General features: G+C 42.0%; 54 protein-coding genes, 5 tRNA genes, 2 pseudogenes and 1 riboswitch (1 of these 62 cut by a window edge). Of the genes and pseudogenes, 45 read left to right on the forward strand and 16 right to left on the reverse strand.

Features of this window, described 5'->3' with window-relative positions; all coding sequences use genetic code 11:
- Positions 1-238: 238 nt before the first annotated feature.
- Together MHI08_RS00990 and MHI08_RS00995 are read left to right on the forward strand one after the other, a co-directional pair.
- Entirely contained in the window at positions 239-1,678 is a 1,440-nt protein-coding gene (locus tag MHI08_RS00990; protein WP_087976339.1) for a SulP family inorganic anion transporter, read from the forward strand.
- A 62-nt stretch (positions 1,679-1,740) separates the two neighbouring features.
- Positions 1,741-2,706 (forward strand): bile acid:sodium symporter family protein, encoded by a 966-nt coding sequence (locus MHI08_RS00995; RefSeq protein WP_024424456.1) that lies wholly within the window; start codon positions 1,741-1,743, stop codon positions 2,704-2,706.
- 43 nt (positions 2,707-2,749) lie between these two features.
- On the opposite strand, the gene MHI08_RS01000 is transcribed toward MHI08_RS00995, so the two are convergent.
- From MHI08_RS01000 to murQ, 6 genes are read right to left on the reverse strand one after another with little or no spacing between them, the layout of a single operon-like run.
- Entirely contained in the window at positions 2,750-3,994 is a 1,245-nt protein-coding gene (locus tag MHI08_RS01000) for a DUF1343 domain-containing protein (RefSeq protein ID WP_342499895.1), read from the reverse strand.
- 11 nt (positions 3,995-4,005) lie between these two features.
- Positions 4,006-5,925, reverse strand: a complete 1,920-nt coding sequence (locus tag MHI08_RS01005) for a glycoside hydrolase family 3 protein (RefSeq protein WP_342499896.1) — start codon at positions 5,923-5,925, stop codon at positions 4,006-4,008.
- A gap of 13 nt (positions 5,926-5,938) precedes the next feature.
- Complete coding sequence (gene pbp4b / locus MHI08_RS01010; protein ID WP_342499897.1) at positions 5,939-7,294, reverse strand: penicillin binding protein PBP4B; 1,356 nt, start codon at positions 7,292-7,294, stop codon at positions 5,939-5,941.
- A gap of 13 nt (positions 7,295-7,307) precedes the next feature.
- Positions 7,308-8,687 (reverse strand): PTS transporter subunit EIIC, encoded by a 1,380-nt coding sequence (locus tag MHI08_RS01015; RefSeq protein ID WP_267588161.1) that lies wholly within the window; start codon positions 8,685-8,687, stop codon positions 7,308-7,310.
- Entirely contained in the window at positions 8,684-9,553 is an 870-nt protein-coding gene (locus MHI08_RS01020; RefSeq protein ID WP_024427487.1) for a MurR/RpiR family transcriptional regulator, read from the reverse strand. The genes MHI08_RS01015 and MHI08_RS01020 overlap by 4 nt, the downstream gene beginning before the upstream one ends.
- 14 nt (positions 9,554-9,567) lie before the next feature.
- The gene (gene murQ / locus MHI08_RS01025; RefSeq protein WP_024424451.1) at positions 9,568-10,479 is read right to left on the reverse strand and encodes an N-acetylmuramic acid 6-phosphate etherase; all 912 of its coding nucleotides are present in this window, start codon (positions 10,477-10,479) and stop codon (positions 9,568-9,570) included.
- A 220-nt stretch (positions 10,480-10,699) separates the two neighbouring features.
- Between murQ and MHI08_RS01030 the strand changes: the two genes are divergently transcribed.
- The 22 genes and pseudogenes from MHI08_RS01030 (at position 10,700) to MHI08_RS01135 (ending at position 27,064) form a co-directional block, all read left to right on the forward strand.
- Positions 10,700-10,774, forward strand: a tRNA-Glu gene (locus MHI08_RS01030).
- Between the two features lie 6 nt (positions 10,775-10,780).
- Positions 10,781-10,856: transfer RNA gene (locus MHI08_RS01035), tRNA-Val, on the forward strand.
- Between the two features lie 3 nt (positions 10,857-10,859).
- Positions 10,860-10,932 (forward strand) — tRNA-Thr (locus MHI08_RS01040).
- 28 nt (positions 10,933-10,960) lie between these two features.
- Positions 10,961-11,045: transfer RNA gene (locus MHI08_RS01045), tRNA-Tyr, on the forward strand.
- 4 nt (positions 11,046-11,049) lie between these two features.
- A tRNA-Gln gene (locus MHI08_RS01050) sits at positions 11,050-11,121 on the forward strand.
- 136 nt (positions 11,122-11,257) lie between these two features.
- Entirely contained in the window at positions 11,258-12,169 is a 912-nt protein-coding gene (gene rocF, locus MHI08_RS01055; protein WP_024424450.1) for an arginase, read from the forward strand.
- A gap of 184 nt (positions 12,170-12,353) precedes the next feature.
- Positions 12,354-12,917 carry an RNA polymerase sigma factor SigW gene (sigW, locus tag MHI08_RS01060; protein WP_024424449.1) on the forward strand — a complete coding sequence of 188 codons (564 nt, stop codon included), beginning with the start codon at positions 12,354-12,356 and terminating at the stop codon, positions 12,915-12,917.
- 14 nt (positions 12,918-12,931) lie between these two features.
- A complete protein-coding gene (rsiW, locus tag MHI08_RS01065; RefSeq protein WP_024424448.1) occupies positions 12,932-13,558 on the forward strand; it encodes an anti-sigma-W factor RsiW in 627 nt (208 codons plus the stop codon).
- A 217-nt stretch (positions 13,559-13,775) separates the two neighbouring features.
- A complete protein-coding gene (gene cdaA, locus MHI08_RS01070) occupies positions 13,776-14,597 on the forward strand; it encodes a diadenylate cyclase CdaA (protein ID WP_008344027.1) in 822 nt (273 codons plus the stop codon).
- Positions 14,590-16,017, forward strand: a complete 1,428-nt coding sequence (locus MHI08_RS01075) for a YbbR-like domain-containing protein (protein WP_342499898.1) — start codon at positions 14,590-14,592, stop codon at positions 16,015-16,017. Before cdaA ends, MHI08_RS01075 begins: the two co-directional genes overlap by 8 nt.
- A 25-nt stretch (positions 16,018-16,042) precedes the next feature.
- Positions 16,043-17,389, forward strand: coding sequence for a phosphoglucosamine mutase (glmM, locus tag MHI08_RS01080; protein WP_041106095.1), 1,347 nt, complete (start codon positions 16,043-16,045; stop codon positions 17,387-17,389).
- 574 nt (positions 17,390-17,963) lie between these two features.
- Positions 17,964-19,766, forward strand: coding sequence for a glutamine--fructose-6-phosphate transaminase (isomerizing) (gene glmS / locus MHI08_RS01085; RefSeq protein WP_008360582.1), 1,803 nt, complete (start codon positions 17,964-17,966; stop codon positions 19,764-19,766).
- Between the two features lie 316 nt (positions 19,767-20,082).
- Positions 20,083-21,000, forward strand: coding sequence for a DUF2726 domain-containing protein (locus MHI08_RS01090; RefSeq protein ID WP_211043967.1), 918 nt, complete (start codon positions 20,083-20,085; stop codon positions 20,998-21,000).
- Positions 21,001-21,201: 201 nt separating this feature from the next.
- Positions 21,202-21,393: a PLD nuclease N-terminal domain-containing protein gene (locus MHI08_RS01095; RefSeq protein WP_056768504.1), complete on the forward strand. Its 192-nt coding sequence runs from the start codon at positions 21,202-21,204 to the stop codon at positions 21,391-21,393.
- A gap of 15 nt (positions 21,394-21,408) precedes the next feature.
- Positions 21,409-22,326, forward strand: coding sequence for an ABC transporter ATP-binding protein (locus tag MHI08_RS01100; protein ID WP_342499899.1), 918 nt, complete (start codon positions 21,409-21,411; stop codon positions 22,324-22,326).
- Positions 22,323-23,087: an ABC transporter permease subunit gene (locus tag MHI08_RS01105; protein ID WP_342499900.1), complete on the forward strand. Its 765-nt coding sequence runs from the start codon at positions 22,323-22,325 to the stop codon at positions 23,085-23,087. The genes MHI08_RS01100 and MHI08_RS01105 overlap by 4 nt, the downstream gene beginning before the upstream one ends.
- Positions 23,088-23,202: 115 nt before the next feature.
- Positions 23,203-23,595 carry a RidA family protein gene (locus tag MHI08_RS01110; RefSeq protein WP_024424440.1) on the forward strand — a complete coding sequence of 131 codons (393 nt, stop codon included), beginning with the start codon at positions 23,203-23,205 and terminating at the stop codon, positions 23,593-23,595.
- Positions 23,596-23,823: 228 nt separating this feature from the next.
- On the forward strand, positions 23,824-24,546 hold the full coding sequence (locus tag MHI08_RS01115) for an ABC transporter ATP-binding protein (protein ID WP_133744681.1): 723 nt from the start codon (positions 23,824-23,826) through the stop codon (positions 24,544-24,546).
- Positions 24,539-25,960, forward strand: coding sequence for a sporulation killing factor system integral membrane protein (skfF, locus tag MHI08_RS01120; protein ID WP_342499901.1), 1,422 nt, complete (start codon positions 24,539-24,541; stop codon positions 25,958-25,960). The genes MHI08_RS01115 and skfF overlap by 8 nt, the downstream gene beginning before the upstream one ends.
- A 19-nt stretch (positions 25,961-25,979) precedes the next feature.
- Positions 25,980-26,500 (forward strand): annotated as a pseudogene (locus tag MHI08_RS01125) (HEAT repeat domain-containing protein).
- Complete coding sequence (locus MHI08_RS01130; RefSeq protein WP_342499902.1) at positions 26,500-26,925, forward strand: TlpA disulfide reductase family protein; 426 nt, start codon at positions 26,500-26,502, stop codon at positions 26,923-26,925. The pseudogene MHI08_RS01125 and the gene MHI08_RS01130 overlap by 1 nt, the downstream one beginning before the upstream one ends.
- A 16-nt stretch (positions 26,926-26,941) precedes the next feature.
- Positions 26,942-27,064: a hypothetical protein gene (locus MHI08_RS01135; RefSeq protein WP_342499903.1), complete on the forward strand. Its 123-nt coding sequence runs from the start codon at positions 26,942-26,944 to the stop codon at positions 27,062-27,064.
- Between the two features lie 133 nt (positions 27,065-27,197).
- Here the strand turns inward: MHI08_RS01135 and MHI08_RS01140 are convergent, their stop codons facing one another.
- The gene (locus MHI08_RS01140) at positions 27,198-30,206 is read right to left on the reverse strand and encodes an amino acid adenylation domain-containing protein (RefSeq protein WP_342499904.1); all 3,009 of its coding nucleotides are present in this window, start codon (positions 30,204-30,206) and stop codon (positions 27,198-27,200) included.
- A 318-nt stretch (positions 30,207-30,524) separates the two neighbouring features.
- Here MHI08_RS01140 and MHI08_RS01145 point away from each other — a divergent pair, with 318 nt between their 5' ends.
- From MHI08_RS01145 to MHI08_RS01165, 5 genes are all read left to right on the forward strand, one after another.
- A complete protein-coding gene (locus MHI08_RS01145; protein WP_342499905.1) occupies positions 30,525-31,652 on the forward strand; it encodes a DUF418 domain-containing protein in 1,128 nt (375 codons plus the stop codon).
- Between the two features lie 168 nt (positions 31,653-31,820).
- Positions 31,821-32,192: a GntR family transcriptional regulator gene (locus tag MHI08_RS01150; RefSeq protein ID WP_056768488.1), complete on the forward strand. Its 372-nt coding sequence runs from the start codon at positions 31,821-31,823 to the stop codon at positions 32,190-32,192.
- A gap of 5 nt (positions 32,193-32,197) precedes the next feature.
- On the forward strand, positions 32,198-33,073 hold the full coding sequence (locus MHI08_RS01155; protein ID WP_098677710.1) for an ABC transporter ATP-binding protein: 876 nt from the start codon (positions 32,198-32,200) through the stop codon (positions 33,071-33,073).
- Complete coding sequence (locus MHI08_RS01160) at positions 33,057-33,662, forward strand: ABC-2 transporter permease (RefSeq protein WP_098677709.1); 606 nt, start codon at positions 33,057-33,059, stop codon at positions 33,660-33,662. The genes MHI08_RS01155 and MHI08_RS01160 overlap by 17 nt, the downstream gene beginning before the upstream one ends.
- Before the next feature lie 286 nt (positions 33,663-33,948).
- A complete protein-coding gene (locus MHI08_RS01165; protein WP_025092487.1) occupies positions 33,949-35,337 on the forward strand; it encodes an amino acid permease in 1,389 nt (462 codons plus the stop codon).
- Between the two features lie 39 nt (positions 35,338-35,376).
- On the opposite strand, the gene MHI08_RS01170 is transcribed toward MHI08_RS01165, so the two are convergent.
- The 4 genes from MHI08_RS01170 to MHI08_RS01185 form a co-directional block, all read right to left on the reverse strand.
- Complete coding sequence (locus tag MHI08_RS01170) at positions 35,377-36,258, reverse strand: glycerophosphodiester phosphodiesterase (RefSeq protein WP_342499906.1); 882 nt, start codon at positions 36,256-36,258, stop codon at positions 35,377-35,379.
- Between the two features lie 92 nt (positions 36,259-36,350).
- Positions 36,351-37,685, reverse strand: a complete 1,335-nt coding sequence (gene glpT, locus MHI08_RS01175) for a glycerol-3-phosphate transporter (RefSeq protein ID WP_061110460.1) — start codon at positions 37,683-37,685, stop codon at positions 36,351-36,353.
- Positions 37,686-37,909: 224 nt separating this feature from the next.
- Positions 37,910-38,680: a SurA N-terminal domain-containing protein gene (locus MHI08_RS01180; RefSeq protein WP_024424429.1), complete on the reverse strand. Its 771-nt coding sequence runs from the start codon at positions 38,678-38,680 to the stop codon at positions 37,910-37,912.
- Between the two features lie 152 nt (positions 38,681-38,832).
- A complete protein-coding gene (locus MHI08_RS01185) occupies positions 38,833-40,896 on the reverse strand; it encodes a thioredoxin domain-containing protein (RefSeq protein ID WP_342499907.1) in 2,064 nt (687 codons plus the stop codon).
- 299 nt (positions 40,897-41,195) lie between these two features.
- On the opposite strand from MHI08_RS01185, the gene MHI08_RS01190 reads away from it, so the two are divergent.
- Positions 41,196-41,405: a hypothetical protein gene (locus MHI08_RS01190; RefSeq protein WP_041106129.1), complete on the forward strand. Its 210-nt coding sequence runs from the start codon at positions 41,196-41,198 to the stop codon at positions 41,403-41,405.
- 145 nt (positions 41,406-41,550) lie between these two features.
- Here the strand turns inward: MHI08_RS01190 and MHI08_RS01195 are convergent, their stop codons facing one another.
- A complete protein-coding gene (locus tag MHI08_RS01195) occupies positions 41,551-42,057 on the reverse strand; it encodes a hypothetical protein (RefSeq protein WP_041106131.1) in 507 nt (168 codons plus the stop codon).
- Between the two features lie 183 nt (positions 42,058-42,240).
- Between MHI08_RS01195 and MHI08_RS01200 the strand changes: the two genes are divergently transcribed.
- The 7 genes from MHI08_RS01200 (at position 42,241) to MHI08_RS01230 (ending at position 46,318) form a co-directional block, all read left to right on the forward strand.
- Positions 42,241-42,501 (forward strand): metal-sensitive transcriptional regulator, encoded by a 261-nt coding sequence (locus MHI08_RS01200; protein ID WP_003217059.1) that lies wholly within the window; start codon positions 42,241-42,243, stop codon positions 42,499-42,501.
- A 123-nt stretch (positions 42,502-42,624) separates the two neighbouring features.
- Entirely contained in the window at positions 42,625-43,107 is a 483-nt protein-coding gene (locus tag MHI08_RS01205) for a DsrE/DsrF/DrsH-like family protein (RefSeq protein ID WP_342499908.1), read from the forward strand.
- Positions 43,108-43,121: 14 nt separating this feature from the next.
- Positions 43,122-43,475 (forward strand): rhodanese-like domain-containing protein, encoded by a 354-nt coding sequence (locus MHI08_RS01210; RefSeq protein WP_163114454.1) that lies wholly within the window; start codon positions 43,122-43,124, stop codon positions 43,473-43,475.
- Between the two features lie 47 nt (positions 43,476-43,522).
- A complete protein-coding gene (locus MHI08_RS01215; RefSeq protein ID WP_087976309.1) occupies positions 43,523-44,077 on the forward strand; it encodes a sulfurtransferase TusA family protein in 555 nt (184 codons plus the stop codon).
- Positions 44,078-44,091: 14 nt separating this feature from the next.
- A complete protein-coding gene (locus tag MHI08_RS01220; RefSeq protein ID WP_087976308.1) occupies positions 44,092-45,219 on the forward strand; it encodes an MBL fold metallo-hydrolase in 1,128 nt (375 codons plus the stop codon).
- Between the two features lie 33 nt (positions 45,220-45,252).
- Positions 45,253-45,483 carry a sulfurtransferase TusA family protein gene (locus tag MHI08_RS01225; protein ID WP_075622234.1) on the forward strand — a complete coding sequence of 77 codons (231 nt, stop codon included), beginning with the start codon at positions 45,253-45,255 and terminating at the stop codon, positions 45,481-45,483.
- A 58-nt stretch (positions 45,484-45,541) separates the two neighbouring features.
- The gene (locus MHI08_RS01230) at positions 45,542-46,318 is read left to right on the forward strand and encodes a sulfite exporter TauE/SafE family protein (protein ID WP_087976307.1); all 777 of its coding nucleotides are present in this window, start codon (positions 45,542-45,544) and stop codon (positions 46,316-46,318) included.
- A 35-nt stretch (positions 46,319-46,353) separates the two neighbouring features.
- On the opposite strand, the gene MHI08_RS01235 is transcribed toward MHI08_RS01230, so the two are convergent.
- A complete protein-coding gene (locus MHI08_RS01235) occupies positions 46,354-46,530 on the reverse strand; it encodes a hypothetical protein (RefSeq protein ID WP_165585036.1) in 177 nt (58 codons plus the stop codon).
- Positions 46,531-46,673: 143 nt separating this feature from the next.
- Positions 46,674-48,107 carry a proline--tRNA ligase gene (gene proS, locus MHI08_RS01240; protein ID WP_056768467.1) on the reverse strand — a complete coding sequence of 478 codons (1,434 nt, stop codon included), beginning with the start codon at positions 48,105-48,107 and terminating at the stop codon, positions 46,674-46,676.
- Positions 48,108-48,494: 387 nt separating this feature from the next.
- Positions 48,495-48,594: riboswitch (purine riboswitch) on the forward strand.
- A 77-nt stretch (positions 48,595-48,671) separates the two neighbouring features.
- Here proS and MHI08_RS01245 point away from each other — a divergent pair.
- Positions 48,672-49,844, forward strand: a complete 1,173-nt coding sequence (locus tag MHI08_RS01245) for an MFS transporter (RefSeq protein ID WP_025092506.1) — start codon at positions 48,672-48,674, stop codon at positions 49,842-49,844.
- Between the two features lie 53 nt (positions 49,845-49,897).
- On the opposite strand, the gene MHI08_RS01250 is transcribed toward MHI08_RS01245, so the two are convergent.
- On the reverse strand, positions 49,898-50,665 hold the full coding sequence (locus MHI08_RS01250) for a GNAT family N-acetyltransferase (RefSeq protein WP_056768464.1): 768 nt from the start codon (positions 50,663-50,665) through the stop codon (positions 49,898-49,900).
- Between the two features lie 201 nt (positions 50,666-50,866).
- On the opposite strand from MHI08_RS01250, the gene MHI08_RS01255 reads away from it, so the two are divergent.
- The 5 genes from MHI08_RS01255 (at position 50,867) to MHI08_RS01275 (ending at position 53,474) form a co-directional block, all read left to right on the forward strand.
- On the forward strand, positions 50,867-51,325 hold the full coding sequence (locus MHI08_RS01255) for a MarR family transcriptional regulator (RefSeq protein ID WP_041106150.1): 459 nt from the start codon (positions 50,867-50,869) through the stop codon (positions 51,323-51,325).
- Positions 51,326-51,430: 105 nt separating this feature from the next.
- Positions 51,431-51,661, forward strand: a complete 231-nt coding sequence (locus MHI08_RS01260; RefSeq protein WP_342499909.1) for a hypothetical protein — start codon at positions 51,431-51,433, stop codon at positions 51,659-51,661.
- On the forward strand, positions 51,658-52,119 hold the full coding sequence (locus tag MHI08_RS01265; RefSeq protein ID WP_280149042.1) for a DUF523 domain-containing protein: 462 nt from the start codon (positions 51,658-51,660) through the stop codon (positions 52,117-52,119). Before MHI08_RS01260 ends, MHI08_RS01265 begins: the two co-directional genes overlap by 4 nt.
- A gap of 29 nt (positions 52,120-52,148) precedes the next feature.
- Positions 52,149-52,565: a hypothetical protein gene (locus MHI08_RS01270; protein WP_342499910.1), complete on the forward strand. Its 417-nt coding sequence runs from the start codon at positions 52,149-52,151 to the stop codon at positions 52,563-52,565.
- 81 nt (positions 52,566-52,646) lie between these two features.
- Positions 52,647-53,474 (forward strand): aldo/keto reductase, encoded by an 828-nt coding sequence (locus MHI08_RS01275; protein ID WP_280149041.1) that lies wholly within the window; start codon positions 52,647-52,649, stop codon positions 53,472-53,474.
- Positions 53,475-53,509: 35 nt separating this feature from the next.
- On the opposite strand, the gene MHI08_RS01280 is transcribed toward MHI08_RS01275, so the two are convergent.
- Complete coding sequence (locus MHI08_RS01280; RefSeq protein WP_080708034.1) at positions 53,510-54,607, reverse strand: iron-containing alcohol dehydrogenase family protein; 1,098 nt, start codon at positions 54,605-54,607, stop codon at positions 53,510-53,512.
- Positions 54,608-54,798: 191 nt separating this feature from the next.
- Here MHI08_RS01280 and MHI08_RS01285 point away from each other — a divergent pair, with 191 nt between their 5' ends.
- Together MHI08_RS01285 and MHI08_RS01290 are read left to right on the forward strand one after the other, a co-directional pair.
- Complete coding sequence (locus MHI08_RS01285) at positions 54,799-55,767, forward strand: rhodanese-related sulfurtransferase (protein WP_024424412.1); 969 nt, start codon at positions 54,799-54,801, stop codon at positions 55,765-55,767.
- A gap of 342 nt (positions 55,768-56,109) precedes the next feature.
- A pseudogene (locus tag MHI08_RS01290) lies at positions 56,110-57,671 on the forward strand (APC family permease) (it continues 57 nt past the right edge of the window).

Consider the following 57,671-nt stretch of genomic DNA (forward strand, 5'->3'; position numbering starts at 1 on the left):
AAACGGCTTGCACAGAAGTGTTGCATCGATTTTTTACTTATCTCCTTCTTTTTGTTCTTGATTCTTCATTCTCTTTCTTTTATTCTTACTAAAGTGATATCCTCTATATCAAAAGACTCTGTACGTTCCTCTTTTCCCCCGAAAGTGAAGTGTCGTTTGTTTTCCCTTTCTTTATCTCCAGGTATAGTTGCTCTTCTTTTTTCCATGTACGGTATGTATATAAAAAGGAGTAGATGATTTGAAAGATTTGTTTGTAAAGCAAGAATGGTTTGGACATGTACGTCAGGACGTGCTTGCGGGTATATTAGTCGCGCTGGCTTTAATTCCTGAGGCCATTGCGTTTTCGATTATTGCGGGCGTTGATCCGAAGGTCGGCTTGTATGCATCATTTTGTATCGCGATTGTGATTTCGTTTGTTGGTGGACGCCCAGGCATGATTTCGGCTGCAACAGGGGCTATGGCTCTCGTCATGGTTAACTTGGTCGCTGATCATGGGTTGCAATATTTGTTTGCAGCTACGATTTTGACGGGTTTGATTCAAATTGTGTTTGGATTGTGTCGAGTGTCTCGTTTGATGAAATTTATTCCGAGGTCCGTCATGGTTGGCTTTGTTAATGCGTTGGCTATTATGATCTTCATGGCTCAGCTTCCACATTTCGTTGGGGAATCAATGGCTATGTATATGATGACAGGGGGTGCCTTGCTGATCATTTATTTATTGCCTATGGTGATAAAGGTGATACCTTCCCCACTCATCGCCATTATTGTAATGACGATATTGGCTGTATTTGGACATATTGATGTTAGAACAGTTGGAGATATGGGAGAGCTTCCTAGTTCTTTGCCTGTCTTTCTAATTCCTCAAGTTCCGTTTAGCTGGGAAACATTTGCTATTATTTTTCCTTATTCTTTAGCACTTGCGATGGTTGGTTTACTTGAGTCTCTTTTAACCGCACAGATTGTCGATGATATGACAGAGACGTCTAGTAATAAGAACAAGGAAGCGAGAGGTCAAGGGATTGCCAATGTGGTTGCTGGATTCTTTGGTGGTATGGCTGGCTGTGCGATGATTGGCCAATCTGTGATTAATACGAAGGCAGGAGGACGAGGCCGGCTTTCTACCTTTGTAGCGGGTGCTTTTTTAATGGTGCTGATTTTTGTACTAGGTGATGTCGTGGTTCAAATTCCGATGGCTGCTCTAGTGGCTGTGATGTTCATGGTTTCCATTGGCACATTTGATTGGAGTTCCTTTCAGCAGCTAAAAAAGAATCCGAAAACAGATTCTATTGTGATGGTTGTCACGGTCGTGACGGTGGTGTTGACTCATGATTTATCAAAAGGCGTTTTTGCAGGTGTACTGCTTAGTGCGGTATTCTTTGTCGCAAAGATATCGAAGCTTCATATTACATCTAAAGAAAGCCAGGCAGGTACTTGGGAATATCGAGTTAAAGGACAAATTTTCTTTGCTTCTGTCACTGACTTGATCCAAGCTTTCCATCAGGGGAAAGAACTCCAATCTGTTGTGATTGATTTGTCTGAAGCACGTATATGGGATGAATCAGGTGTATCAGCGATAGAACGTATAAAGGAAAGGTATCAAGCAAATGGCGTCCAGGTGGACGTAGTTGGAATGGATACATCAAGTCAAAAGCTTATGAAACAGGTGAATGGTTCTTAAAAAGGGCTTTCTGTCTGTTACAATAGAAAAGGTAAGAAAGTGAAGGGATGGAGGTGGCCGGCATGCTTGTGCGTTTAAATCAAGTGCTCGGCCGGATGATGCCGCTCATTACACCTTTTAGTGTGTTACTCGGTGTTTTATTGGCGGCCTATTTAAAGGATTTTACGTTTTTGGTGCCATGGGTATTTGCTGTGATGACCTTTGCAGGGAGTTTGTCTTCTACTTTTTCGGCTTTAAAGCATACGGTGATGCACCCATTACCTTTGATTTTATCGTTTATGATTTTGCACGTGTTGATGCCTCTTTATGCTTGGTCAGCGGGACATCTCATATTTGCGGGTGATGCCATGACGATCACCGGTTTGACACTGGCAATGGTGATTCCCACAGGAGTTTCTAGTTTAATATGGGCGGCAATGTATAAGGGGAATGTTGGGTTAACGTTATCGATTATTTTAATTGATACATTGCTTTCGCCATTGATTGTGCCAGCCAGTTTGTCACTTTTAGCCGGTACACAGGTTCATATGGACATGGTCGCGATCATGAAAGGGCTGTTTGGGATGGTGGTGCTTCCATCTATTTTAGGGATGCTCGTTCGTCACTATGCAAAGCCTGCTGTGACGAAAATGATCAGTCAGACACTGTCACCTTTTTCAAAAATAGGCTTGTTTGTAGTGGTGTCGATTAACAGTTCTGTTGTTGCGCCATACTTGCGTGAACTGGATGCCGCATTTTTTAGCAAGGCAGCGACTGTGTTTCTCATTGCGATGAGCGGATATGCGTTTGCATGGTTGATTGGAAAGACGATGAAATGTACTCAAGGAGAGATTGTGGCCATCGTGTATACGGGCGGTATGAGAAACATTAGTGCGGGGGCTGTGCTTGCCATTAGCTTTTTCCCGCCTGCTGTCGCTGTTCCTGTGGTGATTGGCATGCTGTTTCAGCAAGTGCTTGCTGCCTTGTTTGGTTTCTTACTCAATCGTTTTGAGCTGAAAGCACCTGCTGTGACCAAATCTTTCTCATGAACAAAACCTCCATCCTTTGATAGATGGAGGTTTTTTCTGTGATTTAATAGATGAGATATTTTTTTCGCTTCTTTTCGAATGTTTTAAGGTCGTGATGATAGCGTTTCATCATGTGTTTGACGGAAGTCCCTTTATTGATTTCTTCTTTCATCCAGCCATTCCCGATGAGTTTGTCAAAGCTGCCTGTTTGAAGGAACTGAAAGTCATTAGGGTATAAATCATGTATTGCTTTGATAATGGATAACCCCGTTTTCACTGCTTCGAAGGATGAGCGGTCTGTGACGTATAACTGCACACCATGAGATAGTGTACCGGCATGTTTAGAAAATGTGGGGGTGAATGACACAGGTCTAAATTGAACGCCTTTTAGTTTTAGCTGATTTAAGTGATCTGCCAGCTCGCTGCTATTGATATATGGTGCACCAATGAGCTCGAATGGTTTTGTCGTTCCTCTGCCTTCAGAGACATTTGTGCCTTCAATTAATCCTGTGGCAGGATATACAAAGGTACTATCCACTGTTGGCATGTTAGGAGAAGGAAGGACGAACGGCAGCTTTGTATCATCGAATGTCATGAACCGCTTCCAATTTTTCATTTTGATGACTGTTACATCAGCATTGATATGAAACTCTTTGTTAAACAGTTTTGCAAGCTCACCAGTGGTCATTCCATGTCTTAATGGGATTGGATAGAGCCCTACAAATGAGGCGTGTTCAGGCTCTAAAACAGGTCCTTCTACTTTTAGTCCGCCAATGGGATTTGGGCGGTCTAGGACAACAAAGGGAATGTTGTTTTCTTTAGCGGCTTCCATCGCATAGGCCATTGTGTAAATATAGGTGTAATAACGAGCACCAACGTCTTGAATATCAAACAGCAGGACATCTACATTTTTCAGCATTTCAGGAGTTGGTTTTCTTGTTTTTCCATAAAGAGAGTAAACAGGAAGACCTGTTTTTTCATCGGTATAGGATTCGACGCCTTCTCCTGCTTGTGCATCGCCGCGCACACCGTGTTCAGGTCCATATAAAGCAGTGAGCTTGATATTTGGATGTTCAAATAGGAGATCGACACTGCTTTTCATATTTGCATCAATGCCAGTCGGGTTGGTAATGAGACCAACTCTTTTCCCTTTTAGCCATGAAAGGTTGCTTGAGAGAAGTGTTTCAATCCCTGTTTTGACTACTGCTTTTTTTCCTTTTGTATCTGTTCGTTCTTCTGCGGGAGAGGCGGCGGTCAATGTGCTCATCATGAGAAAGCTTGCGAGTATGAAACTGACTGTTTTCTTCAAGAGAATCCCTCCTATTTGATCTGTTTCCCTTTCAAGTTGAGGCCATAGCCGAATGGGTAAAGGGTTTGATTTGGATGAGTGACAGATGGGATATCAACTGGCAGTTTCCCTTTAGGTGATGCAGCTCCAAATATCACTTCTAGTCCAGCAGGAATATTTGGCTGATTGAATTGTCCGTTTGAGTAGCCTTTAAAACCGTACACAGCTAGTAAGGCATCGGCTTCTTCAAAATTTGCCGCATCATAAGGATTTCTAAGGCTCATGATGACCATTTTTTTGTTTTGTGCTGCTGCTTCTTTCATGACAGCACGAGGGAAGGCAGTAGCCCATTTTTTCGGATCCTGGACATTGTCATCAATTACGCCATCATTCACAGCTGGATCATTTTGGACAACGTAAGAGCCAGTGATGACATAGTCAGCTTCTTGAATCAGTTTGGCTGTATCTTTGGTGAACGTTTTATCCGCAAAAGCATATGACTGGATGCGTATAGGCTTGATCTTTTTTTGTTTCACGAGAGATTCGACTGTGACAGACATTGCTTTTGTCTGATCTTCGTAAGGTGCCATGACCACGATTTTGTCATTCTTTTTAGGCTTGAAAGGTAAGGTCTTTTTGTTGTTTTTAAGCAGGGTGATTCCTTCACGTGCCATTTTTTGTTCTGCTTTAAGGTGCGACTTTTTCCCGACGACTTGAGTGGCTTTTTTGATTTTTTTCTCAAGACTGATTGGTTTTTTGGAGGAAATAATGCCGCGTTTGATTTTCAATTGAAGAATTTTTTCGACAGATTCGTTAATCTGAGATATCGGAATCTCTTTCTTTAAAATCGCTTGTTTGACAGCATTGAATACATTCTCTAGGTTTTTCTCTGTTTTTAATGAGGTGACTGGTGCTGGCATGAGAGCGATGTCGACACCTGCTTTAATGGCCATCACTACGGCTTCTTCCTGTCCGAAATTATCTGCAATCGCTTTCATATTTAGAGCGTCTGTCACAACAACACCGTGAAAGCCCATCTCTTCTTTTAATAAGTTTGTGATGACTTTTTTTGATAAGGTTGCTGGAACCATGATGTCCTCGCCATCTTTTTTGCTTCGATACGTTGTGTCATCAATGGCAGGAAATTGCACATGAGCGGTCATGACCATATCTGCACCAGCATTGATTGCTTGTTGGAACGGATACAGCTCAACCCTTTTTAAACGATCTAGGTCATGCTCTACGAGCGGCAAGCCGTAGTGACTATCGACGGCTGTATCACCATGTCCCGGGAAATGTTTTAGTGTGGAAATGGTCTTTTCCTTTTGAAGTCCTTTCATGGTTTGAAGGCCAAGTCTAGAGACAAGAGCAGGATCAGAGCTAAAGGAACGGACACCAATGACGGGGTTGTTTGGGTTATTATTCACATCAAGCACAGGAGAGAAGTTTGTATTGATGCCTAAGGCGTTTAATTCTTTTCCGATGATTTTTCCTGTGTCATATGCATTTTTTTTGCTTCTAGAGGCACCAATCGACATATTTCCTGGGAAATGTGTTCCCTTTTGTAACCTTGTGACGATTCCGCCTTCTTGATCAATGGAAATGAGTAAAGGAATGTTTGGTGATGCTTTTTGAAATTCATGGGTGAGTTTCACGGTTTGTTCCGTATCAACGACATTTTCGGCAAATAAGATGACACCGCCTAGATGATATTTTTCTACAAGATGAGATACTTCGTTATTCATCTTTGTGAAGCCTGTAGGTGTGGATTCATCTTTTGTTTGCCAATTGCGAAAGTCCGGCATGAGCATTTGACCTATCTTTTCATCCAGTGACATGTCTTGAACCATTTGTTTAGCGGTTGGCAGAGAGGCAGAGCTAACCTTTTCCGTTGGAATGGAAGAGGTTAGCAGAGCTAAAACCAGTGCAGCGGGGAAGAGAGCTTTCAACATCGAATTCCTCCTTTTACTGAAAAGATTCGTAGATTGCGGTCATGATGCTTCCATAAGTACCAGTTGGGAACAGGTCGCCTTCAAATTGATTAGGATTTGTTTCTGGTGAAACAACGGGTGAATGTTTCTTATTCGTCAGCAACACGACACCTAAATTGTGTTTAGGATCAATCAACGTCATTGTGCCGGTCCAGCCAGTATGCCCATAGGCTTCGTTACTTGCATATTTTCCAAACATCCATTCCATGTCAGTATGAACGTTTTTTCGCCAGCCTAGCCCGTAAGTTGGGTTCGTATCAGATGAGGCTGTAAAGAGATCGATAGAAGCCTGATCAAAAATGGTTGTTTTTCCATAGCCTCCTTTATTAAGCATCAGTTGAAGCAGCACGGCCATATCTGAGGTATTCGAGAAAAGTCCAGCGTGGCCGGAGATACCCGCCATTGAGTAATATGCTTTCTCGTCGTGTACTTCACCTAGCAGGGTGTACCGTCGGATGTTTTCAAAATCGATGACACCGTCTCGTGAATTGCCTAAACGTTCAGTTGCTGCAAAATGCTTCGGCTTGAACCCTTTTTGCAGCGGATTGAACATTGTATGTTTGAGACCTAGCGGCCGATAAATTGTTGACTCGACATATTGATCAAGAGGCATGCCTGTTTTCTTCTCGATAATCATGCCTAGCAGCATGTAATCAATGTCACTATAAATGTGCTGGGTACCTGGCTTGTATTGCAGCGGTACCTTTGGCAGCCATTTCATCGTTGTTTTTCTGTCTTGAGAATAAAAAGTGCCAGCTGATTCTTTGCTATAAAATAAGACACTGGAAGGGAGACCCGCAGAATGGGTGAGAAGATCTTTTACCCGAAGCTGGTCTTTACCGGTTACCTTTGCATCAGGTTCATCCTGGAAATCTGGAAGAATGGTCTGTATTTTTTCGTTGACATCAAGTTTTTGCTCGTAGACAAGCTTTTGCAGGGCATAGTTGGTCGCATACATTTTTGTATTGGATGCCAAATCGAATAGTGTATCTTTTTTCATTTTTTTATACGATTTGAGTTCTGTTGAGCCATCATATTTTTGCCGGTAGCCATAGGCTTTTTGATGGGCGATCTTTCCGTCCTTGATAATGATGAGAGCGGCTCCTGGAAATCCTGCTTTGATGTCATTTTGAATCATTTGATCAACCTTCCTCAGCTGCCTGGAAGAAACACCTACTTGTTCCGGTCGTTTTGCATTTTTTAAGACGGGATATTCTTCAGGAGCTGTTTTAGACAAAGACGGTACAGGATGGGAGCTAGTTGCAAATGTTTGTACTGGTAACCCAAGGAGCATGAGCAGACATGTGATTAAAAGAAAACATTTCTTCAAGGTCTAGACCTCCTTATTGATTGTGATCCTCGAATTCAACAGCCATATCATCATGAAATCCAAATAAGTATGTGAAGAAAAATCCAGCAACATATGCGATAAATAGTCCAATTAAGTAAAGAAGCATTTGATGTGTGTGAACAATAAAGGTTAATGGAAGACCGGATACCCCGATGGCTTTCGTCGCAATTTGGAAGTAGGCTTGAAATGCGCCGCCGATTCCTGCACCAAGACAAGCGGTGAGAAATGGTCGTCCCAGCGGGAGTGTGACACCAAAAATGAGTGGTTCGCCAATGCCCAGCATCCCTGAAGGAAGTCCGCCAGCAATGGCTCTTTTGAGCTTTTTCTTTTTTGTTTTCATATAAATGGCGAATGCAGCGCCTACCTGTCCTGCACCGCCCATAGCGAGAATTGGCAGAAGCGGGTCATCTCCAATTGAATTGATGAGTTCCATATGAATGGGTGTCAGCCCTTGGTGAAGTCCTGTTACAACAAGTGGGAGGAAGGTAGCACCAAGAACAAATCCTGCGAAAATTCCGCCCATATTCAATAGATAAGTCAGTCCTGAGGTGATGGCATCAGATATAAATCCGCCGACTGGCATGAAGACAACGTACGTGAAAATGCCTGTAATGAGTAGTGTGATGGTTGGTGTGACGATGATATCAAGTGATTGCGGGACGAAGCGTCTAATTCGGGTTTCCACAAGTGCCATAAAGATGGCGGCTAGAAGAACACCGATGAGTCCGCCTCTGCCTGGTAGAATATTTGTGCCAAATAACATAATGTCTGCGGAGGCTGGGTTAATAATGAGAATACCAGCTAATGCGCCTAATGCAGGAGAGCCTCCAAACTCCTTTGCTGCATTTGTTCCGACTAATATCCCGAGATAAGCGAAAAGTCCAGAACCGATAACCGTTAAAATAATCGCCGCTTGAGATTTTTCGTCAAGCCAGCCTGCTTGCACGATTGCTTTTGTAATTCCGGTAATCAGACCTGAGGCAACTAGTGCCGGAATAATTGGAATGAAAATGCTGGCAATCCGTCGTAAGAACAGCTTGAACGGTGTGCGGTTTTTTTGTGAAATGGCTTGCTTGTTTTTTTGTGCTTCGTTGTTTAAATCATAAGAGCCAGAGGCATTTAGCAGCTCTTCAAACGCACTTGATACTTGGTTGACAACGCCAGTGCCTAAAATGATTTGAAGCGTTTCTGCTTCGACGACGCCAATAACGCCATCGAGTTCTTTGATTGCTGTAATGTGAACTTTTTCATTGTCCATCGGTGTAATTCGGAGCCTTGTCATACAATGTGTATGGGAAGAAATATTTTCAGAACCACCACAGAGTGAAAGAATGTCTTTCGCCAACTGCTGATATTTCTTTTGATGACTCATGTTGAATCCCCCTTTGATTTTCGTTTCATGGAGCGGATGGCATGCCTTGTTTTGTCAATATATTGGGCTGTCTCTTCATATTGACGAGAAGCTAAACTGAGGAACAAGACATCAATTAAGTAGAGCTGTGCCATTCTAGAGGAAGTGGCAGCACTGCGAAAAGGTGCTTCATTGGAACCGGACGTCGATAGGTGAACATCACATAAAGCAGAAACGCTTGTATGACCTGGATGTGTTAAAGCAATGGTTTTCACTTGGTTGTCTTTTGCAAGCTGAAGGGCTTGAATGATGTCTAACGTTTCTCCTGAAAAGGAGATACCAAACACAATGTCATTCTCTCCCGCATTTGCAATGACCGTAGATGCAATGTGCATGTCAGTGAAGGCTGTCGCTGCATAGTTAATTCTGAGAAATTTCTGCTGGGCATCAGCTGCGACGATGCCAGATGCACCAACTCCGATAAAATGAATTTGATTTGCATGCAGCAGTAATTGAACAGCCTTTTCTAAAGCATCTGCATTTAAAATAGAAGCGGTGTCCTTAATCGATTGAATCGAGTTTCCTGCTGTTTTTTGAATAATGGATTGAAGCGGTTCATCTTGTTCGATATCTCTGTAGCCTTGTTTATCGTCATGTATCAAGTCTCCAGCGATCCGCATTTTTAAATCTTGATAGCCATCCAGCCCGAGAGATTTACAAAGGCGGATGACTGCAGAGCTGCTTGCGCCAGCTGCCTGACTAATTTCATGTACTGTGCTTTTAATGACTTTGTCAGGATGGGCAAGGATATAGTCTGCAATGATTTTTTCAGATTGGGGAAGCTTTGATTTGATTGTGTGTAGTAGGGTAAGTCCACCTGCTGACATGAGCTCAGCCTCCTTTAGGATTGATAACGTGAGATCGCTTTGTCAATATGGCCATTCGTTTTGTTGAGTAAATCTTTGGCTGTTTTCTTGTCTGTGTTTGTTTGGAGCATGACGATGGCCGTTTTGACTTCTAAGTCTGCTGCTTCAAGAGTCTTCACGGCTTGTTCGTAGGAAGCATTAGTCACATGTTGAATGATGGTGATGGCGCGTTCTTTTAATTTATGATTGCTGACTTTTACATCAACCATCAGGTTTTCATATACTTTGCCTTGTCTGATCATGACTGAGGTGGAAAGCATATTTAAAATCATTTTATGAGCGGATGCTGCTTTCATTCTTGTTGACCCAGTGATGGCTTCTGGTCCTACAATAACCTCAATGGCGCAATCTGCAAGCTCGCTAATTTCTGCTTGTTCATTGCAGCTGAGTGCTACTGTTTTAGCTCCAATTGACTTTGCGTAGTTTAAAGCGCCGATGATATAAGGTGTCCTGCCGCTTGCGGCAATACCGACGACTGTATCTTTTGATGTCAGGTGGATGTGTACTAAATCCTGTTTGCCGGCATCTTCACTGTCTTCCACATCTTCGGCAGCTTGAGAAAAAGCTGAGTCTCCGCCTGCCATGATACCAACAATGACATCAGGTGAGACGCTATAGGTTGGCGGACATTCGACAGCATCCATTACGCCAATTCTGCCGCTTGTTCCGGCGCCTAAATAAACGAGTCGGCCTCCATTTGAGATGGATTCATAAGCAAAGTCACTTGCTGTTTTGACATGTGGAAGTACAAGGTTGACTGCTTGAGCGACCTTCATATCTTCTTCATTGATCATCTGGAGTATTTCAAGCGGATCTGCTTGAGAAATTCCCATTGTGTTTGGGTTTCTTGATTCTGTTGTCAAAGAACGCAGTTGAGATGGCTGCATGTGACATACCTCCTTATTTCTTCATTTTCAGTATATTGAGTATGATATGAAATTTCAATATTATATTTGAATATTGAAATTATATTTCAGTCAAATTGTTGAATGAATAGGGAGTAAATAGTTAGAAAATAAAAAAAATAAAAATCCCCTTTACAAAAGGGGGACAACCTGTATATAATAAATTTTGTCAGCTTCACGGAAACAACAAACTTGACAAACTGGCCCGTTGGTCAAGCGGTTAAGACACCGCCCTTTCACGGCGGTAACACGGGTTCGAATCCCGTACGGGTCACCATGATGTGGAGGATTAGCTCAGCTGGGAGAGCATCTGCCTTACAAGCAGAGGGTCGGCGGTTCGAGCCCGTCATCCTCCACCATATGCCGGTGTAGCTCAACTGGTAGAGCAACTGACTTGTAATCAGTAGGTTGGGGGTTCAAGTCCTCTTGCCGGCACTGTTTTTTCTTTATCAATTCCATATGTGGAGGGGTAGCGAAGTGGCTAAACGCGGCGGACTGTAAATCCGCTCCCTCCGGGTTCGGCGGTTCGAATCCGTCCCCCTCCACCATTTTTGGGCTATAGCCAAGCGGTAAGGCAACGGACTTTGACTCCGTCATGCGTTGGTTCGAATCCAGCTAGCCCAGTTAAGACACCTTTTTGAAAAAGGTGTCTTTTTTTATGTTGGCAGAGGGACTGTATAACTATTCAAAATGTTGTCGAGTTGAGTCAGAAGGCATCAAGAAAGTAAAATATAAGCATGAACGGAAAGGGGATGTACATATGGGAGAGCAAAAGAAGGTCACGATTATTGGAGTTCCAATGGACTTGGGTCAAACGAGAAGGGGCGTCGATATGGGCCCGAGTGCGATTCGTTGTGCAGGCGTAAAAGAAAAATTGGAAACGCTCTCATTTGATGTAGAGGATCTTGGAGATATTCCAGTTGAACAAAGAGATGATGAGAAAGGTTTATATACAAGTGAAAAGCTGAAAAATTTGACGGAGAATGCTGGGGCAAATCAGCTGCTTGCTGAGAAGGTTGACAGTATTGTGCAATCTGGTTCGTTTCCGCTCATTTTAGGCGGTGATCACAGCATTGCGATTGGCACACTTGCTGGGGTAGCCAAGCATTATGAAAACTTAGGGGTCATTTGGTATGATGCACACGGGGATTTGAATACGGAGGAAACCTCTCCTTCTGGAAATATTCATGGCATGCCGCTTGCTGTCAGTCTCGGTTTTGGGCATGCAGATTTAACGAACATTGGCGGTTATTCGCCTAAATTGAAGCCTGAAAATGTCGTTATAATTGGTGCTCGATCTTTAGATGAAGGAGAGCGGGCATTGATTCGAGAGAAAGGCATTAAAGTGTATACGATGCATGAAATTGATCGTTTAGGGATGACAAGGGTGATGGAGGAAGCGATTGCGTATCTAAAGGAGAGAACAGATGGTGTCCATCTGTCGCTTGATTTAGATGGATTAGATCCAGCGGAATGCCCTGGTGTAGGTACTCCGGTAGCAGGCGGCATTAGTTACCGGGAGAGTCATCTCGCAATGGAGCTTTTAGAGGAGGCGGGTATTTTAACGTCTGCTGAATTTGTTGAAGTAAACCCGGTTTTAGATGAGAAAAACAAAACCGCAGAAGCGGCAGTTGCGTTAATTGGTTCATTAATGGGTGAAAAGCTATTGTAGAGCGGGACTTGTTCCCGTTCTTTTTTTGTTTTGGGAAAATTTAAGGATATGTTAAGGTTTTTACCGGTTGATAAGCGTAACACACTGTCAAAAATTTGTTACACTATTTTTTAGAGGAGAATGAAACCTTTTGGAAAGAGGTTCGTATACATAAAGACCGGTGAAGGCAGAGGTTGAATATACTATGGACACAATGATTAAAAAGAGAATTAAGCAAGTGAAAAAAGGCGACCAGAACGCATTTGCAGACATCGTAGACCTGTATAAAGACAAAATTTATCAGCTGTGCTACCGTATGCTTGGGAATGCACATGAAGCGGAGGATATTGCGCAGGAGGCGTTTATTCGTGCTTATGTGAATATCGAAAGCTTTGATGTGAATCGCAAGTTTTCCACGTGGCTGTACCGCATTGCAACCAACCTGACCATCGACCGTATTCGCAAAAAAAAGCCGGATTATTATTTAGATGCAGAGGTGGCAGGAACAGAAGGATTAAATATGTATTCTCAAATTGCTGCTGATGGCATTTTGCCAGAGGATGAGGTGGTGTCTCTTGAATTATCGAGTACCATTCAGCAAAAAATTTTAAGATTACCCGACAAATATCGTTCGGTCATCGTATTAAAGTATATTGATGAACTCTCGTTAAAAGAAATTAGTGAGATTCTAAATATACCAGTTGGTACGGTGAAAACGAGAATACACAGGGGTAGAGAGGCTCTCCGGAAACAGTTGAGAGACCTTTGAGTGAGGTGATTTTGATGAGCTGTCAGGATAGAATCGTCCAGCTTATGCATCAGTATTTAGACGGGGACATTGAGCCCCAAGACGAAAAAGAATTAAAAAGCCATCTGCAATCGTGTGAGGAGTGCCGTACTCATTTTCAACAAATTGAGAAATCCATCGCGCTAGTGCAGAGTACATCTCATATAGAAGCACCATCTGATTTCACTGCAAAGGTGATGGCAGGTCTTCCAAAGGAGAAAAAGCGTGTGTCGGTTCAAAGATGGATCAAAGCTCACCCGCTGATGGTAGCCGCTGCCCTCTTTCTCATTTTAATGGGAGGCAGTCTGTTTACGAGCTGGAATACCGATCATAATTTCAGTGTGTCAAAGCAGCCGAATCTCGTCGTTGAAAATGATACAGTGACCGTACCTAAAGGGGAAACCGTAAAGGGTGATGTCACTGTCAAAAATGGCAAGCTGATTGTAGAAGGCAAGGTTGATGGAAATGTCACCGTCGTCAATGGGGAACAGTTGACTGCTTCTGCCGGACAAGTCACTGGTCAAATTAATGAAATTAATGAAGTATTTGATTGGATCTGGTACAAAATGAAATCAACAGCACAAAACGTAATGCGGGTCATTGGGCCAGAGGAGCAAAAGTAACTCAATCGGCTTAAAGAGCAGTCTCTAAGGGGGCTGCTCTTTTTCTATACATTGGCGGGATTCACGCATACTAGCAACTCAGCCAGATATGGCAACTATTTTCCTTGCTGAAACAAAATGTGGTATAATAGCCACGCTATGTATTGATACATAGGCTATTTTTATATTAAAAAATGCATCAAACGAAGAATAACTGAAAATTCTGGAGGACGAGGAAATGGCTTTAGGGGATATTCCTTTTTTGCAGTACCTCGGTAATGCTGTTGATATTCTCGTTGTTTGGTATGTGATATATAAATTAATGATGGTCATCCGCGGAACAAAAGCGGTTCAGCTTTTAAAGGGAATTGTGGTCATTGTTCTCGTCAGGATGGGAAGTGCGTATCTCGGTCTTAACACACTTCAATGGCTGATGGATCAAGCGATTACGTGGGGATTCCTTGCGATCATTATTATTTTTCAGCCAGAGCTAAGGAGAGCGCTTGAGCAGCTTGGGCGCGGCCGTTTCTTCTCAAGAAGCGGGACACCTGTAGAGGAACAGCAGCAGAAAACGATCGAGGCAATTACAAAAGCAATTAACTATATGGCAAAACGGAGAATTGGCGCGCTGCTGACAATTGAGCGCGATACCGGAATGAATGATTACATAGAGACAGGAATTCCTTTGAATGCAAAGGTGAGTTCAGAGCTGCTCATTAACATTTTCATTCCGAATACACCGCTTCATGACGGTGCTGTCATTATGAAGCGGGATGAGATTGCAGCTGCAGCTTGTTATTTACCACTGTCAGAAAGCCCTTTTATCTCTAAGGAGCTTGGGACGCGTCATAGGGCGGCAGTTGGGATAAGTGAAGTGACAGACAGCTTAACTGTCATCGTTTCTGAGGAAACTGGCGGCATTTCTGTCGCAAGAAATGGTGATCTCCACCGAGAATTGACAGAAGAAGCGCTTGAAGAAATGCTGATTGCTGAATTTAGTAAGAACAGCAAAGATGCTTCCTCGACCAAATGGTATTGGAGGGGCAAGAAAAATGGATAAGATTTTGAATAATCGCTGGGCCGTTAAGCTTCTTGCATTGGTCTTCGCTTTATTGCTGTATGGTGCAGTCAATTCAGCGCAAGCGCCCACGCCGAAAAAAATCGGTGAATCCTTTTTCCCAACATCGACGACAGATGAAGCAACTTTAACCGACATTCCTGTTAAAGCGTATTATGATGACGAGAAGTACGTCGTCACTGGTGTGCCGCAGACAGTCAATGTCACGATTAAAGGATCAACTAGTGCTGTGAAAACAGCAAGGCAAACAAAGAATTTTGAAATTTATGCAGACATGCAGAACTTATCGACAGGTACACATAAAGTGGAGCTGAAGGCAAGAGATGTATCGAAGGGACTCACACTATCGATTAATCCATCTGTGACGACTGTGACGATACAAGAAAAAACGACAGCTGAATTTCCTGTTGAAACCGAGTTTTATAATCAAAATAAAATCAAAGACGGCTATTCACCTGAACAGCCCATTGTGAATCCGAAAAAGGTCACAGTTACTGGATCAAAGGACGTCATCGACAAAATTTCTGTCATTAAAGCTTTTGTGAACTTAGAAGATGTCGATCAGCAAATTGAAAAAGAGGCGAAGCTCACTGTGTATGATAGCAGCGGGAATGAGCTGCCAGTTGAAGTAAGTCCGTCCGTGGTGGATATTACGGTCCCAATCTCGAGTCCAAGCAAAAAGGTCCCTTTTAAAATTGAGCGGATGGGCAGCTTGCCAGAAGGGATCAGCATCTCAAGCATTGAGACAAGCCCGAGTGAGGTCACAGTGTACGGCTCTCAAAAGGTGCTGGATGCCCTTGATTTTATTGATGGCGTCAAGCTGGACCTAAGCAAGATCAAAGATGATACGGAGATTGATGCCGATATTCCCCTGCCAGATGGTGTGAAAAAGGTATCACCCGAAACCGTTAAGATCAAAGTGAAGGTTGCAACAGCTGAAGAAAAAAAGATCGATAATGTACCGATTTCTGTCGTGGGTTTGAGCAAGGATCTCACTTCTGATTTTGTGAGCCCCTCTTCTGGACGGCTCACGTTAACAGCAAAGGGATCAAAGAGTGCGATTGATAAACTAAAGGCTTCAGATGTTGAAGCCTATATCAATGCAGGGGACTTGAACGAAGGAACCCATGAGGTCAAAGTTCAAGTAAATGGTCCTCAAAATGTGACTTGGACATTATCGAGATCAAAGGTCAAAGTGAAACTCACTTCTACTGATACAGAGGATCAGCCGGCTTCGACGAATGATCGGAAGGATCAAAAAGACCAACAAGATCCATCAACTGATGACGATGGTCAGGGTGAGAAGAGTAAAGAAGAATCCACACAAGATAAAGCAAAGAAAGAATCGAGTCAAAGACAGCGGGTCAAAGAAGATAAAAAAGAGGACGAAGCGTCCTCTTGAATGGTAAAAAAGGAGCGATTGAAACATGGGCAAGTACTTTGGAACTGATGGTGTAAGGGGTGTAGCGAATAGCGAATTAACGCCAGAGCTCGCATTTAAAGTTGGGAGATTTGGCGGCTATGTGCTCACGAAGGATAAAGAACGTCCAAAGGTACTCGTTGGTCGAGACACACGTGTATCTGGTCATATGTTAGAAGGAGCGCTTGTTGCAGGCTTACTTTCAATTGGAGCTGAAGTGATGCGTCTAGGTGTGATCTCAACACCTGGTGTGTCTTATTTAACGAAGGCAATGGATGCTGAAGCGGGTGTCATGATTTCTGCTTCACACAATCCAGTTCAAGACAACGGCATTAAATTCTTCGGCGGTGACGGCTTTAAGCTGTCAGATGAACAGGAAAACGAAATTGAGCAGCTGATGGATCAGCCAGTCGATCAATTACCACGCCCAGTTGGAGCCGATCTTGGAACGGTGAACGACTACTTTGAAGGCGGTCAGAAATACTTGCAATTCTTAAAGCAGACAGCGGACGAGGATTTCACAGGTATTCACGTGGCGCTTGACTGTGCACACGGTGCAACCTCTTCTCTAGCGACACATTTATTTGCAGATTTAGATGCTGATGTGTCTACAATGGGAACATCTCCAAATGGATTGAATATCAATGATGGTGTAGGCTCCACTCATCCAGAGGCACTTTCTGCTTTTGTGAAGGAGAAGGGTGCAGATATTGGTCTTGCGTTTGATGGTGACGGTGACCGTTTAATTGCAGTCGATGAAAAAGGTGAGATCGTAGACGGCGATCAAATTATGTACATATGTGCACGTTATTTGAAGGATGAAGGCCGATTAAAGGATGACACCGTCGTGTCAACGGTTATGAGTAACCTTGGTTTCTATAAAGCGCTTGAGAAGCAAGGCATTAAGAGCATTCAAACAGCTGTTGGTGACCGCTATGTGGTCGAAGCGATGAAAAAGGATGGCTATAATGTCGGCGGCGAGCAGTCAGGTCATTTGATTTTCCTTGATTATAATACGACAGGTGATGGCATGCTTTCTGCGATCATGCTTGTGAATACGCTCAAAGCGACAGGGAAAACATTATCAGAGCTTGCAGCGGAAATGGAAAAGTTCCCGCAGCTTTTAGTGAATGTGAAAGTGTCTGATAAATATAAAGTAGAAGAAAATGAAAAAGTAAAAGCGGTGATCCAAGAGGTCGAAAAAGAGATGAATGGTGACGGCCGTATCCTAGTTCGTCCATCGGGGACAGAGCCGCTTGTACGTGTCATGGCAGAGGCGAAAACAAAAGAGTTGTGTAATGAATATGTGGCTCGAATTACAGCTGTTGTGAAAGAAGAAATGGGTATTGAGTAATAGATGAAAGCAAACCGCTGCCAGCGGTTTGCTTTTTTTCGAATAAACGACATAATTGGATGGATCTATACGAATGATATAAGCGAGGGCAACTTGAAGCTGCCTTCATACATAGGGAGCACATCAAAGGTAGAACGTGACAAGCCTCATCGCATATAGTGTATGGAGGTCTCACTTTCTCAAATGAAGGGGATCACCCGCTAAATTGTGATTGACGGAGGTCAGACCTTATAGTACAATCATCCTTGTGTTATTGGATTTTTATTCTATGAGGAAAGGCAGGGTAGATGTTCAGAAACTCTCTTATAATTATAGCGCCCGAACTAAGCGATCGGACGAAAGATGCTTAGTTGACGAGGATGGAGGTTATCGAATTTTCGGCGGATGCCTCCCGGCTGATCAAAAAAAGAGATCACAGCCGTAAGTGTTTCTTTAAACCAAAGAGGTGACTCTTTGTACAAAGGGAATACACATGATCTCCCAAAATAAACATGTAGAGAGGGACGAAGAAATGTCCCTTCTATTTTAGTAGGCTTTCTTTGTCCCTTTCACATGATCGGGAGGAAGAATATTTATGTGTGGAATCGTAGGTTATATTGGTCAGAATGATGCGAAGGAAATCTTATTAAAAGGTTTAGAGAAGCTTGAGTACCGCGGGTATGATTCAGCAGGTATCGCTGTGGCAAACGAAGAAGGCGTGCATGTGTTCAAAGAAAAAGGACGTATCGCTGAGCTTCGTGAAGTCGTGGATGCAAACGTAGCATCTTCAGCAGGAATCGGACATACACGCTGGGCAACACACGGTGTACCAAGCCATCTAAATGCGCATCCGCATCAAAGTGCTTCTGGCCGTTTTACGCTTGTTCATAACGGTGTCATCGAGAACTATGTACAATTGACACGCGAATATTTACAAGACGTCACACTAAAAAGCGACACAGATACAGAGGTTGTTGTTCAAGTCATCGAACAATTTGTAAACAGAGGTCTTGATACAGAAGAAGCTTTCCGTCAAACGCTTCTTCAACTAAAAGGCTCTTACGCGATTGCTCTTTTCGATAACGAAAACAAAGAAACAATCTATGTGGCGAAAAACAAAAGCCCATTATTGGTTGGTTTCGGCGAAGATTTCAACGTTGTGGCTTCTGACGCAATGGCGATGCTTCAAGTAACAAACGAATATGCGGAATTAATGGATAAAGAAATGGTCATTGTTACTAAAGACGAGGTTATTATTAAAAACCTTGACGGTGATATCATGACACGTCCTTCTTATATCGCTGAGCTTGATGCAAGCGACATTGAGAAAGGCACATATCCTCACTACATGTTAAAAGAAACGGATGAACAGCCGCTTGTTATGCGCAAAATCATCCAAGAATATCAAGACGAAAACGGCAAACTGTCAGTCGCTGGCGATATCGCAAGCGCGGTAGCAGAAGCAGACCGCATTTACATTGTGGCTTGCGGAACGAGCTACCATGCTGGACTTGTTGGTAAACAATACATTGAAGACTGGGCAAAAGTACCTGTAGAAGTCCATGTAGCAAGTGAATTCTCTTACAACATGCCGCTTCTATCGAAAAAGCCGTTGTTCATCTTCCTTTCTCAATCTGGAGAGACTGCGGACAGCCGTGCTGTACTTGTTCAAGTCAAAGAACTTGGTCATAAAGCATTAACGATCACAAACGTACCAGGATCTACGCTTTCTCGTGAAGCGGACTTCACATTGCTTCTTCATGCAGGACCAGAAATCGCAGTGGCTTCAACAAAAGCCTACACAGCACAAATCGCTGTACTTGCAATCCTTGCATCCGTTGCAGCTGAATTAAATGGTCAATCTCTTGACTTTGATCTTGTGAAAGAGCTTGGTATTGTCGCAAACGCAATGGAAGCCCTTGTGGATCAAAAGGATGAAATGGAACAAATCGCTCGTGACTTCTTCACAGTGACACGTAACGCATTCTTTATCGGAAGAGGACTTGACTATTATGTGTGCCTTGAAGGTTCACTAAAACTAAAAGAGATCTCTTACATCCAAGCAGAAGGCTTTGCTGGCGGAGAACTCAAACACGGCACAATTGCTTTAATTGAAGAAGGCACACCGGTCATTGCTCTTGCAACACAAGAGCACGTGAACCTCAGCATTCGCGGTAACGTCAAAGAAGTCGTTGCACGCGGAGCAAACCCATGTGTCATTTCACTAAAAGGCCTAGAAGACGAAGGCGACCGTTTCGTCCTTCCAGCTGTACATCCAGCACTTGCACCACTTGCATCTGTTGTCCCATTACAGCTGATCGCTTACTACGCAGCCCTTCACCGCGGGTGTGATGTGGATAAACCACGTAACCTTGCGAAGAGTGTGACGGTGGAGTAGGTTTCAATAAAATCGGATTTTTGATACCCCTTTAGATATCGTTTCTAAAGGGGTGTTTTTGTGTCAAGTTAATATTGTATATAAAAGTAGATGAGGTAATGTTTGACTTAAGAAATCTTTAATTTAAATCGGTATTAATTCAAATGAGCTTTTACAACACCCATTTATCAGAGTAAAAACACTTTCTTGAAGACTTTTTATGTATCAAATGTCTCTGGAAATTCGACTAATGAGAATAAAAATAAATATAGCTTTTAACCTTTAACTGAGGGGATATTATAAAAGGATTTTTATACTTAAAGTCGAAGAGTCATACATGAATTATTTATTGATTTATATAATTGTGTGCAAAAAAATTACTGAGAGGATAAGAGGAATAGTGAACAAGGAAATATTTAATAAATATGAAAATATAACTTATGAAAGAATCAATAAAGTTTGTAAAAACGTTAATACTTCTGTATTTCCAAAAGTAAGGCTAGCAGATATTTTTTCTATTACGAAGAGTGGAATCTCAAATGAAGAGTATTCTTTTGCCTTAAAATCACACTTTGATTTTACTGTCTATGATAACAAGACGTTTCTACCATTATTTTCAGTTGAATTTGATGGGAAATATCATAGAACAGAAACTCAAAAATTTCGGGATGATATTAAAAATAGACTAGCAGATAGATTTGATCTTCCTTTATTGAGAATTAACTCTCGGTATTTAGACACAAAATATCGTAATCTTGATCTTTTGAGTTGGTGTGTTGATGTTTGGTTTTTAGCTGAAGCCTTCTATAAAGCACAAGAGAATGGGACAATTCCATATGATGAACCATTTTCTCCTGAATCAATTTATTCCATAGGTGATAAAAAAGAAAAGTTTCCATTATTTTTGAGCTTTGAGATAAGAAATGAGATTAGAAAGCTTTCTGAACAAAAAAAAATCAAAAGTCTAATTCCGAATGTTTGGATTGGCAAGGATGAAAAGGGAAATTATTACGGGGTTAGCTGGTTGTATATAGACGATGAGAAGGGTTTAATTACAGTTAGTGGCATGAAGGCACAGAGATTTCCTATATCTGAAAGTGAATTATTAGAGGAGATAATGATATTTGATTTGTACGAACAGTTGGTAGAATTTCTTGATAATAAAAGAAAAAGTATTTTAAATCAAGAAATATCTAAAAGAATTAATCATTTTGAGAAAAAGTATCGATTAGCAATATTTAGTGTTGGTAGTTAATAAGTAAAAATTTGTAATTTATAAATAAGGATAGAGATTCTTTAACAAGCAAGCCCAGTGAACTAACCTTCACTGGACTTTTTTATATCTTATAGATCGTTCGACCAATAAAAATAAAATCCATTTGAACGAATTCACTCTTCATGTCGTCAAAAGAAGTAATACCAAAACAAATTGGCGTTTGAAAAGGGAGTGGCGTGGATGGATATGAAGATGATATTACCTCTTATTTTGCTGCAAGCGATGTTGATGGTGATTGGTTTGTTTGATTTGTTGAAAAGAGACCCATCGAGAATCAGAGGAGAGTTGAAATGGGTTTGGGCGTTGGTGATCGTGTTTGTGGCGAGTGTCGGTCCTATTGTCTATTTGATTTTTGGTCGTAAATCATCTTAAAAGGGGGGGATTTGCTTGAATATGCTGGAGTGTCATGGGCTGACGAAATCGTATGGCCCGAATAAAGTGTTAAAAGATGTTTCGTTTTCTGTTGAGGAGGTTGGATGTATTGGCTTTTTAGGTGCCAATGGAGCGGGGAAGACAACAACGATCCGGATTCTCACAGGGCTTGCTCGTCCTACGTCTGGGGTCGTGAAGGTGGCAGGTTTGGATGTCACAAAGGAGATGGATCAAATCAGTCATGTGATAGGGTATTGTCCGCAGCATCCTGCATTTTATCAGGATATGACGGGGCAGGAGTGGATGCATTGGGTTGGCGGGTTATTTCATTTAGAGAAAAAAATCATTCGCTCCAAAACAGAGGAGCTGTTGAAGCTTTGTGGTGTGTATGAGGCGAAGGATCGTGCCATTGGCAGCTATAGTGGAGGCATGAAGCAGAGGCTTGCCATTGCGCAGGCACTGATCAACAGCCCGAAGGTTCTCATCTTGGATGAACCTGTGTCTGCACTTGATCCCATGGGGAGAAAAGACGTTCTGACATTGATTGAGCGTCTGAAACAAGAGATGTTGATCTTTATGTCGACCCATATTTTAGATGACATTGAACGTGTGGCAGATCATATTATCATGATCAACAGTGGCAAAATTGAGATGTCTTCTTCCATGAAACAGATCAAAGAAGACTATATCCAGCCAGTGATTGAATTTCAATTAGAACAACAGGATACGAAATTAGTGGCTTTGTTAAAAGAGCGGGATTGGGTAGAGGAATGCTTTGAGACAGGAGATGCTTATCAGGTGCGAGTGAACGATCAACAAATAGCATTGAAGGAGCTGCCTCGTCTCATCACTGAATCTGGCGGTGTTCTTCTCCATTATCGACTATCTAAGCTGACGCTTGAAGATATTTTCATGAAGGTTGTGAATGCATGATGATGTTGAAAAAGGAATTTAGGGAGTTATTCACTAGTTATAAAATGTTGTTTGTGCCAATCATTTTTACGATTTTAATGATTACGCAGCCTATTACGCTCAAAATGCTGCCGGATCTTCTATCGAAATCAGCTAATTTACCTGAAGGATCTACATTTTACATACCAGAGCCAAGTGCAGGAGAGGCTTTGGCAAGTGCATTGAGTAAATTTGATTCGCTAGGTGTGTTTATCCTGATTATGATCGTGATGGGGGCGATCGCTGGAGAGCGTGCCTCTGGAGTGACTGCGATGATTATGGTGAAACCGATCAGTCGAACGAGTTACTATGTCTCGAAAATATGCGCCTATGCCTGTTTGACTTTGTTTAGTTTGGTGGTGGCGGTGCTTGTCTCTGTTTATTATGTGGACATTCAATTTGGGCATGTGGATTGGGTCAATGTGTTAAAAGGAACACTTCTTTATTATCCAAATTTATTGCTGATTGTGGTATCGACCATTTGTGCTTCGACGTTCTTTCAACGTTCTGTCACAGCTGGCGGTGTGTCGCTTTTGATCAACCTTATTCTGTTTACCGTCCCTTCATTTTATGAAGAGACATTAGGCAAGTTTGCGCCTAAAGGCGTGACAAGTGCAGCCGAAGAGATGATTCATAAAGGGACTTATTCGGATCAGGCACTTACAAGTTTTCTAGGTGTATCGGTATTGATTGTTTTCTTTTTTCTCATCGGATGGTTTCTTTTTAGAAAACAAGAATTATAGCAGCCTGTTGCGATTGTTTCTGAAAGTTTACTATGAGCATAAAAATCTGAATACGGTTGAAAATTTGATATGATGAGAAAAATTGACTGTATTTTCAGAAAAGGGGTTTTTATTCATGAGAACATCACGTAATCCTGAGACCATTCACCCGCCACTTGCCCCATATACCCATCAAATAGAAACAACTGGACCACAGCGGTGGTTAACTCTATCAGGTCAAGTGGGGATGGAGGCGGATGGAACAATTCCTGAGAGCCCGTTGGAGCAGCTAGAGCTAGCGTTAGAGAATGTGAAACGAAATGTAGAAGCGGCAGATATGGCTGTGGAAGATATAACGAAACTAGTATTTTATCTCGTTGGAGAGTTCGATGCTGAGAGCAGGAAACAAATTATGGGGCAGTTTTTAGGCGATCATCTGCCTTGTATGACGATGATTTATGTGGTGGCTTTGGCTTCACCTGCTTTAAAGGTTGAGGTGGATGCTTGGGCGTGTCAGGAGATGGTATAGGGTTAATAGATAAAAGATTGGGATGCTGCCACCCAATCTTTTTTTATTTTGTACATAAACTATTTTCTTTTTCCGTTGTATATAGAATAGATTACCTCATTCCTATTACCTTGTTATTCTCTATATGGTAATATTAGGGTTAGTGAATAGTGGGTCTAATGACATTCGTTTTTAATTTTAACACACCATAGATAAGCATACATCACTCTAATCAAAGGGAGAGATTTGATGCCGTTCATGGAGGTTCAGAATGTAAGCAAGCGATATAGCAATGGTGATGGGATAGAGGGTCTGTCATTTTCCATCGAAGCAGGTGAGGTTGTGGCGCTGCTTGGGCCTAATGGTGCCGGGAAGACGACAACGATTCGATGTGTAACAGGTCTATATAAACCAGATGGAGGGGAAATTCTCATAGAGGGTTTCCCGCCTGGTCATGCCCATGTCCAAAAACAAGTAGCTCTTATTCCTGATCAGCCGTATTTGTATCCAGACTTAACCGCTGCTGAACATGTTCAATTCCGTGCTCGTGGATATCATAAAGGCTTAAAACAGATCAAGGAAAAGGTATATGAAGCGTTGAAAGAAGTACATATGGAAAAGAAGATGAATGAACTGTGTGGAAGGCTGTCAAGAGGCCAAAAGCAGCGTGTCGTCTTAGCAGGAGCCATTGTTCAAGATGCCTCCCTTTTTATATTAGATGAACCGACTGTCGGGTTAGATATTCCGTCTAAACAGTGGCTGTCGGATTGGCTGAGACAAAAAAGCAGTCAAGGTGGGGCGGTCTTTGTGTCGACTCATAGTCTGGAGTTCGTTCTCGATACAGCCAGCAGGGTGGTATTGATTCGAGACGGTGCCATCATGAAGAGTATGGATGTTCCTCAAATAAAGGAAGAACAGGTTGAGTGGAGGGCAGAAGTTATTCAACTTTTGGGGGAGTGGTCAAGTGAATAACACACTCTCCCTTTTATGGATGAAATCTCAAAGGCGCTTGATCAGTAAAAATCAAGAAAAGAAAATGCCTTTTCTGATCTTACTTCTTTTCATAGCGGCAATTGGTTTTCAGCTAAGTGCAGTTTCAAGTATGGGTGATTGGGATACAAGTGCAACAGGATGGATCATTGTCTGTTTGTTTGTTCTTTATACGGGTTTTGGTTTGTTTACGAATCGGCTGCCTAGTCAGATGAACGATATCATTTGGTTATATGGAAATGGCGCTTCTTTATGGACGGTTGTTATCAGTGTGTGGATGTATCACATTTTCTGGCGAGGGGCTCTTCTCATTATCTCTGCTTTGGCTGCGGACCTTCTTCTGTTTTTTATGACGCAGCAGTATCCGTTTCTGCTTGGCAAATCACTCATCCTGACAGGGCTGTTATGTTTGGTCGAAACTTGGATGATTGCGGTGTCTTGTGCCAGAACCATTCAAGTATACAAGCGTTTGCTCTTACTCGGTTTTGTCTTGATGTTTTTCAGCTTTGCACTACTTGTTTTGAATCAATTGGTGATGAAACAGCCTTCATTGATGAACATTGCTGATTCTTTGATGTTTCAAGCTGGGCGTATGATCGAAGAGTTCTCCATTCTTTCTGTCTTCATTTTTATTGGAGTGATGTTCCTATCTTTCATGATGATGTACAGGGCTAGTCATCATTTAGAGATGAAGGAGTCTTTAGTCAAAGAGGCAGTATTTTGGGAGGAATTTGAGGGGAAACAAATTCAATCAAGTCCAATCGTTCAAAAAAAGGGCAATACGTGGTGGGGACTTCCGGCATTAACGGGCATTTGGGCTTTTCTTTGGATTGAATTATTGCTGATAAAAAAGTATATGATTTTCCATGTACTATCTACTATGCTGTTAATTGGTACTTACTATGTCGTCTTTACTTATTTTTCAGATTGGCTGAATCTATTCTTGATCGTCATCGCTGCATCCGTTCTTTTTAGTTCATATTATGCAGGGATTGTAAGACACGCACAAACAGGAGTGCTCTACCTTTTTCCAGGTGCTTTATATCAAAAAATCATTCTGTTAGAAGTGTTTCAAACCTTTTGGCTGTATGCTTTCTACTTGCTTTCTCTTTATTTGGTTGAGATTCAGGATGTATTGTATTGGACCTTATTTGGTGGAGGAGTTTATATATGGTTTTTGGCCATACGGCTCTTTGCCTTTATGCAGCCTCTGAGAAGAGAAAGGAGTTTTGCTTTGGCCGCCTATTATCGATCATTGCTATTTGCGTTTGTGATCAGTGCGATGGTCATGATTAGCATTCATCTCATCACTGATGGCTTGTTGACTACAATTGTATCCCTAGCGGCTGGGGCTGGATTTTATGTGTTTTGTTATCGATACCGTGCGGTTCATTAAAAAGAGGAGTTGATTGTAAATGAAACCAGAAAATAAGCTGTCTCAATCAGTTCAACAATTGGCCAATACAAATGAAGTAACGATCGTTCAAGCAATGGGGGAATTGAGAAAATCAGGAAAAGATGCAGTGCCCGTGCTTGTTGAAGCTTTAAAAGAAAAAGGTTCTCTTCGGAACATTGCAGCAGCTGTACTTGGTGAATTTGGAGCAGATGCGGGGGACGCAGCAGAACCGCTAGCTCGGCTATTAGAAAGTGACGAAGAAGATACAAGAATGGCCGCTGCCATGTCACTCATGAGGATTGGTCAGCCTAGTCTGCCATTTCTTCTGCCATTAGCGAAACGTTATGAGGGACCTACTTGTTTTTGGGCATCATGGTGTATTTCTTGGATTGATCCATCAAAAATCGAAAAAAACATGTACGAGTGCTTAAAACAAGAACAAGAAAATCCTATCCAACAGGCAGCGTTACTCCTTTTGCTGCTGAGGAAGCATTAGGAAAAATCATCGCCTTTCAGTTAAAAGATAAGGGGGATGAATAGTGGGAACGCAGAAACTCAACTGGCCTGAGAATCTACCTTGGATTTACCCTTCAGATCAAAGGAGTGTACCTAAGGGACAGCATCAGCTTCTTTATTTTTGGTCCGTCAACTGTCCTCATTGTGAAGAATTAACCAATCATATTCTACAACGTGTGAATGAGCTGGGTATTCATTTAACCTGTGTCCATGTTCCATATACAGAAGAGGAAAAATCGGTAGATGTTGTTTCAGAGTATGCAGAGGAGAAGAATATGACCGATCCCATTGTTTTGGATCAGGATTATGAGATTGTTGCAAAGTATAAGATTCAAGGATTACCTAGCTTTTGCCTCATAGATCAAGAGGGGCAGTTAATAGATCGGAAAATGGGAGATACCGGCTGGGAAAGAATATTGAAAAAGTTAGAAAAACATTCAATTGGATAAATAGTGGAGGAGAGTGTTGTTTCAATCAAACAAAGAATTAAAAAGAAACATCATTTTTTTCGCAGGTGTTGGAGCGATGTTGCTGATTTTAATGATGCTGAAATGGCTGCCGATTTCAGCAGACTGGGAAATGCGTTGATTTTGTTTTATGTGAGGCGTGTGCTTTGGAAAGAGGAAAAAGATCATAAGCCATGAGTTTAAGTGGAATGAATAAAAGATTGGATTCAACATCCAATCTTTTATCTTAAACACAAGGTTATATGGGAATGCTTTTACTGCCTCAGAGCAGCGTTGGAATCTATTTTCTCTAAAAATCCAATGTCCTCCATATACTTGAAATAGCGTTTGATTAATTGATCATCCATCTGGGGATAGATGATTCCATGTGCTTGGAGAACTGTTTGAGTATTGGTTGAGTCAAAATGCGCCATGTTTTCGTAAAGTTCCCAGATTGTTTTGTTTCGTTCTACCTTTTCAGTGAGCATTGGTAGAAATGGCGTAAGGGCGTTTCTAGCGTGTTGGCTGCTTACCTTAATGAGTCCTTCTACCCAATCGTCATAGGCTTTCTTTTCTAATGGATAGCCTATTTTGTCAGTGATTTTTTGGAAAAATTCACCTAATTCCATGCTTTCTTTTTGAGGTGGGACGAGGTGATAGGCTTTGCCGAAGTTGGCTGGATCTTTGCATATGGTTGTAATGGCTTTTGAGACAAAGTCGACGGGTACGAATTCTTTTCGTTGATTCGGCAGCTCACCGTACGCCTTTAGCTGTATGCATCCTTTGATCAGTCTAGCCATGTAATCCTCTGTATTATGAACGCCTGTTTGGCTGTCGCCCATGATGAAGCCTGGGCGAAGGACTGTGATAGGCACGCCGCGCTTTTTTGCTTCCCATATGATTTTTTCTGCAGCCCATTTGCTTTGAGAGTACCCAATATCCTTTTCCACAATAGGAAGATAAGCATCGATGGGTGTATCTTCAAACAGAACGTTTGTGCCATCTAGATACCCGGCAGGTCCAAATATGGCAATGGTCGATAGGAAATGAACAGGCTTTACCTGTTCTGTGCAGGCGAGTTTGATGATATTTTCTGTGCCGGTGACATTTGTATCCTTGTGCATGTGATAGGGCTGAACATAATTGACTTTTGCTCCATTGTGATAGATGGCATCAATGGTTTGGGCGAGCTGTTGAAATTCATCTGCTGATAGCCCTAGTTTAGCCTTGTCCAAGTAACCTACAATCGGCTTTAGTTGTTTCATATAATGTTCATTCCATAGATGATATTTCTCCATATTGACTTGTATTCTCTGAAGCGCGTGCTGCTTGTCTCTTGCTCTGACGACACAATAAATTTGAATGGAGGGATTCATCTGAACAAGCTCTTTAATGAGATAAGCACCTAGAAAGCCGGTTGCTCCTGTTAATAAGACGGCATTCTGTTGAAATGAACTAGATTGGAATGGTTGTTTCGGTTGAATTTTTTCATTTAAAAAGCCTTCTGATTTGAGCTGTTGTTTCGTCTTAGGTGTTTGCTCTTGTAGCATACAATTCATTTGCTTGATGGTGGGATATTCATAAAGGGTGCTGGCAGGTAGTTCAACGTGTAATGTTTCCCGCATACGCATTAAGGTTTTTGCTGCAAGGATGGAGTTTCCTCCTAAGTCGAAGAAGTGATCATTTGTGCCAATTGGCTCTACCTTTAATAGATCTGTCCATATTTCACAGAGTGATTCTTCGATTCGATTGGTTGGTGCGACATATTCAGTTTGCAGGTTTGGCCGGTCGAAATGCTGTTTTGGTAGTGCCGTTCGATCTATTTTCCCATTTGTGGTCATAGGGAAGTCTGTCAAAAGAACATAATGGGCAGGACGCATGAAATCAGGGAATGTTTGCTTTGCATAAGATTGAATGGTAGTTAGATCCCATGTTTTTTTATTGGACGGAATGATATATGCAATTAAGCGTTTATCCCCAGGTGTCACCTCTGAGGCTGTTACCAAACAGGATTTGACACTTGGGTGCTGGATCAGCACATGTTCAATCTCGCTAAGCTCAATACGGAATCCTCTAATTTTGACTTGGTCATCCATTCTGCCAATATATTCAATGAGACCATCTGGTCGTTCTCGAACAAGATCTCCTGTTTTGTAGTAGGTTCTTCCATCCCGTTCGATGAAACGTTCTTTTGTCAGGTTTTCTCTTCGCCAGTACCCTAGTGCTAACCCATTTCCTGAAGTGATAAGTTCCCCTATTTGTCCTTGTGGGACAGATTCACCTTGTTCATTTGTGATGTCTATGATGGTTCCTGCTACAGGCCTGCCAATCGGTATACTGACTTGGTCATCCCATGTGTTGGGCAGTTGAAAGGTTGTTGTGAAAATGGTGTTTTCTGTCGGTCCATAGCCATTAATAATGGTTGTATTTGGGATGTTTTTTAATGCTTGTGAAACGACATGAGAAGACATGACATCTCCACCAGATACGATGTATTTCACTGATTTGAGCTCGTTCAGATGTGACTCCATCATCAAGTTGAACAATCCAGTTGTTAAAAAAAGAATCGATACATCAAAGTCTTTAATGGTTTGACTGACGAGTTCAGGAGTCAGCTTTCCAGAATGAGGAATAGCTAGTGTTGCTCCATTTAATAAAGCGCACCATATTTCAAATGTAGAGGAATCAAAAGAGATGGTAGACAGTAATGCCAACGTATCAGAAGAATCAACGGGTAGAAATGATGGCTGATGTGTTAGGTGCATAATACATCTATGTGTAATGACTACACCTTTTGGTTTGCCTGTTGTGCCAGAGGTATACATGATGTATGCGGGATCAGAAGGTTTGATATCAATGACCGGATTGGACGATGATTGCCTAAGAATGTGACGTTTTTCTTTATCTAAGTAGATCGTAGGAATATGCAAGGAAGCCAGGCTTGGAGTGTCATGTGATGTTGTGAGTAAAAAGGATAGTTCGGCATCTTCCATCATAAATTGAATACGCTCACTAGGGTATTGCATGTCTATAGGCACATAAACAGCTCCTATTTTGGTGATAGCCAGAATAGAGACAATCAATTGCGGTGATCTTTCTAAGGCTAGGCCGATATGAGAAGCTTTCGTTACACCCATGCTGATCAGATAATGAGCAAACTGGTTACTTTGTTCTTCAAGTTCAGCATATGTAATGTTCTGATGGACGCACGTTAAAGCTGTATGGTGTGGTGTGTGAGTGGCGTGGTGTCTGACGATATCACATAAATGTCGAGTGTTCATCATGATATTCCTCCTCTAGAGTTTGATAGATTAGGAAAGCGATTCTTAAATCCCCCCAAGTGTATATGATGAAATATTTGATGTCAATGAGGAGAATATTCATAATAAAATGTAAAATTTATATAATAATTGAAAAAATAAGCATATATATTGTGCTATATAGATATAAAATAGGCGAAAATTGAACCTTAAGATAGGGTGGATTCACTGATGGGATGAGCGATTACTTTTTTATTAGAAATATATATACGTATTTCGAAAAAAATTGGTAAAATATATAGGTGTGTCTCAAATTTGTTAAATTTTTAAGGAGCTGTCGTGTTGAAGGGATCTAGGGTTGAGTTGATTGATAGTTTACGTGGTTTTAGTTTATTAGGTATTTTGATCGTGAATATGCTTAATTTCCAATATGATTATGATTTTGAGAAAATGTTTGATTCGAGTTTTTGGGGACAGGAATTCGGTGTATATCTAACGGAAATTTTGTTCCAAGGGTCTTTTTATCCGATTTTCTCCTTTTTATTTGGGTATTCTTTTATCAAGCTGATTGAATCGACGAAGGCTAAGGGACTAAATACGAATGCCATTGTCGTTCGCCGAGGGTTTGGTCTGATTGTGCTTGGGATGCTGCATTACATCTTTATTTGGAATGGTGACATTCTTCTTTATTATGGAGCTTGTATGTTTTTCTTAATGTTGTTTTTGAGCAGCCGGATCAAAACAATACTAATTTGGTCGGGTGTGTTAGGTGCATTGTCATTAGTCGTTTCGCCATACATGATGAAACTTGTTTATGGGACTGATGAATTATTAACTGATGTGTATGCGAAAGGTGCTTATGGAGATATTTTGCTCAGCCGAATTACGGTTGAAGACGATATGCTGATTGTGACCGTTATTCTGGCGATCGTGACTATTACGCTTATGCCGATATTAGGTTTTCTTTTTGGTACCATCACGGTTGGTCCTTTTGCACTGCTTGGTATGGCCATTGGAAAAAAAGGACATCTGACAGAAGAAGATCGAGGAATGGCCTATCGAAAAGGCTGGGTGTGGATGATTGTGATCGGGCTTGCGCTAAAATGTGCGACGTTCATTGATGCTCCTTGGAGTGAATTGGTGATTACGCTGGGTGCCTATGTGCTGACGATTGGGTATATTCAAGCCTTTATTGTTTTCTACTATTCGAAGGCAGCCCAAGGTTTCAAACGCCTGCTTGCAGGGCTTGGCCGTTTGTCTCTCTCAAACTATTTGGCGCAGTCGATTATTTGTACAACGATTTTCTATTCTTATGGACTTGGCCTATTTGGACAATTGGGGTCAATGTTTGGGCTGCTGCTTGCTGTCGGACTGTACACAGCACAGCTGTTCATCAGCTATCTCTATTTGAAAAAATGGAGAAGAGGTCCTGTGGAGTGGCTTATGGGCAAATGGGTATATTGGAAATAAAGCATTTTGTTAAAGAACCGCATGGCTTAAGGGCTGTGCGGTTTTTTATTTTAAAAAAATGAGGAGAATGTTTTTAAAATGGTTGAATATTCTTTTAGTGTGTATATAATGTATATATAGTGTATATACAATATTTTGTTTCAACTATCTGAAAAAAGAGGTTTTTATATGCAAATTACGATTTCAAACCATTCTAAGGAGCCTATCTATGAGCAAATTACGAATCAAATCAAATCGATGATTTTAACAGGTGAGCTTGAAGAAGGTGCAGCACTGCCGTCTATTCGAAAGCTGGCGAAGGATCTACAAATTAGCGTGATTACAACAAAGCGAGCGTATGAAGAGTTAGAGAAGGCGGGATTTATTTATTCGATTGTCGGCAAGGGATCATTTGTTGCGGAACAAAACCTAGAAGTGATGAGAGAGAAGAAATTGAAGGTGATTGAGGAACAGCTTGGAGCGGTTGTCACAAACGGGAAAGAATTAGGCTTATCTTTTGATGAATTGCAGCAGTTATTAAAGTTCTTATATGAGGAGTGAGATGAGTGGAGCATGTGATTGAATTCAAAGGAGTAACGAAACGATTCAAGGACTTTTCCGTTCAGGATCTTGATTTACAGGTCAAGAAAGGTTTTGTCACAGGGTTTATTGGAGAGAATGGAGCGGGTAAGTCGACCACCATTAAAATGATCATGAATTTGTTAAAGCCCGATTCAGGTGACATCAAGGTTTTTGGATTGGATTATCATACTCATGAAAAAGAGATTAAGGAACGAATCGGATTTGTTTACGATGCTAATGTTTTTTTCTCAGGGTTGAATTTAAAGGACATCAAACGGATTGTGGCTCCTGCCTATAAACGCTGGGATGACCAGCTTTTTAATCAATATATTGAAAAGTTTGGTCTGCCGCTGAATAAAGCGATCAAAACATTTTCAAAAGGGATGCAGATGAAGGCGTCACTTGCGATTGCGCTGTCGCATCATGCAGAGCTGATTATCATGGATGAACCAACTGCTGGTTTAGATCCGGTTTTTAGAAGAGAGCTGCTCTGCACGTTACAGGAATTGATGATTGATGGAAATCGGACGATTTTTTTCTCGACGCATGTGACGACTGATTTAGACCGGATCGCGGATTATATTGCGTTTATACAAAATGGAAGATTGGTCTTTCAACAGTCGATTCATGAAGTGGCAGAAAGTTATGCGCTTGTGAGAGGGAGCCTGGAGTTGTTGGATCGAGACACAGAAAAGGCGTTTATCCATATTCAGCGTACATCAGCAGGTTTTGAAGCATTATCAGATCGAATTGATGAGGTGAAACTTATTTTTGGGGATGCTGTTGTGATTGAACCGGCGTCGCTTGAGGATATCATGTTTTATTTGAAAGGCGGGGTTGCGCATGTTTCATTTAATTAAGCGTGATGTGATTTTGCAAAAGAAGCAGTTACTTATTTTTATTCCGTTTATCTTATTTTTTATTTTCATGGATGTCCATCCAGTATTGACGTTTATAGTCGCTAGTGTCTTCATTCCATTTAACACATATGCGTATGATGAAAAGGCAGAAACGAATATCCTATTAAATTCTTTGCCTTATACCCGGAATGAAATTATTGCCTCCCGTTATCTTGGTGCCGTTTTTTATATGGTCATTTCGATCGGGCTGACAAGTGCTGCATTACTTGTGTTTGGGAAACTGTTTTCGCTGTCAGATATTGCGATTGGCAGCGGGTTGTTTTTATTGTTCGCGGCGTGTACGTTTCCATTGTTTTATATCTTAAAGCCTGGTTATATCACAACGGCAGTGATCATTGGCTTTATCGTATTATCTGCTATGGGACCGCCTGTTGTTCTCTATTTAGCAGAGCAATTTAGTGGGTTCACTAATTTTATTATGAATTTATCGATCCCTGTTTTATATACGGGGTCAGCTGTGCTGATTATGCTCCTCTACTTGTTGTCTTGGGGACTTTCTACTGTGATTTACCAGAGGAAAGTGTTTTAGGAAAGCAATTGCCGAAGTTCCTATAAATTTACAGTTTGAGCTTAGAAGACCGTGTGAGCGGTCTTTTTTTGAAGATTTTTCTGGTTATTGATTATATCAATATAAAATAATTTGAACTTACTTTTATGTCAGAATATTTTGTTAATAGTGTTTTCCTCAAAAAAACAATTGTTTTTTAAGGGTAGATTTATTATGATAATATACATCGAAAGATTGATGTTTCTCAATCAGAATGAAAATTCTGATTTTTATTTTTTATGTTGTTTGTTGATGAGGGGGAAGAAAAGTGGCTCAAAAGGAATTAAAGAGAGGGTTAAGTGCCCGCCATATTCAAATGATCGCTCTTGGCGGCACAATCGGTGTTGGCTTATTTATGGGGTCAGCGAAGGCCATTCAGTGGACAGGTCCATCCGTTCTTCTAGCTTACGCAGTGTGTGGTATTTTTATCTTTTTTATTATGCGTGCGATGGGAGAAATGTTATATCTTGAGCCGAGTACAGGGTCATTTGCTACATTCGGGCATCAATATATTCATCCGCTTGCAGGGTATATGACGGCTTGGAGTAACTGGTTCCAGTGGGTCATTGTCGGAATGTCTGAAATCATTGCGGTTGGGGCTTATATGAAATATTGGTTCCCAGAGCTGCCTGCGTGGATTCCAGGGTTAATTGCGATGATCATTTTAGGAGCAGCCAATTTGATTTCGGTTAAGTCGTTCGGTGAATTTGAATTTTGGTTTGCGATGATCAAAATTGTGACGATTATCTTGATGATTGTTGCAGGTTTAGGCATTATTTTCTTCGGTTTTGGAAATGGCGGAACGCCTATTGGGCTGTCTAATCTTTGGGCGCATGGCGGGTTCTTTACAGGTGGGTTTAGCGGATTCCTGTTTGCATTGTCTCTAGTCATTGCTGCTTATCAAGGTGTCGAGCTCATTGGGATTACAGCGGGTGAGGCACAAAATCCGCAAAAGACGCTGACAAATGCCATCAAAAGTATCATCTGGCGTATTTTGATTTTCTATATCGGTGCGATCTTTGTCATTGTGACTGTGTATCCTTGGGATCAGCTGAATACCCTGGGCAGTCCATTTGTAGCGACGTTTGCGAAGATTGGGATTACAGCAGCGGCTGGTATTATTAACTTTGTTGTCATTACAGCAGCGATGTCCGGCTGTAATAGTGGTATTTTCAGTGCGGGCCGTATGCTTTATACATTAGGTGTGAATGGTCAGGCGCCTGCTTTCTTTACAAAAATTTCGAAGAACGGTGTACCGTATTTTGGGACATTCGCTGTGCTGATTGGTTTAGCGATAGGAGTGGTCCTGAATTATGTTTCTCCGCCAAACATTTTCGTCTATGTGTATAGTGCGAGTGTCCTTCCTGGGATGGTGCCTTGGTTTGTCATTTTGATTAGTCATATCGGCTTCAGAAAGGCGAAGGGGGCAGCGCTTGATCAGCATCCGTTCAAGATGCCGTTAGCACCGTTTTCTAACTATCTTACAATCGGATTTTTATTGATGGTTCTTGTGTTTATGCTCATTAATCAGGATACGCGTATTTCTCTCATTGTGGGAATTGTGTTCTTGATTGTAGTGGCACTTAGCTTTTTTGTATTTGGGATTGGAAAACGGAAGCCGATTGAAACAGCTTCTTCTGATCAAACGGTGAAATAATCAAAGGCCTTGCGGGATGGACCGCAAGGCTTTTTTTATTTAGAGTGAAGCTTTTACACGGTTAAAGTCATCTGGATAGTTGGTGAAAAGACCGGTGACGCCGTATTGCAGAAGACGTGTCATGTCTGCTTCGCTGTTTACCGTATATGGATGAAGGAGGAGTCCATGGCTTCTGACCTGCTGGACGTTTTCAGGTGTTAATGCTCTAAAATTCGGTCCAACCCCTACAGCGTACGTTTTGATAAAGTCGAGCTGATCGTCTGTGATGGATGTCATTTGGTTTCTGTCTAATAGCTGTACTTTTGGCAGGCGTGGGGCTAATTTCTGTAGCTTTAGCAGGCTGTCTTCACTAAAGGATTGTATGATAACCTGCCCTTTTCTTGTGTGTTTCCCAAGAAGGTGATGTTTCTTTAAGGTGGCCAATAGTTTTTCTTCCATTTGCGGATAAAGGTCTGGTTTTTTTGTTTCAATATAATAATTCTCTCGTTTGCCGAAATAGCGCAGCACCTCATCTAATGTAAGGACTCTCTGTCCGATATAGTTGGCATTTTGTCTGTCAGGATTTGCTTCGTTAAACCATGTACCAGCATCAAGCTGTTTGATTTCAGCAAGTGTGAGGTCTTTGACCCAGCCTGTTCCGTTTGTGGTTCGGTCAACGGTTTCATCATGCATCACGATGAGATGTCCATCCTTTGTCATTTGAAGGTCGAGTTCGAGGTAATCTGCATTCATCTTTGTGGCGAGCTTGTAGGAAGCCAGGGTATGCTCTGGTGCATACCCTGATGCTCCGCGGTGTGCAACGGTTAAGATGCGATCTGGAGATAAAAGGTTTTCATGTGCCGATACGGTGGCCGGCACCCACACAAAAGACAGTAAAGCAAAAGAGAGCAACACGAAAGCAAGTAATCTACTTTTCTTCATATTTTATCCTCCTTTTACGGTAACTGCCTCCATCATAAGAAATAGATGTAAAGAGCATGTTGGGCGGATATGAATCTTTTATGTGATTTTCATTAAGCTTGCTCTACGCGTTTTCCTGTATTCCATGTCATAGCGAGGAAAACAATCGCAAGCACACAAGAACCAACCAGTAAAATGAAGCCTCCTGTCCAGTCATAGTGATCGACGACGACGCCCATCATGGCATTGGCAAAGGCAGAGCCGCCAATGTAGCCGAAGAAGCCTGTCAGTCCGGCAGCAGTGCCAGCTGCTTTTTTTGGAGCGAGATCAATGGCTTGAAGTCCAATGAGCATGACCGGGCCGTAAATCAAAAAGCCGATGCTGATGAGGGCAATGTTATCGACCATTGGATTGCCTGCAGGGTTTAGCCAGTAAACAAGAACGGCAATTAACACCCCGGCCATAAAGATGACGCCAGCTGGTGCGCGGCGGCTTCTAAAGAAGCGGTCACTGATCCAGCCGCACAATAATGTACCGGGAATGCCTGCATATTCATAAAGAAAATAAGACCAGCGTGAATGCTCTGGTGAAAAGCCCTTTGCTTCTGTTAAGTAGGTCGGAGCCCAGTCAACGACACCGTAACGGACAAAGTACACAAACACGTTGGCGATGGCGATATACCATAGGAATTTATTGTTGAGTACATATTTAAATAAAATCTCTTTCACTGTTAATTCTTTTTCTTGATCCTCATACTTTTGGGCCGGATAGTCATTTCGATATTCCTCAATTGGCGGAAGACCAGTGGATTGCGGGGTATCCCGTACGAGAAGAATGATCACGAAGGAGACGATAATGGCAATGATGGCAGGGAAGAAAAAGATACTTTTCCACGTCGCAAACAGCACAATCCCTAATGTGATAAGCGGTGCAAGAATTCCGCCGCCGATATTGTGAGCGACGTTCCAAATGGACATTTTCGTACCACGTTCACTAACCGAAAACCAGTGCGCCATCGTACGTCCGCATGGCGGCCACCCCATGCCTTGAAACCAGCCGTTTAAGAACATGAATAGAAACATGATCCATACACTGGATGTGACCCATGGAAATGAGACAAATAGGATATTGATAAGAGCTGATAAAAAGAGTCCGGCAGCTAAAAAGTATCTGGGGTTACAGCGGTCTGAGATCATCCCCATGATGAATTTACTAAAGCCATAAGCAATGGATACGGCTGCGAGTACAAAGCCTAATTCACTTTTCGTGAACCCTTCTTCCTGTAGATATGGAATGGCAAAAGCGAAATTTTTGCGCAGCAAATAGTAGCCCGCATACCCGATAAAGATGCCTAGAAAGACTTGCAGCCGCAGCCGCTTATACGTCTCGTCTGTTTTGGCATCATCAAGCCTGTCGATATGTGGAGCAGGTTTAAACCATTTGAACATAAAGATCCTCCTTTTGTAGATGTCCGATTGACTGAAGCAAAAGTACGAGAATGGTTTTTGATCCTGTACCTTTTCAGAGACAAAAGAATTGTTAGCGCTTTCTTTTGTACTCCCATCATATCGGATGGAAGAGACGTTTATGATGAGGCTTTTGTCATAAATTTGGAAAAACGGATCATGAAATAACAAAAAAATCCGCACAATGGCGGATTTTTTCTTAGCGGTTATAGAGACACATTAATTTTCGCAGATTTCTTTAGTTTTTCAATTTCTTTTTGTACTTCTTTTTGCTTTTCTTGAGATTCTAGCTGTTTTTTAATTTGTGATTTAACCTCTTTGTATTCTGGTGCTTTTTGCTTTTGTTTTTTCATTTGGTCTGCGTATTGATCATAGTACGCTTTGACGTCTTTCTCAGAGACGGAGGCTGATTTGATTTCTTTGTCGACATATTGGCTGTATTTGATGCTGTCGGCAATGTCACTTTTCAGCTGATCCAATGTGAGTCCGCTCTTTTTCAGTGCTTCTTCGAATTGAGCGTTGTCTTTAAACTGTTTCTTTTCTTCCTTTAGCTGCTTATCTACCTCTTTGTCAGAGGCTTTGAAGCCCTTCTTCTCAGCATCTTGCAGGATGAGCTCTTGGCCTACGAGCGCATCAATGGTTTGTTTCTTGACTGCTTTCTCGCCTTCTTTAGAAGTGGGGTCTTGCCCGGACTGCTGAAGCTGGCCTTGAATGGTAGATAAAGCGCTATTGTATTCACTGCCTGTGATTTTGTCTTTGTTGACGGTCGCAACGACCTTTTGATCATCGATTTTTTGTGCGTCTAATTTCTTTTGCATTTCTTCCATTTGCTTTTGCTGCTCTTTTTGATCAGCCTGTGTTGTTTCCTTGTTTTTGGCTGAATCGTTTTGCTTATCTTGTTTGGCATCGTTTGACGAGCAGGCTGCAAGTCCAACAGATAACAAACAAGCGATGAGTGTGTATGATACCTTTTTCATCATTTTCTCTCCCTTCGGTATGAGAACGTCTAGTGCGCATTCTAACCGTTTTTTAGGAAAAATAAAACCGTACAGACAATTTGTTAGCGGATTGACATGTTTTTTATCTGTTTGTCCTCATTTTGTCTTCTCATAGTCATCTCATGACAAACTTAATCGGGGAATAATTGTTCCATCGCTTCGTCGATATCAGTGATTGGCTGGCGGCAGCTGTAGTTTTCACAAATATACACGGTGGTTTTGCCTTCGATTGTTTTGTAATCTTTTGTAAAGGGCGCGAGCTTTGCTAATTCTTTCCCTGTTTCGGCAGTCAATATGATATCAAATGGCACGAAGCGTTTTTGAAGCGCCTGTAAAAGCTGTTCTTTTTGAGGGTCACCGTTTTTTCCGAGAATGATGATTTCTCTTTTGGTTGCATATTGACTTAGGAGCCCTTGCAGAAACGCTGTGTGTCCGCTTGGGTAGGAAGAGACATCGACATAAAAGGCTTGGAACATCTGCTGTAATGTGTCTAGCCAATCCTGACGTCCGGTCAGTCTGCTTAGCATGAGAAGGTGCTTGAGTGCGGTGCTGTTACCAGAAGGCATGGCACCGTCGTACACTTCTTTTTCTCGAACGAGGAGCGCTTCCGCATCTGATCCCGAGAAGAAAAAGCCCCCTTTTTCCTTGTCCCAAAACAGCTCAAACATGTTCTCCACAATGGCTGTGGCTTTTTCCAGCCAATCTAATTCAAAGGTCGCTTCGTATAAAGACATATAGGCTTTTAACATATGTGCATAATCCTCGATAAAGCCGAGATGCTTCACGTCACCTTCTCTGTAGCGGACCATGAGCCGCTCATGTTGAACAAGATGTGTTTCTAGAAAAGACATCGCCTGCTTCGCCATATGGATCGCTTCGTCTGCATCAAAGACCCTTCCTGCTTTGGCGAGAGCTGAGATCATCAGCGCATTCCAAGATGTAAGCACCTTGTCATCGACAAGCGGCGCGGGTCGCTGCTGTCTGACTGATTGTAAAATATGCTGGGCTTCTTGCAGCTTAGACTGAAGGGTTTTATCATCGATCGAAAAAGAGGCTTTGATGTCCTCAAAAGAGGTAGAAATGGTATGAGGGATGTTCTCCCCTTCAAAGTTCCCCTCTTCTGTGATGTGATAGACTTCGCAAAATAAAGCGCCAAGCTCCTCTCCTAAATGGGTGATGATCTCATCTTTTGACCAGACGTAATATTGCCCTTCTTTCCCTTCAGAATCTGCATCTATCGCTGAATAAAATGAGCCGCCCGGATTCATCATATCTTGTTTGATAAATTGGATCAGGTGTTGGACAAGCTTTTTATACTCAGGTTTTGAGGTGAGCTGATACGCTTCTGTATAAGCTTCCATCAGCAAGGCGTTATCATACAGCATTTTTTCAAAATGCGGCACAAGCCATTTTTCATCCGTCGAATAACGAGAAAAGCCCGACCCAATGTGGTCGTATATACCGCCATTTGCCATCCCATCTAACGTTTTCGTGACTGCATACAGCGCATTCTCCTGTCCTGTCCATTCGTAATAGCGCATCAGAAAAGAGAGCATATGAGGTGCAGGAAATTTCGGTGCGGAGCCGAATCCGCCATACAGTGTATCAAAGCTGCTCATGAGCTGGTAATAGGCTTTGTGAATTGCCTCTTGAGACAGCGTGTTTTCTGTCTGCCCTGCTGCTTTAATCCGAAGATTATTTGTCGCTTTCTCTGCCAATGATTCAATATGATCTCGGTCGTTATGGTACGCATCCAGCAATTGTGTGAGTGCCTCGATGAAGCCAGGACGCCCGTATGCACTTCTTTTTGGAAAATATGTTCCAGCATAAAAAGGCTTTTGATCCGGCGTGACAAACACGTTCAACGGCCAGCCGCCTTGCCCCGTCATCATCTGACAAACAGACATATACATCGAGTCGATATCTGGACGCTCCTCACGATCGACTTTGATTGAAATGAAATGCTCATTTAAGATGTCAGCGACTTGTTGATCTTCGAAGCTTTCGTGTGCCATGACGTGGCACCAGTGACATGTGGCGTAACCAATACTGATAAGCACTGGTTTATTTTCACGTTTGGCTTTATCGAATGCTTCTTGCCCCCACGGGTACCAGTGAACTGGGTTGTGGGCGTGCTGAAGGAGGTAGGGTGATTTTTCATAAATGAGTGGGTTGGGTGTTTGGTTGTTTGGCATGGCATGGGTCACCTTCTTTTTCATCATTAGTTTGATTTCATCTTAAATTTCTTAAGAAATAGAGACGAAGTCATTATTTGAGTGTATCATTTTGTTAAAATATAGGATGTTTCATTGAGATAGTTATCACTACTATGTTTTATCATAGGTATTCTACTCTTTTGAGCCCTAATTTGATATTTAGATATGTAAACGGTTATTGAATCATCCATTAGGTCCAATTGAAATCATATTAAGTATTTATGGTAGAAACTACTTTTATACGTTTTTAAAATTACTTACGACAATGGAGAGATAAAATGGATTATGTTTATCAAAAAAAGGAAAAGAAAAATGGTAATTGTGTTATATCCGTTAGAGATAGATGGGAGAATTCAATTATTGAATTTGAAAAAAGGCAACATCATATCGATATAGTGGTTAATTACCGTAATGATAAGACAACGAAGTATTCAATACCAATAGAAATTTTTGAAAAAGTTTACGATGATCTGCAAAGAGGTAATTGATGGGATTTTTGTTTTTTCAACTACCTCCGTGTTACATTTATATGCGCTTTTCTATTAATAACTTCAATTGATCTTTGTTTAACCAAGGTTACGCTTCTACAATCTCTAATAACACAGCATTTTGATGTTCCATGTCAATTCTTCTCTATTTCTTCACCAACACATATTGTAAGTTTTCTAATTCAAACATATCAATCAGTTCATCGATCCCTTTAAAATCGATATGTTTTCCAAATCGTTTTTTGCTTAGGTCAATTTCTACGTCCAATTGATTATCCTTTTCTTTCGTTTCGAATCCATCTACACAAGAATAGATTTCGATAGTTTCTCCTTTTGACAGCTCTTTTTCAATGAATTTAAAAAGAGCACGAAGAGAATGAATGATGTCTAATTCATAAACAAAAGGATGTGTGAATTTGTTTCTTACCGCTTCATAGACGGGATCTAGATCATCAATATGAATGCCTTCGAAATCCTCTTCTGTTTCAAATACTTCTATCAAAAGTTCTTCTTTTTGATAGGTTTTTGGCTTTTTTTGTTTTTTATTAAAGATGTTGATATTGAGTTCAGAGAATGGTTGATAGGTAGGATTTTGACCAATGGTACCAAGCGGCAGTTCTTTGTTTGATCCAATATAATGATGTAAAGTCATGGGCTGTCCTCTTTTCTTCAATGATTTCTCGTTCGTTGATTATTTTCTTTTTATCAATAAATGGTGGAATGTGCAATTATTTTCACATACGTTCTCTACAAAAGAGAAGGGCAAGTCGTTTGACTAAATACCTCTTAGGGTATACTATCTGTTCATAGAAAGAATAGAAAGGGGTGCTTGTAAATGGAATATAATCAACAGATGAAGAACCGTCTTCGCCGGATTGAGGGGCAGATTAAAGGGGTTCTTGCGATGATGGAGCAGGGAAAGGATTGCCGCGAGGTAGTGACGCAGCTGTCTGCATCACGCAATGCCATTGATCGGGCGATGGGTGTGATTGTGAGTACAAATCTTGAGCAATGTGTCCGTGAAAGTCTTGAACAAGGTAAGGATACGGAAGGTCTTGTGAAAGAAGCGGTTGAGCTATTGGTGAAAAGCCGGTAAGAAATTCTTCAGCCTTTGAAGGTTGACGGATTTTCTTACTTGTTATAATATACCCTTACCGGTATGTGTATATATTTTTTGTTTTCTATATACCCCCATGGGTAATGATGAAGGAGGACCAGAATGAAAGAACAGAAAAAACGCACGACGATTGTGCTATTTAGTGGGGATTATGATAAAGCAATGGCGGCTTACATTATTGCCAATGGTGCAGCAGCCTATGATCATGAGGTGACGATTTTCCATACCTTTTGGGGGCTGAATGCCTTGCGCAAGGATGAGATGGTGCCCATGAAAAAGGGTTTTTTAGAAAAAATGTTTGGCAAGATGATGCCGCGCGGGGCTGATCGAATGGGCATTTCAAAGATGAATTTTGCTGGAATGGGCCCCAAGATGATTAAGCACGTCATCAAAAAGCACAATGCCATGTCCTTGCCGCAGCTCATTGATATGGCGAAGGAACAGGAGGTTAATCTCGTAGCATGTACAATGACGATGGATCTTTTAGGGCTGCAGGAGAAAGAATTATTAGATGATATTCAATATGCTGGTGTGGCGGCGTATTTAGCAGAGGCTGAAATTGGGAATGTGAATTTATTTATCTAGTGAGGTGTTAACACATGATTCAAACACTTTTGATCATCATCGTCATTGGTTTGCTGGTGAGCCGTTTTCTTCTTGTAAAGGGTGTAAAACAAATTGATGCAGCCGATATGAAACCTCAATTGCGTAGACAACATCAACAACTGATTGACGTACGATCTCCAGTAGAATTTCAAACAAACCATATTAAAGGATTTCGAAACATTCCATTACCTCAGCTAAAAGAACGAGCAAATCAGCTTGCGAAAGACAAAGAGGTCTATGTGATATGCCAAAGCGGAATAAGAAGTATGCAGGCAGCGAAAATATTGAAGAAGCAAGGATTTACTCATATTACTAACATCAAGGGTGGTATGAATGCTTGGCATTAAGCACGCATAAAAATATACCCCCACCCCTATATAAAGGAGGACATCACGTGCAGCAACCAACTGTCATTTTAGATGCAAAAGGATTGGCATGTCCGATGCCGATTGTGAAAACAAAAAAACAAATGAATGAGCTTTTGCCAGGAGATGTACTTGAAGTGCAAGCTACCGATAAAGGATCAGCAGCGGATTTAGCGGCTTGGTCAAAAAGTGCCGGCCATGAGTTTTTAGGAACAAAAGTAGAAGGACAGGTGCTTCATCATTTGATTCGTAAGGGCGGAGCGCAAGAGGAAGAGCCCATGATTTCAGAAATATCTTTGCATGCCTTTCAACAGAAGGTAAAAGAAGATCAATCTCTGTTTATTTTGGATGTACGAGAGCTGGATGAATACGAAGCGGGGCATATCCCAGGAGCTGTTCATATCCCGCTTGGTGAGGTGGAAGATCATGCAGAGGAGTTAACAAGAGAATCGGACATTTATCTCATCTGTCATTCAGGCAGAAGAAGTGAATTAGCTGCGCAAAAGCTAAAAGAGAAAGGATTTCAACAATTAATCAATGTGGTGCCAGGCATGAATAGCTGGACAGGAGCCATTGAAAAATAGGAGCTGAATAAAACATGACGGTAAAAGCCATGACTGCAGAGCAGTTAACAAAAAAGATCGTGGGCAAAGAGCCGCTCTTTTTGCTAGATGTGCGAAATCAAGCAGATGTACAGGACTGGAAGATTGAAGGGGAAGCAATCGTTGATATGAATGTGCCTTATTTTGATCTGCTTGACGGAGTAAACGGTCTTTTACAGCACATTCCTAGTGACCGTGAAGTATTGGTGGTTTGTGCTAAGGAAGGTTCCTCTATCCTGGTGGCGGAGATGCTGTCAGAGGCTGGCGTGCCTGTTCATTATTTGCAGGGCGGCATGAAGGCATGGAGTGAGTATCTAGAGCCAGTGAAAATAGGTAATTTAAGCGGCGGCGGAGAGCTGTATCAATTTGTACGGATGGGCAAAGGGTGTCTGTCCTATATGATCATGTCCAATGGAGAAGCTGCGGTTGTGGATGCAGCTCGAATGACGGAGGTCTATATGGATTTTGCGAAAAAGCATGATGTCTCTGTGACGCATGTGATGGATACTCACCTTCATGCAGATCATATTTCTGGTGGGAAAAAGCTGGCTGAACAAACGGGTGCCACCTACTGGCTGCCGCCAAAAGATGCAGAAGAGGTAACCTTTGAATATGAACGTCTTGAAGAAGGACAGCGGATAACGATTGGAACAGCTTCTATTGATATTCAACCCATTTATTCCCCGGGACATACGATCGGCTCAACATCTTTTATCGTAGACAATCAATATCTTCTTTCAGGTGATATTTTGTTTATTGATTCAATTGGAAGACCAGATCTTGCTGGAATGGCGGAGAACTGGGTAGATGATTTGAGAGAGACGCTTTATGAACGGTATATGGCGTTTTCAAAGGAATACATCGTTCTGCCTGCGCACTTCATGACCATAGAAGAAATGAATGAAGACGGCAGTGTTTGGAAGGAGCTAGGCTCACTTTTAAAAGAAAATCATGGGCTTCATATTGAAGATCAACATGTGTTTAGAAAGATGGTGACGGAAGGTCTGCCTGCACAGCCGCATGCCTTTCAAGAGATTCGTCAAGCCAATATGGGGAAGCTGAACCCAGATGTGGAAGAGCAGCGGGAAATGGAAATGGGTCCAAACCGTTGTGCGATTCGGTAATGTCCAATAAAATAAGAGAAGAGGAGCAATCAAATGACATCAGATCAAATTTTAGACGTAACAGGGCTCGCATGCCCAATGCCGATTATTCGAACGAAGAAAAAAATGAACGACTTGGCGAAAGGTCAAGTTTTAGAAATACATGCAACAGATAAAGGGGCTAAAGCTGACTTGGCCGCATGGGCGAAGTCAAGCGGACATGAATTGATCACGCAGACAGAAGAAGGTCACGTGCTGAAGTTCTGGATGAGAAAAGGGTCCTAAAGGATGTAGGGGTATCTGCTGAAGATCCCCTTTTCCTTTTGCAAAGGAGGAGACCATCGTGGATTTTGCATTTTTGATTACACTTTTTATCATCGGATGTCTTGGTTCCTTCTTATCAGGAATGGTGGGGATCGGCGGATCTGTGATCAACTATCCCATGCTGCTTTATATCCCGCCTCTTTTCGGTGTGATGGCACTATCAGCACACGAGGTATCAGGGATTGGCGCCATTCAAGTGCTTTTTTCGACACTGGGTGGTGTACTTGCTTATCGGAAAAGCGGATTTTTACATCGCTCGCTGATTTTATATATGGGAAGCAGTATATTAGCGGGCAGCTTATTAGGCAGTTATGTATCACATTTTATGCCGGAGAAAGGGATGAACCTCGTCTATGGATTACTCGCCATTGTGGCGGTAATTCTCATGCTGATTCCGAAAAAAGGACAGCGTGCAGACGCAGAGGGAGAAGTCACTTTTCATAAAGGGCTGGCATCAGCTATTGCCTTTGTGATTGGCAGTGTTTCCGGGGTATTAGGTGCAGGCGGCGCATTTATTTTAGTGCCTGTGATGCTTTCTATTTTAAAAATTCCTGTACGGATGACGATTGCATCGTCTCTTGCGATTACGTTTCTTTCTGCGATAGGCGCATCGACTGGAAAGGTATTGACGGGTCAGGTCATGCTTCTTCCTGCTGTTGTGCTGATGGCGGCAAGTTTGGTGGCAGCTCCGATTGGTGCGAAGGTCGGTCAGAAAATCAACGCCGTCTACTTGCAATGGGCACTTGCTGTGATGATTACGGCGACAGCGGTCAAAATTTGGCTGGATATTTTATAAAGAAAAGACCAACAAAGCAAACATGTTGGTCTTTTTTATTTGACGTCATCGTGCTCGATATATGTTTCTAGTGCTGGGTGGTACTCTTTTTGATAATGAAGGTTGGGACATGTTTTCACGACTTTGCCTTGCAGGGCATTGGACTTTGAGACTTCTAATGCTGATTTACATTTAGGACAGCGTTCGGCAAAGAATGAGGGCCAGCGTTTCATGTATCACCACTCCAGTTAATGTCTTAAAAACCGATTATATTAATATGAATTATAGGGGATCATGCAGGTGAGGTCAATGGGTGTTTGGGTCTTTTTAACAAAAAAGAAGCATCATGAGAGATGCTCCTTTATCGTTCATATTCTTAATAGGCTTTCGCCCAGAACACCATATCAGATGCAGGCTTGCCGCAGCAGACACATGTGTCAGAAATGGTTTCCTGTTCGAATGGGATACAGCGTGAGGTCGCGCCTGTTCTTTCTTTAATGTCGTTTTCACAGGCTTCATCACCGCACCACATGGCTTTAATCAATCGGTTTTCTTCCGCAAGAAGTTGCTCAATGTCTTCGATTGTGTGGGCGTGTGATGTCTTTTCGTGTAATCGTTCTTTCGCTTTTTCGTACATCGTCCGCTGGATGTCTTCAAGTGTTGCTGTGATGGTTTGTTCAAGTGCATCTAACGTGACAGCTTGCTTTTCACCAGTGTCTCGTCTTGCGAGCATCACTTGTCCTTTTTCGATGTCCTTTGGTCCTACTTCTACACGTAGCGGAATACCCTGCATTTCACACTCGTTGAATTTCCAGCCTGGCTGTTTATCGGTTGCGTCGATGTCAGCACGTGCGATGCGGGCGAGGCGATTCTTCAATTCGTAGGCATGATCCAGTACCCCTTCTTTATGAGAAGCGATTGGCACGATACGCACTTGGGTTGGCGCAATATTTGGCGGGAGGACGAGCCCTCTGTCATCGCCATGCACCATGATCATAGCGCCGATAATTCTTGTTGTGAAACCCCAAGAGGTTTGCTGGACATGCTCTAGTTTTCCTTCACGGTTTAAGAATTCGATGCCAAATGCTTTGGCAAATCCGTTCCCGAAGAAATGAGAAGTGGCAGTTTGCAGCGCTTTTCCGTCATGCATCAAGCTTTCAACCGTATAGGTGAAGCGAGCGCCGGCGAATTTTTCCTTCTCTGTTTTTCTCCCTTTAATGACAGGAATGGCAAGGAGATCTTCGCAAAGAGAAGCGTAAGTGTGAAGCATTCTTTCTGTTTCTTCAATCGCTTCTTGCTCAGTCTCATGGCACGTGTGCCCTTCCTGCCATAGGAATTCAAGGGTTCTGAGGAAGGGACGTGTTGTCTTTTCCCAGCGGACAACATTGGCCCATTGGTTATATAGCTTCGGTAAATCACGGTAGGAATGAATAATGTTTTTGTAATGCTCAGCGAACAGCACTTCAGAGGTTGGTCTGACGCAGAGCCTTTCTTGTAATTCGGATTCACCGCCGTGTGTCACCCACGCCACTTCAGGAGCAAAGCCTTCGATATGATCTTTTTCCTGCTGAAGCAGGCTCTCTGGGATAAAAAGCGGCATATAGACATTCTCATGACCCGTTTCTTTAATTTGGCGGTCAAGTTCGTCGCGAATATTCTCCCAGATTTTAAAGCCGTACGGCTGAATGATCATACTGCCTCTCACGCTTGAATAATCGACGAGCCTTGCCTTTGTGACAACATCTGTATACCACTGGGCAAAGTCGTCTTCCATGCTTGTAATTTTCTCAACAAATTGTTTTTTTGACATTGCAGGTTCCTCCTTTTTAAAAACAAAAAAGCTGTACTTTAAGTTAGGGACCATTCCTGGTGGTACCACCCTAATTTAAAGCACAGCTTTACACTTAATCATGATAACGGTATGAACCGCTGTATGAAACAGAACTAAATCGGCAGGTTCACTTGAAGATGTCAGTAGGAACTTCTCAGCACCGTTCCCTCTCTGTTAAAGATCGATTCAAGCTACTATTCCAGATCTACGTTGATCCTTGTTCGTTGATTTTTCATCAGTTTACCTGTAAATGGGGGAGAAAGCAAGTTGTTCTGATTCCTTTTACAGCGCCTTTTGTTTAGGTAACGGAATGGTAGTATTTTTCTATTTTTACAGCTTGCGAGTTATGTAAGGCTATGCTAATATATGTGAAGAAAAAAATAGACTTGTATAACCTCAATAATATGGTTTGAGGGTTTCTACCAGGATCCGATAAATCCTGATTACAAAAGCGCGCTTTCCTTTTTTGTAATCAGGGTTTTTTTGTTTGTCTGCACCCTGTATCAAAAGTGAAAGCGATGATATACAGAAGGGATGTTAGACATGAACTGGAGAGTATATTTATTAGCCGTTTCTACTTTTGCGGTTGGATTAGTTGAGCTTGTGGTCGGAGGCATTCTGCCAAGTCTTGCAGAGGATTTGAATGTGTCTCTTGCAACAGCCGGACAGCTTATTACGGTATTTGCAATTGTGTATGCCATTTCAGCACCCGTGCTGCTGACCGCTACAGCCAAAATCGAACGAAAGCGCCTTTATTTAATCGCGTTATTGGTGTTTACATTAGGGAATGTGTTCACTTATTTTAGTTCGACCTTTGCCCTTGTCATGATATCAAGGGTGTTGATCGCGATGAGCACAGCGCTAGTGGTGGTGTTGTCACTGACGATCACTGCTAAATTGGTGGAACCAGCGCATCGTGCGAAGGCATTAGGGCTGATTTTTATTGGTATTAGCTCCTCACTTGTTCTCGGTGTACCGATCGGTATTTTTATTACAGAGAGCTTTGGCTGGAGAGTGATGTTTTTAGGAATCAGTATTCTTTCTGCCATATCGATGGTGCTGATCTATTTTCTATTGGAAAAAATGCCTGTTGAAAAAGTGACGCCTCTTAGAGAGCAGATTCGTTCTTTAGGGCATCCGAAGATTTTTAGTGCACACTTGATCAGTTTGTTTATGCTTGCAGGCCATTATATGCTTTATTCTTATTTCACTCCATTTCTGATGGAAGTTCTGCATATGACCCCGTTTTGGATTAGTATTTGTTATTTGATCTTCGGGCTTGCGTCTATAGGCGGGAATGGATTTGGCGGCTGGCTGAGTGACAAACTGGGTTCAGGAAAAGCGATTTTGCTTGTGACAATCGCGTTTGCGGTTGTCATGTTTACCATTCCTTATACAGCGGGGGTGTTCGCGCTCTTTATGGTCATGGTTGTCCTTTGGGGTGCGCTCAGCTGGGCACTGACGCCTGCTTTGCAGAGTTATTTGATTCAAACAGATCCTGTGACGTCTGATATTCAGCAGAGCTTAAATACATCGGCTTTGCAAATCGGCATTTCGATTGGATCTGCGGTTGGCGGAGTCATGTTTACGATGACCGGTTCATCTGTTGATCTGGCTAAATTCGGTGCTGTGTTTGTACTGATTGCCTTTAGCTGTGCGGTGATTTCGCTGAAGAGACCGCCGCTTTATATGGATCGTCAGCATCATGCTGAATAGCTGCCTAAAGATAGGCAGCTTTTTTATGTTCATTTCAAAGGGAAAGTACCTTTCTATTCAAAGACGGCCATTTCGCCGATTGGTTGGAAGCCGGCACGCTGGTAAATATTTTTGCCGTCTGCTGATGCTTGTAAGATGACACATTTTTGTTTATTCTCTGTCTGGGTTAGAAGGTAATGAAACATGTCACTGCCAAGTCCTTTTCCGCGGTGTTCGGCCCTTGTCATGACATCATAAATACCGTAGCTGTCGTTTGCCTCGAATAATAAGCCTGTTGTGACCGGCTTTTGGTGTTCATACCCCACGAACATGCGAGCTTTTGAGTGTAATGCTTCAATCGAAAAACGCTGGAAATAGTCTTCTAAGGCGGCGGCCTCTTTCGACCCTTTGAATAGTTCAATAAAGATATGTTTGTAATCAAAGAGTGTCTGCTCATCAAGAACTTCCTTGATTGTAAGTGCTGGGGATGTGACTGGATCAATGTCACCTGTATGCTCTAGCATCATGATGGTATTGCGTTCGACCTCTTGAAGCTGATATTCCTTTAATAAATCAGCCCAATCAGGATGGAGTAAACGGTGATCAACCCATGTGCTGAAGATGAGTTTCTGTGACCGCATGTGTTCAATGGCTGCTTTCACTTTTTTTGGATCTTGGATTTGAGCTGATGTCGGTAAGAGCAAATTGAACGTGTCAGTCGATATATGAGTATTTGATAGAACGAAATCGTCCGATGCAAGGAAGGTTCCGTTTACAGCAGAGGAAAACAGGTGTATCTTTTCTTCTAACTGGCGAATGGCCATTTGTTGTTCAGGTTTCATTTAGCTCACCTTTTCATTTTGATAAATTGGATGACATCCCCATGATTATAGCATGTGACAGGATGAGGGGAATCTAGTATAAAAGTGCATATGTAATTTTCAGGTCCTATGTCCTATTATTTTGCTCACATCGACATTTCTTTTGACTCCTTTCTTCATTATTAGTACCATTTTATTAACCAGTTAAGAGTGGAGGTTCAGATGGAAACAAAAGAGCAGATTGTATTAAAAGCGATTCAAGATCTGATTATGCATAGGGAAAAGAGACGGAATGATCCAACAGATCCACTGATTACCACGACTGATACACTCAAACAAGAATGGACACTCACACAGCTTCACATTTTATCGATGATTCAAGCCAATCCAAACGAATCAAACAATACATTTCTATCTCAACAGCTGAAACTATCAAAGCCAGCTATTACAAAGGCTGTGAAAAAACTAATTGAAAAAGGCATGGTGGACTATTGCCACCGGCAGGGTGATAAGAAATCTGTCTATTATTCTTTGACAGAGGAAGGAAAGCAATTGGCAGCGCTTCATGATGAACTACATGAAAATGCAGTCACGTCCTATTTAGAATTTCTACAGCAGTTTCATGAAGATGAATTACAAGTCATTGAGCGTTTCTTAAAGGCTTGGAAAGAAAAGATATAGATAAAAAACCGAAACCATCGTAAAGAGGAGATGATTTCGGTTTTTTATGGTAAAATTAACATATATTGATGTTATTCGAGGCCATGAAGAAAGGGAGGGAGCTCATTGGAGAAAGAAATGATAGAAAATTATAAAAAATACGTATTCATCATGCCATTCGTGGGATTGTTTGTCAGCTTGCTATTATTTGTTTATTTTTTTGGTATTGCAGGACCTGGAGAACCAATTTGGGGTGCTGCTTTGTATTGTGCTCTGCCCTTTTTGGTGAATACGATATGTTTCTTGCCTGTATGTATTTATTTTAAAGTCAGCAAAAAAAGTGAGGAACATACATGATTGTCGTCAGTGCTTGTCTTGCTGGGTTGAAGGTTCGTTATAATGGCAGCCATCGATTAGATCAGCGAATTGAGGAGCTTGTTCAGGAGGGAAAGGCAGTCACAGTTTGTCCTGAGCTCCTTGGCGGCCTTTCCACGCCAAGGCCTCCCGCAGAAATCATTGGCGGAGACGGACATGATGTATTACAGGGCCTCGCCTCTGTGATCGATGTACATGGAAATGATGTCACGGAGATGTATGTAAAAGGCGCGAAGGCCGCGCTGGAACAGGTTCAGTCTCTGAAAGCGACGGCGGTTGTGTTAAAAGAGTACAGCCCTTCCTGCGGCAGCCGGATGATTTATCGCGGAGATTTTAACGGGAGGACAAAAGCTGGAGATGGAGTGACATCCGCCTTGCTTAAACAGCACGGAATTCAGGTATTTTCTGAGGAGGATGATTGGACTTCACTGTTTTTATAGGTGTGGTGTGAATAGAAGGAGGAGTTAGGTTGAAAAAGTGGATGATTGGTTTAGTCGTCATTATTTTATTAGGAATTGGTATTTATTTTATAATCAATGCAAAAACATACTCTTTTGATGATGTGGCCTCAATCGATCAAAACAAGGTGACTTCGATTCAAATTGAGCATGATGATGAGCGTGTTATGGTGGAAAAGAAAGCGGATATTCAAAAGCTGCTGAAGGAATTTTCAGGTATGAAATTAAAGAAAACGAATGAGGTTAAAAAAGCCTCAAAAGAGACTTATTGGATTAGAATGTATGAAAGCGAAAAGGAAGTATATGGACTGGTTTTTTATGATCAAAGCTTTTTAGAGATATATGATTTTTCTAAAACAAAAGATCAAACAAGCGAATATCAAATCGTTGACGCCAATCAAGTTGATATGGGAAAATATATCAAATAACTCAGTCAGAATGTCATGCATGATCAATCGAAAATTCGGGTATAGTGCTTGGTAAGTAAAAAGGAAGCGGAGGTTTGTTTGATGAGTGGATTAACAGATACAGTCACATTAGCAAACGGAGTAGAAATGCCGAAGCTAGGCTTTGGTGTATGGCAGGTAAAAGATGGGGATGAGGCTGTAAATGCCGTCAAAGACGCTCTTGAAGCGGGCTACCGCAGCATTGATACAGCAGCCGCCTATCAAAATGAAGAAGGGGTAGGCAAAGCCATTCAGCAATCAGGCATCTCTCGCGATGATCTATTCATTACGACAAAGGTCTGGAATAATGATCAAGGCTATGAATCAACACTCGAAGCCTTTGAAACAAGTATGGACAAGCTGGGGCTAGATGTATTAGACCTTTATTTAATTCATTGGCCAGTTGAAGGCAAATATAAAGAAACATGGAAAGCGCTAGAGAAACTATATAAGGATGGACGCGTTCGAGCGATCGGAGTGTGTAATTTCCATCAGCATCATTTAGAGGATTTATTGGAAGAGGCAGAAGTTGTGCCAATGGTGAATCAAATCGAGCTGCATCCGAAGCTGACGCAGGAGCCTTTACGAGACTACTGCAAATCGAAAGGAATTCATGTTGAGGCGTGGTCGCCATTAGGAAGCGGGAAGCTTCTAAACCATCCTGTTCTTCAGGATATCGCGAAAAAACATGACAAGTCAGTAGCGCAAGTGATCCTTCGCTGGGACTTGCAGCATGGCATTATCACCATTCCAAAATCTGTGACAAAGAGCCGAATCATCGAAAACACACAAGTCTTCGATTTCGAGCTGTCCGCACGTGAGATGGGTGTCATTGATCAGCTCAATGAAGATGAGCGCACAGGTCCAGATCCAGATAACTTTGATTTTTAATCGAAAGAAAAGCACAGGTGCGATGCCTGTGCTTTTTATTTGCCTTCATGTGTAGACATTTTTTGAGATTGAAAGGTCTCAATGATTTGAATGGCGTCGATAATCTTTTCTTTAGCATAGTCTCCAATCAAACAAAAGGTTTCATCTTTACGTGCAGCATGGTTTGCCACTGTAAATGCCGCCTCGTCCAGCTGAGTTGTAATACCAAGATCGCGCATATTTTTAGGTAATCCGAGTGTTTGGTAGAGTTCAAGTAATTCCTCTACCTCGGACATTCGGTTTTCTGCGGCAAGCTGGACAAGGATGCCATAAGCCACTTTTTGTCCATGTAACACATGATGCGTTTCTTCAATAAATGTCAATCCATTATGAACGGCATGGGCTCCTGCCATTCTTCCATAACGCCCCCCATAGCCTCCGACTGTTCCGGCTAACATAATAATCGTATCTGTCACATCTGCAAATGCTTGTGAAAGCTGACCTGTTTTTAAGCTGTTGACCGCTTCTTCACTATGAGAAAGAAGAATGTCTCGTACATATACCGCCTGCTTTAGTGCAGCATGCACCATGAGCGGCAAGGCATTTTTTGTGTTACGAATAATCGCTTCCGCTTCATACCATTTTGCCAGCGTATCACCAATTCCGCTTTGAAGGTAGGGAAGAGGAGAGGAAAGCAAAAAAGTATGATCAATTACAGTGAGGTAGCTTGATCGTTTATGATAATCGACTCTCATGAAATTGCCCTTATCATCATAAATGACGCTGAGTGGTGTAGAGGCAGCACATGTGCCGGGAATCGTTGGTACCATGATAACTTCGATTTGAAGAGCATCTGCAACTGATTTTGCGGTATCTAAAATCGTACCGCCTCCGATACCGATAATCACATCTGACCCGTTAAGCTCTTCTGCGATCCATGTGACCGCATTGGGTGAACTGTATCCTTTGTGCTGAATGACAGGCCACTCGGGCGGCAGCTTTGTGTATTGTGAAAAAGCTTGGTATGAATCATATCCTGTCACCACAGCAGGTGACTGAAAAGCAGATACAAGGGAATCTAGTTCATGATATATTCCCTTTTGAGAAATAAATTGGTTAGGACCGCTTCTGACAATATCTTCTGGCTGGATCATGATCATTGCTCCTTTACTACATCATATCATTCATAAATCATCTCATTTAACAGAAAGTTCTGTCAAATAAATATGAGAAGAAAGGCCCTTCCGTTTTATGGAATTGAGCCGCCGACATTGCCTTTAGGTATGTATTTCCTGTATGATAAAGAATGGTATGTTTTGATTAAATTTAAGAGGTGTTTATATAGATGGAAAAACAATATCGCGTTTTACTTTACTATCAATATGTCCCCATTGAGGACCCAGAGACGTTTACAGCAGAGCATTTAGCATTCTGTAAGGAGCTTGGTTTGTTAGGCCGTATCCTTGTATCAGCAGAAGGCTTGAACGGAACGGTTTCTGGAACCATTGAGCAAACGGACAAGTACATGCAAGCGTTAAAAGAAGATCCGCGCTTTGCGTCTATGCCGATCAAAATTGACGAAGCAGATGGACATGCGTTTAAGAAAATGCACGTCCGCCACCGGAAGGAACTCGTGAACCTCAGCCTTGAGGATGACGTGAATCCGTTAGAATTAACGGGGAAACATCTTAGCCCGGTCGAATTTTACGAGCAAATGCAATCACCTGATACGGTTGTGATTGATGCACGTAATGATTACGAGTTTGATGTTGGTCACTTTAGAGGGGCAGTCCGTCCTGATATTGAGACATTCCGTGAATTACCTGAGTGGATTCGTGACAATAAAGAGATTCTTGAAGGGAAAAAAATCCTGACTTATTGCACAGGCGGTGTACGCTGTGAGAAATTCTCAGGCTGGTTAAAGCGTGAAGGCTTTGAAGATGTCTCTCAGCTTGACGGCGGAATTGTCACTTACGGAAAAGACCCAGAAGTGCAAGGGAAGCTATGGGACGGTCAATGCTATGTGTTTGATAATCGCTTAACAGTACCAGTGAATCAAACAGAGCATGTGGTTGTCGGAAAAGATTTCTTCACTGGTGAGCCTTGCGAGCGTTATGTGAACTGTGCGAACCCTGCATGTAACCGTAAGATGATTGCCACTGAAGAGAGTGAGCATAAGTATATGCGCAGCTGCAGTCATGAATGCCGCACAAGCGAACGGAACCTGTATGTGAAACAACACAATTTATCTGAAGAAGAAGTACAAGAAAGACTAGCTGTCATTGAAAAAGAACAAGCGATTTCACAAGGATAGAGGGAATCCCCTCTATCCTTTTTTTCTATACATGACGGGGGTTAGAAGATAGAGGAAGTCATTTCCTCTATCTTTTTTGTTTTGTTTTTTTCAAAATAAGGGTAAAGGTAGTTATTCAGTCTAATAGATTGAACAGGTGAAAAAGCGCTTTCTTTTGAAATAAGCATGTTCGACTATTTCAGAAAATGAAGAATTGAGAGATAATATAACAGGTGAAAAAATGAACAAAGGTAAAGGTTCATTAGAAGAAATATTTGCCAGTAAAATGAAAAGTGAGCTGCTTTGAAAGAAAGGCGCTTGCTCGACACATGCTCTGTATTTTAATCGAAAGGTGTTATGAACATGAATCATTTGCATCGTAGGATGGGAACTTTCGCTTTAATGATGGTAGGTCTTGGCTCAATCATTGGTTCAGGATGGCTCTTCGGTGCTTGGCGTGCAGCTCAAATCGCCGGTCCTGCTGCTATTTTATCCTGGTTGATTGGGATGGTTGTGATTTTATTTATCGCTTTGTCTTATAGTGAACTCGGATCGATGTTTCCTGAGGCAGGCGGAATGGTCAAATATACGCAATATTCACACGGATCTTTTATTGGGTTTATTGCAGCTTGGGCGAACTGGATCGCCATTGTCTCCGTGATACCAGTTGAGGCGGTTGCTTCCGTCCAGTACATGAGCTCTTGGCCTTGGGAGTGGGCAAAGTGGACATCTCATTTGGTCACCAAAGGGGTATTGACGACAGAAGGTCTTATGGTTGCCAGTGTACTTCTTGTGATTTACTTTCTGCTTAATTATTGGACAGTTGGGTTATTTTCAAAAGCAAATACATTCATTACCGTGTTTAAAATTGTCATTCCAGGATTAACAATTGGTGCGCTCTTATTCGTAGGTTTTCATAGTGAGAATTTTACTTCTGGAACAAGTATTGCCCCTAACGGCTGGGCGAGTGTGCTGACAGCTGTTGCGACATCTGGGATTGTGTTTGCCTTCAATGGCTTCCAAAGCCCGATTAATATGGCCGGTGAGGCAAAAAATCCAGGCCGGTCGATTCCAATTGCCATTGTCGGATCGATTTTCATTGCAACTGTGATTTATGTCCTTTTACAAGTCGCCTTTATCGGTGCTGTTGATCCATCTATGATTGTGAACGGATGGGGTCATTTGAATTTCAACTCGCCATTTGCGGACCTTGCCATTGCGCTTGGGATTAACTGGCTTGTTCTGATTTTATATGCGGATGCGTTTGTGTCACCTTCTGGTACAGGAATTACGTATACCGCAACGACGTCTCGTATGATTTATGGAATGGAAAAAAACAAATACATGCCAAGTGTGCTTGCCGTCTGCACCCTATTTACGGCGTGCCTCGTCCAGCAATGTTTTTTAACTTAGCCGTATCGTTTATCTTTCTGTTTTTATTTAGAGGCTGGGGTGTACTTGCAGAAATTATCTCTGTCGCTACACTCATTTCTTATTTGACTGGACCAGTGACCGTCATGACGCTGAGAAAGACAGGGACAGATTTATATCGTCCGCTTCGAATAAAAGGACTCAGCATCATTGCTCCTCTCGGTTTTGTCTTTGCCTCATTGACGCTGTATTGGGCAAGATGGCCGTTAACAGGTCAGGTGCTGTTCATTATTCTCATCGGTCTACCTATCTATTTTTACTATCAAGCAAAAGCGAAGTGGAAAGGCTTCGGCCGCAACTTTAAGGCGGGTGCTTGGATGGTGGTGTACCTGCTTGTCATGATGACGATTTCCTGCCTTGGCAGTGACAAATTCGGCGGTTATAACATCATTCATTATGGCTGGGACATGGCACTGATTACAGTGGTAGCTCTGCTATTTTATATGTGGGCACTCAAAAGTGGATATGAAACTGAGTTTTTAGAGGATGCGAAA

This window comes from Bacillus sp. FSL M7-0791 (assembly GCF_038627085.1).
GTDB classification, from domain to species: Bacteria; Bacillota; Bacilli; order Bacillales; family Bacillaceae; genus Bacillus; species Bacillus safensis.

Bases quoted from the DNA above. Each gene is read 5' to 3' on its own strand.
- MHI08_RS01265 (WP_280149042.1), top strand. From the start codon at position 51,658: ATGATTGTCGTCAGTGCTTGTCTTGCTGGGTTGAAGGTTCGTTATAAT.
- MHI08_RS01205 (WP_342499908.1), top strand. From the start codon at position 42,625: ATGAAAGAACAGAAAAAACGCACGACGATTGTGCTATTTAGTGGGGAT.
- MHI08_RS01015 (WP_267588161.1), bottom strand. From the start codon at position 8,687: ATGAGTCATCAAAAGAAATATCAGCAGTTGGCGAAAGACATTCTTTCA.
- MHI08_RS01250 (WP_056768464.1), bottom strand. From the start codon at position 50,665: ATGAAACCTGAACAACAAATGGCCATTCGCCAGTTAGAAGAAAAGATA.
- MHI08_RS01220 (WP_087976308.1), top strand. From the start codon at position 44,092: ATGACGGTAAAAGCCATGACTGCAGAGCAGTTAACAAAAAAGATCGTG.
- MHI08_RS01090 (WP_211043967.1), top strand. From the start codon at position 20,083: ATGAATTATTTATTGATTTATATAATTGTGTGCAAAAAAATTACTGAG.
- murQ (WP_024424451.1), bottom strand. From the start codon at position 10,479: ATGCAGCCATCTCAACTGCGTTCTTTGACAACAGAATCAAGAAACCCA.
- MHI08_RS01245 (WP_025092506.1), top strand. From the start codon at position 48,672: ATGAACTGGAGAGTATATTTATTAGCCGTTTCTACTTTTGCGGTTGGA.
- MHI08_RS01020 (WP_024427487.1), bottom strand. From the start codon at position 9,553: ATGTCAGCAGGTGGACTTACCCTACTACACACAATCAAATCAAAGCTT.
- MHI08_RS01200 (WP_003217059.1), top strand. From the start codon at position 42,241: ATGGAATATAATCAACAGATGAAGAACCGTCTTCGCCGGATTGAGGGG.
- MHI08_RS01285 (WP_024424412.1), top strand. From the start codon at position 54,799: ATGGAAAAACAATATCGCGTTTTACTTTACTATCAATATGTCCCCATT.
- MHI08_RS01235 (WP_165585036.1), bottom strand. From the start codon at position 46,530: ATGAAACGCTGGCCCTCATTCTTTGCCGAACGCTGTCCTAAATGTAAA.
- MHI08_RS01210 (WP_163114454.1), top strand. From the start codon at position 43,122: ATGATTCAAACACTTTTGATCATCATCGTCATTGGTTTGCTGGTGAGC.
- MHI08_RS01150 (WP_056768488.1), top strand. From the start codon at position 31,821: ATGCAAATTACGATTTCAAACCATTCTAAGGAGCCTATCTATGAGCAA.
- glmS (WP_008360582.1), top strand. From the start codon at position 17,964: ATGTGTGGAATCGTAGGTTATATTGGTCAGAATGATGCGAAGGAAATC.
- MHI08_RS01225 (WP_075622234.1), top strand. From the start codon at position 45,253: ATGACATCAGATCAAATTTTAGACGTAACAGGGCTCGCATGCCCAATG.
- MHI08_RS01075 (WP_342499898.1), top strand. From the start codon at position 14,590: ATGGATAAGATTTTGAATAATCGCTGGGCCGTTAAGCTTCTTGCATTG.
- MHI08_RS01195 (WP_041106131.1), bottom strand. From the start codon at position 42,057: ATGACTTTACATCATTATATTGGATCAAACAAAGAACTGCCGCTTGGT.
- MHI08_RS01005 (WP_342499896.1), bottom strand. From the start codon at position 5,925: ATGTTGAAAGCTCTCTTCCCCGCTGCACTGGTTTTAGCTCTGCTAACC.
- glmM (WP_041106095.1), top strand. From the start codon at position 16,043: ATGGGCAAGTACTTTGGAACTGATGGTGTAAGGGGTGTAGCGAATAGC.
- MHI08_RS01275 (WP_280149041.1), top strand. From the start codon at position 52,647: ATGAGTGGATTAACAGATACAGTCACATTAGCAAACGGAGTAGAAATG.
- cdaA (WP_008344027.1), top strand. From the start codon at position 13,776: ATGGCTTTAGGGGATATTCCTTTTTTGCAGTACCTCGGTAATGCTGTT.
- MHI08_RS01170 (WP_342499906.1), bottom strand. From the start codon at position 36,258: ATGAAGAAAAGTAGATTACTTGCTTTCGTGTTGCTCTCTTTTGCTTTA.
- rocF (WP_024424450.1), top strand. From the start codon at position 11,258: ATGGGAGAGCAAAAGAAGGTCACGATTATTGGAGTTCCAATGGACTTG.
- MHI08_RS01280 (WP_080708034.1), bottom strand. From the start codon at position 54,607: ATGATCCAGCCAGAAGATATTGTCAGAAGCGGTCCTAACCAATTTATT.
- MHI08_RS01140 (WP_342499904.1), bottom strand. From the start codon at position 30,206: ATGATGAACACTCGACATTTATGTGATATCGTCAGACACCACGCCACT.
- MHI08_RS01095 (WP_056768504.1), top strand. From the start codon at position 21,202: ATGGATATGAAGATGATATTACCTCTTATTTTGCTGCAAGCGATGTTG.
- MHI08_RS00995 (WP_024424456.1), top strand. From the start codon at position 1,741: ATGCTTGTGCGTTTAAATCAAGTGCTCGGCCGGATGATGCCGCTCATT.
- MHI08_RS01115 (WP_133744681.1), top strand. From the start codon at position 23,824: ATGCCGTTCATGGAGGTTCAGAATGTAAGCAAGCGATATAGCAATGGT.
- proS (WP_056768467.1), bottom strand. From the start codon at position 48,107: ATGTCAAAAAAACAATTTGTTGAGAAAATTACAAGCATGGAAGACGAC.
- MHI08_RS01110 (WP_024424440.1), top strand. From the start codon at position 23,203: ATGAGAACATCACGTAATCCTGAGACCATTCACCCGCCACTTGCCCCA.
- MHI08_RS01105 (WP_342499900.1), top strand. From the start codon at position 22,323: ATGATGATGTTGAAAAAGGAATTTAGGGAGTTATTCACTAGTTATAAA.
- MHI08_RS01255 (WP_041106150.1), top strand. From the start codon at position 50,867: ATGGAAACAAAAGAGCAGATTGTATTAAAAGCGATTCAAGATCTGATT.
- sigW (WP_024424449.1), top strand. From the start codon at position 12,354: ATGGACACAATGATTAAAAAGAGAATTAAGCAAGTGAAAAAAGGCGAC.
- glpT (WP_061110460.1), bottom strand. From the start codon at position 37,685: ATGTTCAAATGGTTTAAACCTGCTCCACATATCGACAGGCTTGATGAT.
- rsiW (WP_024424448.1), top strand. From the start codon at position 12,932: ATGAGCTGTCAGGATAGAATCGTCCAGCTTATGCATCAGTATTTAGAC.
- MHI08_RS01190 (WP_041106129.1), top strand. From the start codon at position 41,196: ATGGATTATGTTTATCAAAAAAAGGAAAAGAAAAATGGTAATTGTGTT.
- MHI08_RS01185 (WP_342499907.1), bottom strand. From the start codon at position 40,896: ATGCCAAACAACCAAACACCCAACCCACTCATTTATGAAAAATCACCC.
- MHI08_RS01180 (WP_024424429.1), bottom strand. From the start codon at position 38,680: ATGAAAAAGGTATCATACACACTCATCGCTTGTTTGTTATCTGTTGGA.
- MHI08_RS01160 (WP_098677709.1), top strand. From the start codon at position 33,057: ATGTTTCATTTAATTAAGCGTGATGTGATTTTGCAAAAGAAGCAGTTA.